We start from the raw sequence: 57,671 nt of genomic DNA on the forward strand, positions 1-57,671 counted from the left end.
ATGCGGCGTGGAAGCATAGCGTGACCCGGGAGCAACTGCAGGGTGGAATCGCCAACGTGGAGGGCGCGGCTGCCGCGGCGCGAGGTCGCCATCATTTGAATGTCCCGGATCCCAACATCCCGCAGGACCCTGGCGCGGCCGCCTTTTTCGATGTGGATAACACGCTAATCCGTGGCGCGTCCATTTTGCTGTTCGCGCGAGGGTTGGCGAAGAGGCGGTTTTTTACGATCGGTCAGATCGTGGGATTCGCATGGAAACAGCTGAAATTCCAGCTGGTGGGCGAAGAGAATGCCGGCGATATTTCTGAGGGTCGCGATCAGGCCTTGGGGTTTGTGAAGGGGCGTGAAGAATCTGAGGTCGTGGCATTGGCCGAGGAAATCTGGGCGGCCACAATTGCCGAACGCATCTTCCCCGGCACCCGAGAACTGGCGGATATGCACCTGCAGGCGGGCCAGCAGGTGTGGCTGGTTTCCGCTACCCCAGTGCAGTTAGCGCAGGTCATTGCCCGCGAACTGGGCTTCACCGGGGCGTTAGGCACCGTCTCCGAAGTGAAGGACGGTAAGTTCACTGGCCGGATGGTCGGCGACCTCCTGCATGGCCCCGGTAAGAAGTATGCGGTGGCTGCGCTTGCCGAGCGCGAGGGCCTAGACCTGCAGCGCTGCACGGCCTATTCCGATTCCGTCAATGACGTACCCCTATTGTCCATGGTGGGGACTGCGGTGACGGTCAACCCGGATTCCGCCCTGCGCTCCGAAGCTAAAAAGCGTGGCTGGGAAGTGCGGGATTATCGCCGCCGCAAGCGCGCATGGCAACGCGTTCGCAACAGCGCATCGTCAGCCAAATCGAGTGCGAAGTACGCCGGCAACCGGGCTCGAATTGAGGCACTCCAGCTGCGGGGTCGCCGGCGGTAGTGGCCTAAGCCAGGAATCCGTACCCGTTGCGAACACGGAAAATCCGCCCTCCTTGGACAAGGTTGAACAAGGTAGGGCGGATACGATCTCCACAGTCCGGCGGAGGTGCCGGCGCGGAGATTACTTTCCGAGCTTCCGTCGCTGAACGCGGGTCCGGCGGAGCATCTTGCGGTGCTTCTTCTTGGACATGCGCTTACGGCGCTTCTTAATGACAGAACCCATAACGGGAACCTCGCTTTTCGTCGCTTCGCTTACAAATCTTCTAACGCGCGGTACCGGCGATTTTGCACCCCTCACCAGCGTTGTTGCCTCCAAGCCACCGAAGCCGGTGAACTTTAGGAGCCACTGGGGAGCGCAAGTTCACGCTTGGTCCGCAGCCACGGTGCCGGGGGCGGTGCCGACACGAATGGTCATTACTTTACCCTGCCCCGCTGGTGAGAACCAAAAACCCCCACCAACTCGGCCGGGACGCCGAGCAAGTGGGGGCTTGGCTAAATAGCGCGGTCTTAGCCGGTCTGGGAAGGTGTGTACACCGATGCACCCAAGTACTCGTTAACTGCGCTTTCACGCACCCGGAAGTTACGGCCAACCTGAACAGCTGGCAGTTCCTCGGAGTGGATCAAACGGTAAACAGTCATCTTCGACACACGCATCAGTTTGGCAACCTCCGCGACGGTCAAAAATGCTCCATTGTCGTTATTAGCCATGTAAATTCACTTTCCTTGCGCTGCCATGCGCTGCAGGCTTCCCCTCCTGCAGGACTTCACACGTCAATCGCTCTTGGCCATAATAACGTGAATGTAGTGACTTGTGTGAGCTCAGGGGGAAATATATGTTTTTGTTACTTCAGAGAACCCCGATGACCTGCGGGGACGCATGTGACCAATGTGATCGTTGCGCCCCCTCCTCCGGGGGTTATACCGGGGTTACCCCAATTCACGGGAACGGTTAGCGCAATCCTCTGCCGCGTGGAAGAAAGCCTTCCGCAGACCGTGTTCCTCCAGGGCGCGCAAGGCTGCGGCGGTGGTTCCACCGGGGCTGGTCACCTTGGCACGCAACTCGGATGGGCCATCACCGCCTTCTTCCTCTTGTCCGCGCACCATCATGGCTGCGGCGCCCTCAATCGTGGAGACCGCCAGCTGCTCCGCCAGTGGTCGCGGTAGGCCTTGTTGCACGCCTGCATCCACGAGCGCTTCAACGGCCAAGAAGAAGTACGCAGGACCGGAGCCAGACACTGCCGTGACTGCATCTAGGTCCTTTTCTTTGACGATGACCGCGGTGCCGACCTTACCCATGATTTCCTGCACGGCCTCTAGGTGATTCTCTTCAGCAAACCGTCCACCGGCCAGCGCACTGGTACCCTTGCCCACCAGCATTGGGGTGTTTGGCATGATGCGCACCACCGGGGTACCAGCGGGAAGGGCCGCCTCCATCGATTCCAGGGTCACACCCGCAGCCACAGAGACAACCACAGTTTCACTATCGTTGTCGTCTAAGGTATCGGCCACCTCTTGGAAGACTGGGACAATAACGTCGGGCTTCACACAGTTAAAGAGGATATCCGCGCCCTCTGCAGCTTCCACTGCCTCCAAAGTGGTGATAACCCCGTATTTATCCTTGAGGTAATCTAGGCGTTTCTGCGCACGGTCAGCAACAACGACCTTCTTCGCGTCTCCTCCGTCGGCAATAATTCCCGACAGGAGTGCTTCACCGATATTTCCGCCACCAATAATTCCAATGTTTGTCATGCACTCCAGCGTGCCAGCCTTCGTGATAGCTCGCCACCGTCGCCCCCTGACGTGCACATAAAAAAGCTGCGCCGGTCGTTTCCAACCAGCGCAGCTTCAGTGCCACTACATGCCCAAAATAAGTCGCGGTCCCACCGTCAGCACCAGACCAACGATGAATGCCAGCAGTAGAATCCACTTGTCCTTGTGACGAAGGATTGCATGCACGATTCCCACTAGGAACAGAGTGACTGCCAAAGCAAGGATGAGAACGATGCCTGCGCCCATCCGGTCCCACAGCATCGAGAATCCGAAGAACACGCCAACGCCGAGCACCACGGCCAGCAGCGCCTGAACGATCATCGCGGGCCAGGAGATGCGGTCGTCTTCATATTCAAGAACCTCGTGCTCCCCGAGCTGGGCCTGCAGCTTACGGACCTCTTCGTTGTCGGGAAGGGGGGCTGAATTGCTCTTCGTTCCGGGCAGTTTTTCTTCTGGCAGCTTCTTTTCTTTCGACGCCACACGCTCCCGTGCCTCCGCCGGGACCTTCCCCTCTGTCTTCGCGCCAGGCTTCGAAGCCGCACCAGCACCCGCGGCCGCAACACCTGCAGCAGGGCGCGGTGCCTTAGTTGCGGTACCCGTCTGTGGAGCCTCGACAGGCTTCTCTGCAACCTTGGCCGCTGGTTTCTCGGCAGGCTTCTCGGCAACCTTGGCCGCAGGTTTCTCTGCAACCTTGGTCACTGGCTTCTCAGCAGGCTTCTCCGCAACCCTAGCCGCAGGTTTCTCGACAAGCTTCTCAGCAACCCTGGCCGCTGGCTTCTCGGCAGGCTTCTCAACAACCTTGGCCGCTGGTTTCTCGGCAGGCTTCTCAGCAAGCTTGGCCGCTGCCTTTTCAGCAGGCTTTTCCGCCCCCTCTTCCCCTTCAAGATGCTCATCTTTGACAACAGGGATGTTGCCAGTCAATTCAGCAACAGAAACACCGCCATGCTCCAAGCTGCGACGACGGCGGCGCGGACGATCGGCTTCGCCGTCCTTCGGAGTGCGGCCGCTCCTCGCCAAAAGCTCAGCGACGGTCAGCTTTTCGCTCATCCCTTTTGTCCCATCATTGTCTAAAGCTCAACCTACAGTTCAGATATGTTACCCGTTGCCCCCTAGAACGCACGAAAACGCGCCGGGCGGCAACCACCTACAAGGAAGCTACCGCAGCAGCTCTTCCTGATCAGTGTGATAGAAAATCACACCCTCGCGCAGCGCCCAGGGGCAAATATGCAGCGAATCGATCTCCAGCTTGCGCAGCGCCGCCTCTGCGACCAGCGCACCCGCAACGACCTGGTGAGAGCGGTCGGAACTCACACCCTCCAGCTCAGCTCGGTCCGCCGCAGTCATACGCGAAATGAACGCAATCAACTGGCGCAGACCCGCCTGAGTCAAGGTCCTCTTCACTCGCGGGCCTGCCGACGAAGGCGCAGCACCAGTCAGTCGAGCCAGCATCCTGAACGTCTTGGACGTACCCACAGCCAAATCGATCGGTCCAGCACCCAAGAGCCTCTCTACAGGCACTTCCAGCTCGGCGTCGATATATTCCCGAAGCTCAGAGACGGCCTTCCGCGACGGCGGGTCCGTCTCAAACCACTGCCGGGTCAATCGGCCGGCACCCAAATCCAAGCTGCACGCGACATCCGGGTTCTCATCCACTCCAACGGACATCTCCAACGATCCGCCACCAATATCTAGGTCGCAAATCCGCCCCGCCGACCAGCCGTACCAGCGTCGCACCGCCAGGAACGTCAACCGCGCTTCTTCCTCACCAGTCAGGATCCGCAGGCGGACCCCAGTCTCATCCTCGACGGTATCTAACACGTCCTCGGAATTGGATGCAGACCGGATCGCCGACGTTGCAAAAGGCAGCATCTGCTCGCACCGGAACTGCTCGGACATTTCCTTCGCCAGAGCAACCCCGGTCACGAGCTTATCCACGCCCTTGTCGTTGATGTTTCCCTTCTTATCCAGGTACTCCACCAGACGCATGGGAGTTTTCCAGTTACTCATCGGGGTTGGCGGGCCACCGCGGTGGGCGTCCACCACCACGAGGTGGACCGTATTACTGCCAACATCAAGCACACCTAATCGCACCCCTTTACAGTAACGCGTCTACGGTGAATATCGTGAGTGGAACATCGAACTCTTCTGCCCCGTGGCCGTCGCCTACTATCTTTTCTATGTCGACGCCCCCTTCTTCCCCAGCCCCCAATACCCCTCTGGCCAGCGGTTTCCCCGATGGAACCAAAGCGGATTTGTCCGTGCAGGCGGGTCAGGAATTGCCGGTAGATTTCTCGCGCGAATGGCTTGAATATCTCGACCCAGAAGATTCAGAGCACATCATTCAGATCGATCTGACATGGATGCTGTCAACATACCGGTGCCATTTCGGGACCAGTGCATGCCGTGGCATCGATTCTTCGAATCCCGATGCGGGCTGCTGCGGTCACGGCGCGTTCCTCACCGACGACGATGACCGCGAGGCACTCAAGACCGTTGCCGAGGCCCTCACTGATGAAGACTGGCAGCTGCGCCGGTGGTGTTTGAACCGGACTGAGCGCGGTGATGGTTCCGTTGGCGATATTGCCGACCTCGAACCCTGGTTGGAGTGGGACGAACTAGAAAACGACGAGGGTGACATGGAACCCGCGCTCAAGACCATCACCTCAAACGGGGCTTGCGTGTTCGCCAACCGCTCCGATTTCGACGGCAACAAGGGTTGCGCGCTCCACGGGTGGGCGTTGAACAACGATGTCCCGTTGACCGTCGCCAAGCCTGAAGTCTGCTGGCAGCTCCCCCTGCGGCGCCTCGAGGCCTGGGAAACCCGTCCCGACGGCCGCGAGCAGCTGCGCACCACGATTACCGAATACAACCGTCGTGGCTGGGGGGACGGGGGCGAGGACTTCGATTGGTACTGCACGACCGACCCCAACTGTCACGTTGTGGATACCCCGACTGCCGATTCCCCCGCGATCTGGTCCACTCACCGGGACGAGCTGATTGAGCTGATCGGTGAGTCCTCCTATGAAGTGCTCGCCGATCACTGCCGCCAGCGCGAAGCGATGGCGAGGGTCTCCCCCAGCGGGTTTCCACTTCTTGCTATACACCCCGCGACGGCGGTCGCAGCTGGGCGTCGGGAAGAAAAGAAGAACTAGCCCTCGAACTTGTAACCCAGCCCTCGCACCGTAAGCAACAGCTGCGGGCGAGACGGGTGGCGCTCGATCTTGGAGCGTAGACGCTTGATGTGGACGTCGAGAGTCTTCGTATCACCCACATAGTCCACGCCCCACACGCGGTCGATCAACTGCCCGCGAGTCAGAACCCGACCAGAATTCCGCATGAGGTATTCCAGCAAGTCGAACTCCTTGAGTGGCATGGGAACGGGCTCACCATCCACGGTGACGATGTGCCGCTCCACGTCCATGACCACGCGATCCTCACGCAAGATCTGACCGTCATCGAACTGCTCGGGCTGCTCCTGCTCCCCACCTCGGCGTAGCACCGCGCGAATACGGGCGATGAGCTCCCGGGCGGAGTATGGCTTGGTGACGTAATCATCCGCCCCCAGCTCCAAGCCCACCACTTTGTCGATTTCACTATCCCGGGCGGTGACCATGATCACGGGCACAGAGGATGTCTGCCGCAGCTGACGACAGACCTCGGTGCCGGACATCCCCGGCAACATGAGGTCCAAGAGAACAATGTCGATATTCTCAGCGGCGAACGTATCTAGCGCCGTCGGGCCGTCAGCCGCCACATGAACCTCAAAACCCTCCTTCTTCAAAAGGAACGCCAAGGGCTCGGCCAAAGACTCTTCGTCTTCAACTATCAATACGCTCGTCACGATGCGAAACTGACCTTCCACAAGTTGCGGGTTTACCTGCTGTGAATGTTACCGTCATCGCACGTTTCGTGCGCGGTAACCAGCACACGGGGTAGACGGGGCTCTAGGAATCCTTTTCTGCGTGCAATTGTCGCTGCGATTGTGGCTGCGATTCTATTTCCGACGCCTCGTCCTCCACCAGGATCTGCTTCATCTTTGGAACCACGGGTTCCTCGGGAACGGAGCGCCCGGTGCTGGCCTTGATCTCGTCGTAAGCCGGCAACTCGAGAGCAAACGTGGAGCCGGTACCAGGCCGGGACCACAACGTCACGCGGCCACCATGATTAGCCATGACGTGCTTGACGATCGCTAGGCCCAACCCGGTGCCGCCCGTGTTGCGGGAGCGGGCTTTATCCACGCGGAAGAAGCGCTCGAACACGCGCTTTTGATCTTCCTGCGAGATGCCGATCCCCCTGTCGGTAACTCGGATGATGACGTTGCCATCCACGACTTCGCGCGAGATGGAAACCGGGGTGGATTCGGGCGAGTAGTTAATGGCGTTCGTGATCAGGTTAGTGACGCTGGTGACAAGCAGACTTTGATCACCTCGGACCATCGCGCCACTCTTGTCGTCAGTTTTCAACTCGATGCCCACGGCCTCGGCGGACATGCGCGAGCGGTCGATGGCCTCGTCGATAATCTTGTCCACACTGAGGATATCCGGATCCGGCAGCGATTCCGCGCCTTGAAGCTTGGAAAGGCTGATGAGTTCGGTGATCATCTGGTTCATACGGGCGACCTCGGCATGGAGTTTTCCGCCAAAGTACTCGACGGCTTCCGAGTCGTCCTTGACTTCCATCATCGTCTCCACCAACAAGCTGATGGCGCCGACGGGTGTTTTAAGTTCGTGGGAGACGTTGGCCACGAAGTCACGGCGCGCGGACTCCATGCGAACGTGTTCGGAATCGTCCGTAGCGTAGATCACCACAAAGCGGTCATCCACCAAAGACAGAAGCTGAACTTGTCCTGCCACGGCGATCACCGGGCGATCGCTACGGCGCGGCGGGGGTAGGAAGTTTACCTCGCGTGGTTCATGGTCTCCGAGCACTTTCTCAACCACGCTCCATACTGCGGAGTTCAGGGCGCGCTCGTGAACCAAGCCCAGCTCGTGCGCGCTCGGGTTGGACAGCACAACCTTGCGGCGCTTATCCACGACAGCCACGGCCGTTGGCGCCGACTGAATCGCGTAGTGGAGCACTTGGGACACCGTGGACACGCGGTCCCCCTGCAGCTCATGGCGGGTCCGAACATTGCGGCGCGCCTTAATGTTCTTGCGGTACGCCCACATGGCAAAGAGGCCAATGGCGATGCCACAGACTAGTCCGCCAAGGCTTCCTGCGATTAGCTCAGCGCTCACTGATTACTTACAACTATCGCTGACGGCAACTACTTGTTCTCGCCCTGCGCCGCTACGGCAGCAGCGCCTGCAGCCGCAGCTTCTGGATCCAGGTAGTTACCGCCTGGGTTGAGGACGTTGCCATCGGCGTCGGTGAAGTAAACCAGCGGGATACCGGTTGGGATGTTCAGTCCGGCGATGTCTTCGTCGCTGATGTTGTCCAAGTGCTTGACCAAGGCGCGTAGGGAGTTACCGTGGGCGGCAATCAGCACAGTCTCACCGTTGGCGAGACGAGGTTCAATCTCCTCTTGGTAATAAGGAATGAAGCGCTTGACCACGTCTAGCAGGCACTCGGTCCGCGGGATCTCGTTGAGGCTGGAGTAGCGCGGGTCGTTGGTCTGCGCGTACTCGTTGTCCAGTTCAATCGCCGGTGGTGGGGTGTCGTACGAACGGCGCCAGCTCATGAACTGGTCTTCGCCGTACTTTTCCTTGGTCTCGGCCTTGTTCAGTCCCTGCAGAGCGCCGTAGTGACGTTCGTTTAGGCGCCAATCGCGGATCACAGGGATCCAGTGGCGGTCGGCGGCATCCAGGGCGAGGGCAGCGGTCGTGATCGCGCGACGCAACAGGGAGGTGTACAGCACCTCAGGCTCGAGACCCGCTTCCTTCAGCATCTCGCCACCACGGACGGCTTCCTGCCGGCCTTTCTCGGTGAGCGCAACGTCGACCCAACCAGTGAACTGGTTGGAAGCGTTCCACTCGGATTGACCGTGTCGCAGCAGAATAAGGGTGCCACGAGCTTCGGATGGCTTCTTCAGGGAGGTTTGCTCAGTCATAGTTCTATATTGCCACAGCTGAATCCCCGTAGCGTGCGGTATCGCTACAGGTTACGGCTGGGGTTTCTCGCCTTCGGATTTGTCTTCTTGGGGTTCGTCGTCTTGGCGTTTGTCTTCTTGGGGTTTCTCGTCAGGCTCATCCTCACGCGGGTTATGGATATTCGACGCCAACTTGGATCCCGGCGGCGGCGCCAGCAAGCTGACTTCAGCTTCACTGGGTTTAAGGTGCGCGAATGCCGCTAAGTTAAACGTCGGCTCTCCACGCGATAACCGCCAAGCCCATTCATGACGAATGGACGAAGCAAAACCGCGCTCTAGGATGCGGTTGAAGTCCGCGTCCGCGCGCTCTAATACCTGTCCCAGAATGCGCTGAATATCGTCGGCCGTCGTCGAATCAGGAAATTGCCCCACCAGGTAGATATCGTTGTTGTGGTCTAGGGTGTAGTGCACACCGAGGCTGCGCCGGTTTGCTTGGAGCAGAAGTTTATATACTTCCTCGTGCGCTTCCTCCACTTTGCGGCAGATGAAAGCCTCGACGCGGAACGTCCCCTGCTGCGGAATGAAGATGCAGTTGGTTTTGAGGCGCTTCTCGCCTGGCAAAACCACAACCACGTTGTCTTCGTGTTCCTGGTACTCCACCTGAGCTTGGTCGAGCAATGTGCAGATACCTTTGCGATCCATACTCCTAACGCTACCTAAATTAGGCAGGTTACTGTCAGCGCAGGTAATTCATCCCCCTTGCGCTCTCCGTGGGCCATCTCTTTATCCCCCGCTTCGTTCCCTTAGAATGGTGGCTCGTCTCCCAAGTTCCGTTGTCGGCGCCTGCGGTTGTATTCCGCCAGGGCCAGAGTGCGCCGCACCGCTCGGTGGCGGAAGGTCTCACGACCGAGTGGACCATTCGGCGCCGTCATGACTATGTGGCCATCGCCCTGACTTGTCCAGGTTTCGATGCCGTCTTGGTCAATAGACACGTCCCACGCGCCGGTTGTCTTTGCGTTGTGATGCTTCGCGCAAAGACAATGCAAATTCGACGTATCCGTCGCACCCCCTTCACTAGGTCTTTCGTGGTTGTATCGCTGTACATGGTCAAGCTGGCATTTGTGCGCTGGCACCTCGCACCCGGGAAATCGACACGTCCCGTCCCTCCCCTCGACACTAGCCCGCACGATTGGAGTTGGAGAGTACCCCTCGTTGCTTGCTTTACCCGGCGCTTGGATGTGTGTCACTCGCTTCAGCCATTCCTCGGTCGCCATAGATCCAAGCCATCCTCCGGCGGCCCAGATCTTGGAGTCTGGCAAATCCACTCGGCGGTACAAGTTCAGGTGGATTTCGGCCTTCGTCTCCCCGCGAATCAGCTTCATCAACGCCTCCGCCCGGGAGCAGTTTTCCTTCGCCCGCACGTTGTCTAGTGCCGCGGTCATTTCAGCCGCTTCTAATTTAGGCATACTCAAGAAGAATTCAGTGGTTTCATCCGGTCGGTCGTCTATATCCAATCGCAGCGCCGGCCCGTCACTTCCCTGTGGCTTCTCTCTCGGCAGCGGGTCTTCGTTCGGATCTTTCGGCCGCGCGGAAGGTTCATGTTGCTCGACTATTTCTCTTATCCGACGCCGAATCGTCCCCGTCCCAAGCATTCCCTGACTGTTCACAGTGGGTGAGATCGCCTCGCGTACAAGTGGCTCGATGAGTGAAGCCACTTCATCACTCACGGCTGCCAACCCCTCCGAAACTATCCGCCAGATATCCAAGGAATAAGCTCCCGATTCCCCCAGTTCTACGAGGGAAGGAAATCTCTCAAATGTGAGTCCGATCTCGATCAAAGTGAGAGCACGAAATTCCGGCAGCCCGAGCCTGACAGACAATCGCGTTTGCACGTCCGATACGCAATCGTCCATATCCGGCGTACACGATCGAGCCAGGCGCACATGCGCCCGATTGATTTCACACATCGATGCGCTCAGTGCATCTGCGGGATCGGTCACTCGCCAGCTGGGAACCGGGCCGGAACGTGCGAACTCACCAGCCGAGCCGTCTTGCTCGCAAGGCGGACCAACGGGCTCGCCGAAAAGATCCGTGGGCCGGCCGGTTGGAACGGGGTTGTCGGGTGAACTGGTTTGGTGCGGTTCGCTAGATGAACTGGGTTGAGTGGGGGTGTTAGGTGGGTCTGTCTGGCCTGGTTGTTGTCGCTGGTGCGGTTGGCGGTCTTCTGGTTCTTCGTAGGGCTGAGTGGGCTGGTCGAACATCGTTTTCCTCCCCGGCGCGGAAATCCCCATCCACGCTGATAAAGCGTTCGCGGTTTTTAGCTGCTGTTTTCGTTTATTCGTTCCTGGCCAAGCTTTGGCGTTCTACCTGCACTGTTTCCTGGCCAAGCTCTAGCGTTCTACCTGCACTGTTTCCTGGCCAAGCTCTAGTGTTCTACCTGCACTGTTTCCTGATCGGGCTCTAGGTTTCAACACCTGCTACCACTATAAAGTCAGCGCCAGACATCCCCTCTGACAAAAGTTTAGAAAATCGAACATACACTGTGAAACAATGCAAATCCCAGTCAAAACTCAAGCCAGAAGGCGCTAATTTGTAGGCGCCAGCCAGAGGGCGCGAGCCGGTCGGCCTCAGGCAGCCAGCCCCAACCAGAGAGCACTAACCAAAAGGCCCCAGGCAGTCGGCCCCAACCAGAGAGCACTAACCAGAAAGCCCCAGCCAGTCGGCACTACCCCTCGCCCTGCTGCCAGCCCCCTCCGGGCTGCCCCTCTACAAGGCCCCTACCCCTCCGGGTGGCGCTCCCCGCCGAATCCCGCGGGTGGCAGATTTTCGTAGATCTCCTTCAAACGAGCCGAAGATACCGCCCAACTAAACTTCGCGGCGTGCTGCGGCGCGTACTCGCCCATCTTGATGCGCCGGGAATCGTCCGTCACCAGCTCGCCTAGGGCGTCGGCCCACTGGGAAACCTCGCGCCCATCCACCAGTAAGCCAGACCTGCCGTCATCCACAGCGATAGGCAGCCCACCGATCCGCGTTGCGACGACCGGAGTACCACACGCCTGCGCTTCCAGTGCGACCAGCCCAAACGATTCATTTGAACTCGGCACCGCAATGATATCGGCCGCTTGGTAGACGGACACCAGTTCCTCCGGGGGGCGAGGGGCGAGGAACCGCACATAACAACTAATACCCAGCTCAATCGCCAGCTCTTTCAGCTCCGCCAAGCTATTACCGTTGGACCCCGACGACCCCCCACAAATAACCACACTCACCAACTCGTCCGGATGGCGCTTCACTACTTCGGCCACCGCACGCAGCAACAAGTGTGGGCCTTTAAACTTTTGTAGACGCCCCACAAACCCAATGACTTTCGCCCTCAGCGGGATACCCAACTCTCGCCGACTGCGTTCGGTGGCACGATCCGAGCCGGGAGTGAAGTGCTCTACGTCCGCCCCAGGGGCGACCACGCCGATGGAGCACGTGGAGGCGTCGTACCCTGCAACAAGATCCGCCACCTCAGCTTCGGTGTTAACGATGAGCAAATCGGCGTTATCCACAATCTGTTGCTCGCAAATACGCCGCGTTTCCGGCTCGCGAACGTCATCCTCGGCCAGGGAGTTATTCTTCACGGCAGCCAACGTATGCGCCGTGTGCACCCATGGAATCTGCCACAGATCCCGAAGCAGCCAACCGACCTGACCCGATAGCCAGTAATGAGAATGGATGAGGTGGTAGGTGATCCCGTGCTCCTTCGCGAATGTCCACACAGAGCCGGTAAAGGCCGCCAACTGTGTGGGCAAATCCTCTTTGCGTAACCCCTCGTAAGGGCCGGCCACGCAATTGATAACGCGAAAACCCGGCGCAACGCGCACAACTTCCCCTTGCAGCGGGCGCGTGGCCCGAGTGAACACATCGACTTCCACCCCGAGGGCCGCCAACTGCATGGCGCTGTTGCGAATATAAACATTCATCCCCCCGGCATCACCCACACCGGGCTGTTCTAAGGGAGAGGTGTGCATTGAAATCATCGCCACGCGCATGACCGCTATTGTAGAACGCCCGTCGCAGCGAAGCCCCACCGCAGTGTGCCCCTTTCGCACTGTTTTACACCCCCTTTGCACGAATTATTGGATTCCGCGTGGAATTCGTATTTGTTTCGTTAGGCTTAGTTCAATGCAACCCCAGCCCATTAACTCGCACCAGCGGGTTTTACTGCGTAGTGAAGGACTGAAACGATGACAAACCCCACCGAAACCCCCGGATCCGGACCGGCTGCCCACGCCCCCGAAGGCACGGCTTGGAAGGAGAAGCCCTACCTGAAGTACTACGCAGACTGGACCCCCCACAGCCTGGAGTACAACAACGATTCCCTGCTCGACATGCTCGATCGCACGGTGGATGCCAACCAAGACAAGACAATCATCGAGTTCTTTGGCGCATCCACCACGTACGGGGAATTCCGGGACCAAGTCAACTCCGTCGCAGCCGGTTTACGTGAGCTGGGTGTTCGCAAGGGCGATCGCGTCGCTATGGTACTGCCGAACTGCCCGCAGGCACTGATCTCCTTCTTCGCAATCCAGCGCTTGGGCGGTGTGGTGGCAACGCACAACCCGCTGTACACCGCACGGGAACTGGAAGGCCCCTTCAAGGATCACGCGGCAAAGATCGTGATCGCATGGGACAAGGTCGCTCCCCTGTGTCAACAGCTGGTGGGGAAAACACCGCTGGAGAAAGTCATTTCCGTCAACATGATCGAGGCGATGCCACTGGTCAAGCGCCTTGCACTGAAGCTGCCGATCAAAGCTATCCGCGAGAAGCGTGACCAGTTACACGCTCCCGCGAACGGCACCATTCCTTTCAGCAAGTTGCTGGATAAGAGCTTCGGTGGCAATGGTTCAAACGTACGCACCGCCGATGGTGTGGACGGCAGCTGGCCAGCCGTGATCATGTTCACCTCTGGCACTACCGGCAAGCCCAAGGGTGCGCAGCTAACGCATGGCAACATCATGGCAAACGTTGTCCAGGGCTTGGCTTGGGTTAAGGACTTGGGGGCGTCGGGCCAAGAAAAGTACCTAGCTGCCCTGCCTCTATTCCACATCTACGGGCTGACGTTGACCGCTGCGCTGGGCGTGGCCACCGCCGGCAAGCTGGTATTGCTGCCGAAGCCCGAAATCCCTCTCATCGTGGATCAGCTCAATAAGGAGCTGCCCACGTACATGCCAGGCGTACCCCCGCTGTACGACAAGATCATGGAAGCCGCAGACGAGCACGACATCGATCTGCGCGGCATCAGCAATGCGCTGTCAGGCGCGGCTCCCCTACCCGTTGCGACCACCCAACGCTGGGAAAAGAAGACCGGCGGAAAGATCGTGGAAGGTTACGGTCTCACCGAAACTTCCCCCATCATTGTGGCAAACCCCATCACGCCTGACCGCCGCGCGGGTTTCATCGGTATTCCATTCCCAGATACCGAGCTGCGTGTAGCTGACCCCGACGATCTGTCCCGCACCATGCCCGATGGTGAGGCTGGCGAGCTGCTAGTTCGTGGCCCGCAGGTCTTCGACGGCTACATCAACATCCCAGACGAGGATCAACCGTTCTTCGAGGATTGGTTCTGTACTGGGGACATGGCCGTGATGGAGGAAGACGGTTTCATCCGAATCGTCTCGCGTATCAAGGAAATGATCATCACCGGCGGGTTCAACATTTACCCTGCTGAGGTGGAGGAATTCCTCGAGGAGCACGAGCAGATCCAAAAGGCCGGTGTGGTCGGTTTACCACTCGACGATGGCTCGGAGGAGGTCGTTGCTGCGGTAGTTCTGGCCCCTGGGGTTCAGGAATCTGATTTCGACGCCGACAAGGTCCGCGAATGGGCCCGTGAAGGCCTCACGCGATACAAGGTGCCACGTCGCTACTTTGTCATTGACGAAATGCCGGCCGACTTGATCGGTAAGATCCGTCGCCGCGAGGTGAAGGATCTGGTGCTGGAGATTGAGGGCAAGAAGTAGATAGCCCAGAGAAGCTATCCGGGAAGTACCTAGGCCTTGCCCGTACGCTCCCGGTGAGCGCACCCTGGCCAACAGCAAGGGCGCCGCATGCCTTCTTCTAGTTCCTCCCGGGTTCGGCGAATACGCCGAGCTCGGGTTTCCGCTTTCTTAGCGCTGGTCACCCAGCAGATGAATTCATTGCGACCCAGTGGGGTAAGGTTCTGCCACAACTCGAGCGTAGCGGGTTCGGCCCGCAAGGCTTCCCCAAGGTCAGCGGGCAAAGCGTGCACAACGCCACCGGCCACACCTTCCCAGTCCACGACAGCCGGTGGGGTTAAAAAGTCGGTCATGTTGGTTCTCCGATTCTCCTTGGATCTGTTTTCGCAAGTAGTGCTCATTCCACCGTGGCGGGCCACATCAGATGGTTGCTCCCAGCCACATCAGAAGGTTAGTCCCAGCCACATCAGATGGTTAGTCCCAGCCAAATCGGCTCAGGTTCGAGCTCTACTCCAAAAGCCTCCCACACCCCATTGCGCACAGCGCGGGCCAGTTGGACAATATCCGCGCTGGTGGCCCCGCCACGATTAGTGAGGGCCAGAGTGTGTTTGGTGGATAGCGAGGCCACAGTATTACCCTCCACGTGCCATCCCTTCGAAAACCCCGCGCGTTCGATCAACCATGCGGCGGAGAACTTGTAACGCTCGACAGGATTCTCCTCGGGGCTCCTTTCGAGGCTCCTTTCGAGGGTCCCCTCGAGACTCTCGGATGAAGTCGGAGCACAAAGGCTGCGTGTAGTTGCCCTACCCTTATCCGCATTATCCCCAACCGCACTGCGCCCCGCGGAATAAACGGGCATGGAATCGGCTTCCTCGTCGCCACATCGCTGCCGGACCGCGGCAATAACCGCATCCCGGGCTGCCTCGCCTTCCACGATGGGGTTAGTGAAAAACGATCCTGCAGACCACGTGTCGTGATCTTCCGGATCTAAAACCATGCCCTTACCTGCGCGCAGCTGCAGCACCGCCTCGCGCACCTCGGCGACTGGACGCCGTGCATCGGCGGTGGCCTCTTCCGCAGTAACGCCCACACGACGAGCAAGCTCTCCGAAACGCAGCGCGGTTGACAAGCCATCCGTACGCAGCTGGAACTCCACGGCGGTGACCACTCCACGGTTAGTGAATTTCAGATTGGAATAGCGATACGCCAAGTCTAAGGCCTCCGGCTGCACCCACTCCCACGTCTTCGCCTCGCGGTCATACAGCTGCACCCGCTTGAGAACCTGCGAGACTTCAGCACCATATGCCCCGACATTCTGAACCGGCGTAGCACCCACCGAACCGGGAATGCCACTAAGGCACTCCAACCCGCCCAGTCCGGCAGCAACGGTCGCTGCTACTAACTGGTCCCACTCCACGCCGGCGTACGCCCGGACAAGCCCAGTGGATTTGTCGATGGCAACATGCCCCTCGGCAGCACCGTGATTCCAAACAGCAGCGTGGGAACCGTTTTCAGGAGAATCCGAGGTTGTCACCCAAACAACGACTAGATCGGAAACCTGCGGACCATCCCCCACCACCAGGTTCGATCCCCCACCCACGACAATAAGCGGAGTGCGGGTGGCGTCGAGTTCAGAAACCACCCAACGTAAAGCCTCGGGCGAGAGGCATTTGATAACACCAGCGGGCCGACCACCGATGCGAAGGGTGGTGAGCTCGGCAAATGTCGTGTCTACCGCCTCAATGTCAGCAGATTGTGCACAGGCCACGAGGTCTTTAGCGATGGTCTTTAGCTCAGTATCCGAATTCGTCACTCTTATAAAGGTAGTCTGTTGTCATGACTACTCACAGTGAGAACACTGCAACTATCAACGCACCAATTGAAAAGGTCTACGAGGCCCTGTCCTCGAAGGCGTACTGGGACTACGAAGCCGAGAAGATCGGCGACGAACCTGGCGAAGTAAATTCCTTCACCCCCGACCCAATCGAGGTCGTACTGTTTGAGCTGCTTCCAAAGGCCGCTCTACCAGAGGCCGTACGCGCCATGGTTTCGCAGGACCTGAAGCTGAAGCGCGCAGTAAAGTTCGGCCCACTTGCCGAGGAAACCACCACAGGCGAGATGCACGCAGAGATCAAGGGTGCTCCCGTTACCTTCGATTCCGAGGTCAAGCTGACCGGTGCAGGCGAAACTACCACCCTGAACGCAGATTCCACCGTAGATGTGAAAATCCCCATGATGGGTGCCGTTCTGGAGCCCAAGGTTGCCGAGTGGTTGGAAGATTTCCTGACCCGCGAGGCCGGCCTGCTCGAAGCTTGGATTAACGAGAACCTGTAAATCTAAATCTTCGATGGGAACTTCCCTAACCATGTGGAGAAATCCACCTGTTTAGGGAAAACTAGTTTGGGTGAATACACCGCAACAGCCTTACTCAAACCCACAGCCGTCGTGGGGTGGGCAACCCACACAGGACGCGCAGTCCTCGTGGAACGCCCAGCCCCAACCCCAGAAGAAGTCCAAGAAGGGCCTAACAATCCTTCTGAGCATCTTGGTAGTTCTTCTGCTCCTCATCGCCCTAGCAGAATTCGGCCTACGCGCTTACGTCAAGGGGCAAATCGTAGATGGCGTGAAGCAGCAAGCGGCACAGTCCAACACCGCTATTACCAGCGACCCGAAGGTCAGCTTTGGATCCAGTTCTCTTCTGCTCGGAGCACTGGGAGGCAACATTAAGCAGGTGGACATCACAATCCCCTCCAGTCTCAAGATCTCTCATCCAAACGGTGATCAGGGCACACCGCAGGTCGATGGCAACCCAGAAGTGCACATCCTTGCCAAGGGAATCAAGGGCAAATCTGAATCGGATATGCGTGCAAGCGATTTGACCATGCAATCCGAGATTCCTACCGAATTGATGCTGGCCCAAGCTCAGAAAAACCAATCGCAAAGCTCGTCGAGTTCCAACAACGCCCTGGCAGGTATGTTCACGCTCACCGGCATTAAAACCGATCCGGAGTCCGGAGTACTGGACTTCGAGATCGGCGGCGGCCTAGCGAAACTCTCGATGAAACCCAAGGCGGAAAATGGCAATCTGACCATGGACGTTGAAGGTGGAAAAGTGCTGGGGTTCGACTTGCCCGAAACGATTGTTAACTCGATTCGTGACTCCCTCACCAAGCAATCCCAAGGCGGGATGATTGAAGGCATGGACGTCACGGACGTCAAGGTCACCGAGCGTGGTATGGAAATACACATGCACGGTACAGATGTCGACCTGGCCAAGGTCGGAGGCCAGGGTGCGACAACGGATCAAGGTGGCGGCGATCAGGGGGGCAGTGGTGGCAGCAGTGGCAGCGACAGCAACCAAGACGAAAACCCCGTTCAACCAGATCGCCCGTACGGCTCTAGCGGTGGGGGCTACGGTTCCAGCCGGGCTGCTTAACGCCCTCGAGGATAGCCGGCGCAGCCGAGACCCCCAAGCGGGTAGCTCCCGCTGCGATCATGGCAACAGCGCTATCCCAGTCGCGAATTCCGCCCGAAGCCTTTAACCCAACCAATCCTTGGGCTTGCATGACCTCATCGGGCATCCCTAACGGAGCTTGGCATTTCATAGCCTGTAGTTCCTGGGCCATGATCTTCACAGCCTCCACGGTGGCGCCACCCGCAGGGTGGAACCCCGTGGAGGTTTTAACGTAATCAGCGCCAGCGTTGACCGCCGCGCGCACCGCCACGCGCAATTGCTGCTCCGTAAGCGCAGCACTCTCCAGAATCACCTTGAGCACAACCGGCCGCGGGATCGCCTCGCGTATAGTCATCAGCTCACTCAGCAACGCGTTCGAATCCTCGGCGATGGCTGCCGCCACATCAATGACAACGTCCACCTCATCAGCACCACACTGCACCGCTAGGCGCGCCTCGGTGGCTTTAATCAAGCTAGCGTGCTTACCGCTGGGGAAACCCGCTACGGTTGCGATACGAATGGGAGCCGCATCGCCCTCAGTCCCCGCACGCCCCGCGAGAGGCAGCATCGACGGGGACACACAGACGGCCATGCACTTCAGGCGCGTGGCGGCGTCGATAAGAGAAGCAACATCATGGCGCGTAGCCTCCGGCTTTAACAGCGTGTAATCCAGAAGTCCAGCGACAAAGTCCCGAGTGAGATTGGATGTGTCGATCACCACGAACCACCCGCATTGCCCAAGGCATCGTTCACACCCGGGCGCACGTCCTGCCAGTAAATGCCCACAATGACCGCGGCGATGATCCACAACATGTCGAAATTGACGAATAGCGCAAGCACGGACAAAGCCGTGGCGCCACCCATGAGCATCAACCAGTTCTGCTTCTGGCGGTCAATGACCGTGAAAGCATCTTCGCGCGTGCCGACTGCAGTGACCAGCCCGACGATCGAAAGAATCAACACAATCGCAATGATGACCAAGTAGATCCATCGGATGCCTGCTGCTATTGCCCAAATCGCCGTCATGACGGTTATGATACCGCGAAGATCAACTCAGTCAGAGTGTAAATCGCCAGTCCGGCCAAAGCGCCCACGACAGTGCCGTTAACGCGAATGAACTGCAGGTCCTTACCCACCATCAATTCGATGCGGTCGGAAGCCTCTTCCGCGTCCCACCGTTCCACGGTTTCACCAATAACACCCGTGACCTTATCCACGTGGTTTTCCGCCACATAGCTGGCTACGCGCACGATCCCGTCCTCCAGGCGGGCGGCCCATTCAGGATCGCTGCGCAGCTTATCGGCGGCCTCACGCAGCCATTCGGCAATCTTGACCCGCAGCACGGAGTGCTCGTCGCGGGCCATGTCCGTCAGCGTAACCCGCGCGCCTTCCCAGAGCTTCCCCGGAAGCGCCTGCACTGGTCCGGACGTCATGACTTCGCTCTTGAACTTCTCTATTCGTTCGATCATCTTCGGATCGTGCTGTAGGTCTTTCGCCAACGTGGCAATGAATTTCCGCAGCTCCCGGCGGGCATCGTGGTCCGGGTTGTGGCGCACATCGTGCGTGAACCCGACCAGCTCCGTGTACACCTTCGACCCCACCAGGTCTCGAATGAACCGCGGTGCCCAGGTGGGGGTGCGCTCGTCGATAAGGCGCACCACAAAATCCTCACTGTTGTGCGCACGATCGTCCATCCATACCACCACGGCGTCGACGATGGGCTCAGTCCGGCCCTCTTCGATCAGCTGCTCCAGCCCTCGGCCCAGCGGTGGCGCCCACATCGGCTCGTTGAGCTTGTCCACCACCACCGCCCGCAACACGTGCTCGGCCATCGCCGGATCGATATCATTGACCGCCCGATCCACCACATGGCAAATCTGTTCACTGGCGCGTTCCGCGTTGTTCCCGGCCAGCAACTGATCGCTGATCAGCTTGGGGATCTTGGCTTTGCGCAACTGTTCAGTAATCGCAGCGGAGTTGAAGAAGTTCTCCCCCACGAACTCGCTGAGCTGGTGACCCACCTGGTCTTTCTTGCGCTTAATGATCGCCGTGTGCGGGATGGGGATTCCCAGCGGGTGGCGGAACAGCGCCGTCACCGCGAACCAGTCCGCCAGGGCGCCGACCATTCCCGCCTCAGATGCCGCCCGCACATATCCAATCCATCGCCCCGGGTTGCCTTGGTATTCCATCCAGCGCATCAGCACGTAGATCAAGGTCGCAAGGACCAGTAGCCCCGTCGCAATCGCTTTGTGCTTGCGTAGGTCCGCACGCCGTTCCGCTTCGGCCTCGGGGCTTGGCCCTGGCACCGGTAGTCCGTTTATCTGGTCCGACGCCACGCTATCCCCATTTTCATTCACCACAGTCACCCGCCCCATTATTCCATTGGGATGCCCCGTAGTGATACCGGCGACGGAAAATAACCCGTAGGTCGGACGAGGAGGGTGGGCAGGAGCACAAACAAGCAAAGGCACCGTGTGCCTACGTGAGGCCACGGTGCCTTTGTGGAGGTGCCAGTCTACAGCGCTATGGCAGCGCCACTGGCGAACTGTGAATCAGACGTTATCCGTCTAACGGGGCTTGCCCTAGTGGATACGCCCGGAGCGCTTGACGTACTCGCGATAGTTCTTCCGGCCGAGGTGGACCAAGAAGAAACCACCGAACAGGAAAAACGCGGCCAAGATAGCCGCACCGATGGTGAGGGTCGTGGCGTTCTCCTGAACTCCATTAACCATATTGGCGAGACCAAATACCAACGCTCCGAGGAATGCCAGGGAGGTCAGGATGAAGCCCATACCCACCCATGTTGCGGTACGCAGCAGGGAGGAGTGTGGCGCTTCGAAGCTCACAGGAACGTAATCGTCCGCGTAGTGCTTCTCCATGTAGAGCTCAGCTGGGATAGCCATCGTCTATTCCTACTTTCCTTCAGAATTCTTTAATCAGTGACTAGCTTAGTTGTCCTTACCGCGGAAAGAAGCACGTGCGCGCTCCTTTGTGACCGCGGACACAGCCGTCAGGGGGATGCCCGCAGGGCAGACGTCAGCGCACTCGCCGAACAGGGAGCAGTGGCCGAAGTTGGTTTCTAGCTCATCGATCATCTTGCGCGCACGGCGCCCACGCTCCTGGCGCCCCATTGGGGACAGAGTAAGGTGAACCAGCTTCGCACCGGTAAACAAGTGCGCAGCACCGTTGGGGCACGCAGCCACACAAGCACCACAGCCGATGCAGGCTGCGTGGTCGAGGGCCTTTTCGGCGTCGGAGTGGTTAACAGCCAGGGAGTCGGCATCTGGAGCGGTGCCTGCCATGACGGAGACGAAGCCACCCTTTTCCATAACGCGGTCCAGCGCGGAACGGTCAACGACCATGTCCTTGATTACTGGGTACGCGGCGGAACGCAGTGGCTCCAGCTTGAGCGTGTCGCCGTCGCTGAAAGAGAACAGGCGCTGCTGACAAGCTGGCTTGTTCTTGTCGGGGCCGTGTGGGCGACCGTTGACCAGGAGGCCACAGGTACCACAGATACCTTCACGGCAGTCAGAGGCGAATGCGAATGGCTCCTTGCCGGCCTCGACATAAGAGTTGTTGACGTGGTCGAGCAGTTCCAAGATGGACATCTGCTCTACGGCGTCGTCGACATCGACAGACTCGAAGTGGCCTTCAGCACTCGGGCCCGCCTGACGCCAGATTTCAAGATGCAGTTTCATTACTTGTAATTCCTTGTCATCAGCGGGATGCGGTCGAAGAACAGCGGCTCAGAGTGGCGAATGAATTTGTTTTCGCCATCTGGCTGCCAAGCGGAAACGAAGCACCAATTGTCGTCATCACGCTGGGCCTCGCCGTCCTCGGATAGGTGGTCATCACGGTAGTGCGCACCACAGGACTCGTCGCGGTCAAGTGCATCTACGCACATGAGCTCGCCTAGATCCAGGTAGTCAGCTACGCGAGTTGCGTACTCCAGAACCTGGTTCATTTCGCCGGAATTACCCGGAATGTGGACGTTAGCCCAGAAGTCAGCACGTAGGGCGCGAATGTCCTCGATGCCCTTCTTCATGTCCTCGACATTGCGGGACACGCCACAGGAGAAGTAGAGGATTTCACCCAACTTGCGGTGGTAGTACTCCGGTCCGTGTGGATCAGTACCGCGGATGCTCATGATGCGCTCGATCCGACCCTTAGCACGGTCCAAAGCGGCCTTAGCTGCTGGGGACTCCGCATCCGGAACTGGCTCGCCCAGCAGTGGAGCCAGGTAGTTCGGGATGGTGAACGGCAGGGTGAACCAGCCTTCCACGGAGGAGGACAGCAGGGAGTTAGCACCCAAACGGTTAGCACCGTGGTACATCCAGGAAGCCTCACCGGAGCAGAAAAGGCCTTCGATTGAGGTCATCTCATTGAAGTCTGCCCACAGGCCACCCATCGTGTAGTGGCAGGTTGGGGCAATACGCATCGGGGTCTCGTACGCGGACTCACCGATGGCCTCTTCGTACATCTGAATCAGGTTGGAATAGCGCTCACGAATCGTGTCCTTGCCTAAGCGCTGGATTGCATCACCCAAGTCGAGGTACACGGAGTTCTTCATTGGGCCTACGCCATAACCCGCGTTGATCTGCTGCGCGTTTGCACGAGATGCAATATCGCGAGGCACGAGGTTACCGAACGCTGGGTAGCGACGCTCCAGGAAGTAGTCGCGCTCTTCCTCTGGGATGTCGTTTGGCTTGCGCTCGTCGCCCTTCTTCTTCGGAGTCCAAATACGACCATCGTTGCGGAGGGATTCCGACATCAGGATGGTCTTAGACTGCCAGGTGGAGTTCACTGGCAGACCCGTTGGGTGGAACTGCACGAAGGACGGGTTCGCCAGGTAAGCACCCAGCTCGTAGGCGCGCATGATGGCGGAAGCGTTGGAGTTCTTCGCCAGCGTTGACATGTGGTACACGTTGCCGTAACCACCGGTGGCCAGAACGGTTGCGTGGCCAGTGTGAGCGGTGAGCTCGCCGGTGATCAGGTTGCGCATGATCACACCCTCACACTTGTTGTTCTCAACAATGAGGTCAACGAGGTCGCTGTGGGTGAAGATCTCCACATGGCCAGCACCGATCTGACGGTACAGAGCCGAAGTGGTGGCCAGCTGCAGCTGCTGACCAGTTTGACCACGGGTGTAGTAGGTGCGGGACACCTGCACGCCACCGAAGGAACGGGTGGCCAGGGTACCGCCGTACTCACGGGAGAACGGTGCGCCGATGGCATTCATGTGGTCGATGACCTTGGGAGACTCCATAGCCAATCGCCAGCAGTCATTCTCGCGGCAGCGGTAGTCGCCACCCTTGACCGTGTCCTTGGTGTGCAAGTAGGTGGAATCGTTATCCAGCTTCTTACCACGGGAAGAGTTCACACCACCCTGCGCGGCAATGGAGTGCGCACGGCGTGGGGAATCGTGATAGGTGAAAACCTTAACGTCGTAGCCCAGCTCGCCCAGCGCGGCTGCTGCAGCACCACCGGCCAAGCCGGTGCCGACGATGAGAATGCGGAACTTGGAGCGGTTCAGCGGCGAAACCATGCCGAAGTGCTCCTTGGCGTACTGCCATTGCTTGTCCTGGCTGACAGCGTGAGGAGCATTGTCCTTGAGGACCTTACCTACACTCACACCAGCTACGGAGGACTCGGGAGCAGAGAATGCTGCCACTGCCTCGTCGTAGTTGAAGTCCGCGGTCTGATTGTGCGGGTGGTTAATTACTTCACTCATGAAAGTTTCTTCTCCTTACAGACTCGCGCTAATTAATGCCCAGGCATGGGGACGAACGGAGCCTGATCAACCAAACCGAACATGACCGCCAATGGGATAGAGATGTTGCCGATCATGATGATCGCGGGCAGCAGGTAGGAAACCCACAACATGACCTGGCGCCAGCGGTGCCCAGTGATACCCAAATCCGAAGATGCGGTCCAGATACCGTGGGACAGGTGCAGGAACAGGATGACCATCGCCAAAATATAGAAGATGGCAACCACAGGACGCTCGAAGGATGCGACCAAGTTCTGGTAGGCCGCATGAGAGCCATCCACCGCACCCTGGAAGTCACCGGACGCCGCAGGCTTCACACCCAAGGTCAGGTCCAGGATGTGGAAGATGATAAACAGCAGCAAGATCAGGCCCGTTACCGGCATCGTGCGCGCGGTGAACGTATTGAAGCTGCTCACCATGTTCTTGCGCTTGAAGCGGCCACGGGACCGGTGAGAACGCGAGGTCAGCGCGAACGCGAACCAAACGTGCAGCACCAGGGAGACCAGCAGCACGATACGAGCAATCCAGAGGAACAACTCGTGTGGCAAGAGTGGGTGACCGAATTCACGCAGGAAATCGGCGTAAGTATTAAAGGATTCGGCCCCCATGTAAACCTTCAGGTTTCCGAGCATGTGGACCAAGACGAAGAGAGCGAAGATGACGCCAGTCACGGCCATCGTCAGCTTCATCGCCCAAGTTGGGACCCCTGCTTTCTCGCGCAGAGGCTTCGTCGTTATCTTTCCGTGGACGATTGCGTCCCGGTCGTCATATTTAACAGTCATGGCACCTCCAGTGTCATGAATACTGTAAATCTGAACCCCCCTTAACGACTACTTTGCGGTAATTCACAGGCCCCGACCTCCCCCGTTATGGGGGCAGGTTATCGGGGGCTGGAACTTTTCAGGGGGAATATTTCTACCCCTCCGGTTGCTGCCCCGGTTGCTCCGCACTCACTTCACTGCGCTCGTTTGAATCTTTAAGACCATTCCCGGCAAAACCGGGCACGGCGATTTGAGCACGGGCATCTTCGTGGTTCGCGCGACGGTGTGCGCGCGCATGATCGCCCCACGCTTCCCGATCTGATTCATCAGTGAGGAGCGTATCCCCCTTCACAATGACGGGTTCGCGACCGACGATAACCTCTTCACCCATGACCCACAGTGGACCGATCTTATGATCCCCATCAACCACAGCGAGTTCTACTTCGTCTTCGCGCACAGTGACTTGAATTTGCTGGCCGTGGAGCGTGATTTGGTAGGTGAGATATTCCCACTCCTCCGGCAGGCGGGGGCTAATGGAGAACTGGCCGTAGTAATCGCGCAACCCACCAAATCCGAATGTCAAGGCCGTCCACACTCCACCGCACGAGGCAATGTGCACACCGTCAGATGTGTTGTGATGCATATCGGCAAGATCCACGAACAAACCCCGCTGAAAGAAGTGGTCAGCGGTGTCCTTCAAACCCAGTTCCGCAGCCACGATGGATTGCACAACTGCGCTGAGGGTGGAATCACCCGTAGTTAAACGGTCATAGTATTCGTAATTGGCGCGCTTGATGTCACTGGGGAAGGCCTGCCCTTGGAGGAACAGCGCCAGCACCACATCGGCCTGCTTCACAACTTGGTATCGGTAGATCGTCAGCGGGTGGTAGTGCAGCAGGAGCGGACGCTTGGGCTCACCGTTGGGGTCGTCCAAGTTCCATACTTCGCGCAGCAGGAAGGAATCATCCTGCGGGTTAACCCCTAATTCCTCGTTGAACGGGATAAGCATTTCTTCGGCCGCCCGCTCCCACAGCGCAATCTCGTCATCCGAGAGGTCCTCGTCTGCCATCAGCGCCTTGTATTCCTTCGGGCGCTCCTCAGCCATCTGTCGCAACACACCGGCAGCGACACGCAAGTTATAGCGCGCCATCACGTTGGTGTACAGGTTGTTGTTCACCACGGTGGTGTATTCATCGGGCCCAGTCACCGAGTGAATCTCGAAACGTTTGCTGCCACTGTTGAAGAACCCGATGGAGATCCAGAATCGGGCCGTTCCCACCAAAATGTGCACACCTTGTTCCAGCAGGAAGTCCACGTCACCGGTGGCGTAGACGTACTTCATCAAGGCGAAGGCGATATCAGCATCGATGTGATACTGCGCGGTGCCGGCAGCATAGTACGCGGACGATTCTTGGCCATTGATGGTTCGCCACGGGAACAGCACACCATCGTGGGACAATTCCAACGCGCGTTGCTTGGCCGCGGGCAGCATGTCGCAACGGAACCGCAGCGCATTACGCGCAAACGTGGGGTTGGTATAGGACAGAAACGGAAGAACGTAAATCTCGGTATCCCAGAAATAGTGCCCACCGTAACCACTGCCGGTCATTCCCTTGGCAGGCACACCGCTGGTCTCTGCACGCGCAGAGGCCTGAATCAGTTGGAAAATGTTCCACCGCACCGCCTGCTGCAGCTCCGGTTGACCACCGATCTTCACATCGGAGCGATCCCAGAAACGATCCAGCCATTCGCGCTGGTTGAGCACTAGGTTCTCAAACCCCACGGACTTCGCGCGGTTGATCGTGCGCGCGCAGCGGAACGCCAGCTCCTCGGGGGACACATGGCGCGAGGAGTGGTAGGAAACAAACTTCTCCAACCGCAGTTTCATTCCCTTGCGACCATTGACGTGATAAGTCACACGGGCTACGTCCTCCTTCACCTCAGTCGAGATCTCCACACCAGTGCCTAGCCCCGCACCAGCATCCACGTCGCTGGTTTCCTCCGCTGGGCTCTGTACGTCTAGCTCATGGTCCATGGAGGCCGCCACGGTCATCCCGGAGTGGTTCACTTGATAACCCAACGTCGCACGTTCTGGCTCGGAGGACATCTGATACTTCGGCAACAGCACGCGCTCTTGGAACTGCTCCCCACGTCGCGGATCAAATTCCGCTTCATCGAACTTGGCGTTGCTGTCGGGGAATTCATCCTCCCCGTCTTGGCGGTTGAGTAGCTGAGAACTAATCACCACGGCCGCATCGTCATCCAGCAGCTCCACTTCCAGCGACATGATTGCCAAGTGGCGCTCCTGGAAGCTCACCATGCGCTCGCTGGTCACGCGAATGTGCTTTCCACCGGGCGTGCGCCATACCAACTCGCGGCGCAGCACGCCTTCACGGAAATCGAGGCTGCGCTTGTATTCCGTGACTTCAGCATTCCCCAATCGGAATGGCTCGTCGTCAATGTAGAGGCGCATTGCCTTGGCATCGGGGACGGAGATAATGCCTTGCCCGTGGCGTGCCAGACCGTATGCGTTCTCAGCGTGCTGGATATCCCATGTCTCGTGCACACCATTTATGAACGTGCCGTGGTGGGCTGAATCGCGCCCTTCATCGGGATTGCCGCGCAGGCCCATGTACCCGTTGGACAGTGCGAACAGGGTCTCGGAAACCCCCAAGTCCATGCGGTTCGGGTGGGTCTCGATCCACGCCCATTCATCAACTGGGTTGTTCTCGCGGTCGATCTTCTTCCGGGGCTCTACTTTGTAGTGCTTCCAGTCCAGCCGGAAGTCTTTAGCCGCCAGATCCTCCCCATCAATAGGGCGCCGAGGACCAATGTTGGTTTTCGTTCGCTGCGAAGCGAGAAACTCCTGAAGTTGCTGCTGGTCCTTCTTCTCACCCATTGCGTATTGCTCCCGTTGTATTGGTCTCTCGTTGCCTGAATGATTTTAACGTGGCAGCAGATCCGCCAGGTCGGCAACTACCACATCTGCGCCCGCTGCCTTGAGTGCTTCCCCACCTGCGCCCCGATCCACACCGACCACGAGGCCGAAGTTTCCCGCGCGACCGGATTGCACACCACTCGTCGCATCCTCCACGACAACTGCGTTTTCCGCCTCTGATTCCAGTAGCTCGGCACCTCGCAGGTAGGTATCCGGCGCTGGCTTGCCTTTTAAACCTTCGTCCGACGCCACATTCCCATCGACCACAATCTCAAATCGATCCAAGAGCCCAGCGGATTCGAGCACCTGCTTGGCGTTCTTGGAGGAACTGACGATTCCGATCCGTGGCACGGGCTGCCCATCGGCTTCCGCAGCAGCGAGAGCATCCAACAACTCGACCGATCCTGGGTACGGTTCCACGCCCTCTTCCACGAGCTGAAGGAAGTCCTCGTTTTTCCGCCTGCCGAGGCCGTGAATGGAATCGACCGTGGCGGCGTCGTCCATCTGCCCCTCGGGCACCGAAATACCGCGACTGGCCAACAAAGCAGCGACCCCTTCGTCACGGCGGCGGCCATCGAGGTAGTCGAAATAGTCTTGTTCCGTATAAGCCTCAGCCCCACGCTCGTTAAGGAATGCCGAGAACATGCGGCGCCACGCCTGGCGGTGCAATTCAGCGGTCGGGGTGATAACTCCGTCGAGGTCAAAGAGGATTGCTTGGTAGTCGAACAGGGGCCGTGGATTGTTGGTCATGCAGCGTCCTTTCATCGGATTTCCATCGTAGTCGGAGCGGACGACATCAGCTGATCAAGGAAAAACCCCACCGCTTCTTCCGCGGAAGAAACAATGGGGTTGAATGGCTATGCCGATTTCAGACTAGGTCTTAAACAATGCCGTTCTTAGCCTTGAACTCGCGACGGCGAGCGTGCAAGATCGGCTCGGTGTAACCGGAAGGCTGCTCCTGGCCCTTGAGGATCAGGTCCTTAGCGGCCTGGAACGCGACGGAGGCATCGTAGTCTGCCGCCATATCGCGGTAAGCCTCGTCACCAGCGTTCTGCGCGTCAACCTTCTTAGCCATCCGCTGCAGGGACTCGATGACCTGCTCTTCACTGATAACATCGTGCTTCAGCCAGTTAGCCAGCAGCTGGGAAGAAATACGCAGCGTAGCACGGTCCTCCATCAGGTCAATGTCGTGGATGTCCGGAACCTTGGAGCAACCCACGCCCTGCTCGACCCAGCGAACCACGTAGCCCAAGATGGACTGGCAGTTGTTATCCAGCTCTTCCTTGATCTCAGCCTCGCTCCAGTTTGCGTTGCCTTCACCCTTGGCCGCGCCAGCAACAGGGATGGTCAGCAGGTCGCCCTGAGTATCGCGGCGACCTTCCGTGCGCAGCTTCTCCTGTACCTGGAAGACGTCGACCTCGTGGTAGTGCGTAGCGTGCAGCGTAGCGCCCGTCGGGGAAGGAACCCATGCGGTGGACGCGCCGGCCTTTGGCTGGCCGATCTTCTGCTCCAGCATCTCAGCCATCAGCTCAGTCATGGCCCACATGCCCTTACCGATCTGAGCCTTGCCCGGCAGGCCGTGCTCCAGACCAGCATCGACATTCTTATCCTCGTACGCGAGCATCCACTTAGACTGCTTCATCTCACCCTTGCGGATCATTGGACCGGCCACCATGGAGGTGTGGATCTCATCACCGGTGCGGTCGAGGAAGCCCGTGTTAATGAAGGCCAGGCGGTCCTTCACCGCGGCGATGCAGGCATCTAGGTTGGCGGAAGTGCGGCGCTCTTCATCCATGACGCCGACCTTCAGCGTGTAACGCTCCAGACCCAGCAGGTCCTCGATCGCAGCGAACAGGTCGTTGGTGTATGCAACCTCTTCTGGGCCGTGTTGCTTTGGCTTCACGATATAGATGGAGCCGGTGCGGGAATTTCCGCGCTCGTTGTCTTTATCCAGACCTGGGATCGCACATGCCGAGGTGATGACACCGTCCATGATGCCCTCGAAGATTTCCTGGCCATTCTGATCCAGGATGGCTGGGTTTTGCATGAGGTGGCCCACGTTACGGACAAACAGCAGGGAGCGACCGTGCAGGCGCAGGGTGGAGCCGTCACGAGCAGTGTACTCGCGGTCTGGGTTCATACGACGGGTGAAAGTCTTGTCGCCCTTGGTGACCTCTTCGGATAGTTCACCGGTGTTCAGGCCGAACCAGTTGCGGTAGCCGAGGGTCTTGTCCGCAGCATCAACCGCAGCCACAGAGTCCTCGAAGTCCATAATCGTGGAAACAGCCGACTCGAGAACGATGTCCTTCACACCAGCCTTGTCGGTGGAACCAACTGGGGATTCTGGGTCGATCTGAATGTCGATGTACAGGCCGTTGTTGCGCAACAGGATGGAGCTTGGGTTGGCCTCGTCACCGGCGTAACCCGCGTACACATCCGGCTCGCGCAGGTGAACTTCCTGGCCATCGATCTCCGCGGTGAACTGGCCGGTTGCTACGGAGTACTTGGTGACATCCTTGTGAGAGCCGGATTCCAGTGGCACAGCGCGGTCAAGGAAATCGCGGGACCAAGCGATGACCTTGTCGCCGCGGACCTTGTTGTAGCCACCCTTGCCCTTTTCAGCGCCACCCTCTTCTGAAATGGCGTTGGTTCCATAGAGGGCGTCGTACAAAGAGCCCCAGCGAGCGTTGGCAGCGTTAATAGCGAAACGAGCATTGAGAACTGGAACCACCAGCTGCGGGCCCGCGGTCTCGGCGATCTCGGTATCGATGTTCTGGGTGTTGATCTTGAAATCAGCAGGAGCGTCTACGAGGTAGCCAATTTCTCTAAGGAAGGCGGTGTACTCTTCGGGGTTCTGCTCGCCAGCGTGGCTGGAGTACCACTGGTCCAACTTCTCCTGCAGCTCATCGCGCTTGGCAAGAAGTTCACGGTTGCGAGGGGTGAATTCTTCAACGATTTTGCCGAAGCCATCCCAGAACTTGCTCTGGTCTTCGGCGGAATCCTTACCGACCCGTGGCAGAACCTCACCGTTGACAAAGTCGTAGAGAGTCTTGGCAACCTGCAGTCCGCCTGCAGAGATGCGTTCTGTCTTCTGGTCAATGGTCATAGCGACTCCTTAGTGATCAGTGATCATTGTCGAATCTTTCCGCGCTGAAAACCGAGTTCGGTCTAACGCTCCCAGTCCAGCGCGACAAGATTCTTATAGTTTCGTCTCCACCCTAGGTGACTTTCATCACGTGTGGCTGGAATTGGAACGCAGACGACATTTTTGCCACCCCCACCACGGGGACAAAACGGGCACGGGGCAATACTGATCCAAATATGTCTCAACTTAGACAGATATGCCCTGCCACACGCATTACACCAGCAAGAGACCTACATCACGCCACTGTCGGACCAGAATGGACCTTTGGGAGGTTCGTAAAAAATTCACAAACTTCACAAAATTTACCCACACCCCCACACACAAATAACGCGGGAAACTGCATTGACGGGCACTTTTGCATTGGTATTGTGGTAACCAGCGACAGAGGCCCCAAGGGTTTGCAAGAGCTTACCGGTGCTTCCGCCTGATGTGCTTCACACCACACGGTCGGCTGCACTACCGCCTCCGTGTCGTCACCCCCACCCAGTTCCGTACTGGGTTTATCCCGGCAGCACGCTGGGATGCGCCAGCCACCACGGCTAGGTGCACGAGACACGAACTCCTCCATTGAAGAAGGAAGTGAAGATTTACATGTCTAACGTCGGCAAGGCACGTACCGCTGCAGAAATCCAGAAGGATTGGGACGAGAACCCACGCTGGGCGAACGTTGAGCGCGATTACACCGCAGAGCAGGTTGCTCAGCTGCAGGGCACCGTAGTCGAGGAGCACACCCTCGCTCGCCGTGGCGCTGAAATCCTATGGGACGCCGTTAACAAGGGCGACGATTCCTACATCAACGCACTGGGCGCACTGACCGGTAACCAGGCTGTTCAGCAGGTCCGCGCAGGCCTGAAGGCTGTTTACCTGTCCGGTTGGCAGGTTGCGGGTGACGCAAACCTCTCCGGTCACACCTACCCAGACCAGTCCCTGTACCCAGCTAACTCCGTGCCACAGGTTGTGCAGCGCATCAACAACGCTCTCCTGCGTGCAGACGAGATCGCTCGCGTTGAGGGCGACACCTCCGTTGACAACTGGTTGGTTCCAATCGTTGCTGACGGTGAGGCCGGCTTCGGTGGCGCACTGAACGTTTACGAGCTGCAGAAGGCCATGATCAAGGCTGGCGCCGCTGGTACCCACTGGGAGGACCAGCTCGCTTCCGAGAAGAAGTGTGGCCACCTGGGCGGCAAGGTTCTGATCCCGACCCAGCAGCACGTTCGTACCTTGAACTCCGCACGTCTGGCTGCTGACGTTGCTAACACCCCAACCCTGGTTGTTGCACGTACTGACGCTGAGGCCGCTACCCTGCTGACCTCTGATGTTGACGATCGCGACAAGCCATTCCTGACCGGTGGCCGCACCGCTGAGGGCTTCTACAACGTTCAGAACGGCATCGAGCCTTGCATCGCCCGCGCGAAGGCATACGCTCCATACGCTGACCTGATCTGGATGGAGACCGGTACCCCAGACCTCGAGCTCGCTAAGAAGTTCGCTGAGGCTGTTCGCTCCGAGTACCCAGACCAGCTGCTGGCCTACAACTGCTCCCCATCCTTCAACTGGTCTGCTCACCTGGACGACGACACCATCGCGAAGTTCCAGAACGAGCTGGGCGCAATGGGCTTCAAGTTCCAGTTCATCACCCTGGCTGGCTTCCACGCCCTCAACTACTCCATGTTCGACCTGGCTTACGGCTACGCCCGCAACCAGATGTCCGCTTTCGTGGACCTGCAGAACCGCGAGTTCAAGGCAGCCGAGGAGCGCGGCTTCACCGCTGTGAAGCACCAGCGCGAGGTTGGTGCTGGCTACTTCGACCAGATCGCCACCACCGTGGATCCAAACTCCTCCACCACTGCCCTGAAGGGTTCCACCGAGGAAGGCCAGTTCCACTAAGAACCGCCTACCTCTGCCACGATCTTTTAAGGTCCAGGCGAAAGCGCGGTTGACGTAGAACCTGCCCGCCGGGAAGTTCGCAACATCATTGTTGTGAGCCTCCCGGCTTTTTCTTTGCGCAAAACCTACCACCCCCGGGTGCGAGAGTTTACCGCACCACACACCTCGCCCCACCCGTGCGGCGGAGCGAAGAGGAGGGGGAGCTTTGAGGCGGGCGGATACGAACTAAAGCCAGCTAATTCAAGCGAAAATTTACAAACCCATGCGAGTGCGTGATTAGTCACCTATACTGGGCGGCATGAGCAACCTCGACCCCCAACCCCTCGAACGGGTCTGCACTTCTGGCGGCGAGCCGGACGCTGATCGTGGCAACGTAGAAAGCGCTACTTCTGCCGACCACGACTACGCGGATGTGGAAATCATCACCCACCGCGAGGTTCCCCTCGGTGGCCCCCGAGCCATGCCTGTACGCAGAACGCTCCCCCAGAAGAAGCGCTCCCTCATCGGAGCGTGGTGCTTCGCGGATCACTATGGCCCCTCGGACGTTTCGGCGACAGGCGGAATGGATGTAGCCCCTCACCCTCACACCGGCTTGCAGACTGTGAGTTGGCTTTTCGAAGGCAAGATCGAGCACATTGATTCCGGTGATAACCGCGGTATGGTCCTGCCGGGCGAAGTCAACCTGATGACCTCCGGAGCGGGCATATGCCACTCGGAAACCTCCACCCCCGATGTCACAACCTTGCACGGAGTGCAGCTGTGGTTGGCATTGCCCAACGATGTCCGTTCAACCGCCCCGCGCGCCCTGGATCACTACGCACCCCAGCCAGTGACCATCGAGGGTGGATCAGCGCTCGTGTTTATCGGATCGCTCGCCGGCTCCACCAGTCCGATTGAAACTCACTCCCCACTGCTAGGCGCAGAACTGAAAGTCGAACCCCATAGCGCTATCACGCTCGAGGTCAACCCAGAGTTTGAACACGGCCTACTAGTGGACGAAGGCGATGTGACGTTGGAAAACACCCCAGTTCCAGTCTCCGCGATCGGTTACACCGGTGTCGGCACCACCACCCTGCGAATCCGCAACGATTCCGACGATCCAGCCCGCCTAGTGCTATTGGGCGGAGAGCCTTTCCCCGAAGAAATCGTGATGTGGTGGAACTTCGTGGGTCGGTCCAGTGAGGAAATCGCGGAGTACCGGGAACAGTGGCAAGCCCGCACCGAGCGCTTTGGCGAAGTGAAGAACTACGAGGGGCACGGCGGGCCGAACAAAAATGCGGATGGCTTAAGTTGGCTGCCCGCCCCGGATCTGCCGAATGTGATGATCAAGCCCCGCAAGAACCCGGCACCACATGCTCGTGCGGACTTGCCAGAACCGGGTGAGCGCACCGAGACGGTCTCGTTCGGAAAGAAGTAGCCCCCCAGCTACCGACAATTCGCTCGAGCCACCAACAATTCATTCCAATTATCAACCATAAGGAGAACAACCATGAGCAACCTGCAGGACAAAACCGGCGCTGAAGTAACCGTTCAACCAACCTCCGACGGCCGCGCATTCGGCATCGATGTTGTAGCTGACGGTGTAACCGCCGGTCGCGCCTTCTTCCTCGACCACGATGGCGAGCGGATTTTCTACCACACCGAAGTCGACGAAGCATACGGAGGCCGTGGTTTGGCCACGATCTTGGTCCGCGAGGCACTAGAGGCTAGCCGCAAGGATGACCTCGTTATCGTACCCGTCTGCCCACTGGTCAAGGGATTCCTCGACAAAAATGGAGATGACTTCACAGCTCAGGGAGGCGAGTTCCGTCGCGCCACCCGTGACGATGTAGCGTTCGTGCAGAACTCGAACTAGTTTCCTCCCTCTTTGCCCCTTATCGCTCTCTAAAATCCTCCCTCGTTGGAAAGGAATCAGGTAGAAATCAATGCCCTCCGCTGACCGGCCGTATCTAGACAAGAGCCAGCCCGGCACTTACAAAGCCATAGTCGAGGTTTCCAAGGAAGTACGAAAAGCCAGCGAGGCTGTGGGAATCGACCGTGCGCTTAGCGAGCTGGTCAACGTACGGGTATCACAGATCAATGGCTGTACCGCCTGCCTGAGTGTCCACTTCCCCGCTGCCCGGCGCGCAGGCGTATCCCAGCTCAAGCTGGACCTGCTTTCCGCCTGGCGCGATTCGGATGTTTTCACTGAGCGAGAGCGGGCGTGCCTCACTATCGCCGAGGCTCTCACGCGCCCCGCTGGAGGCGAGCTCACACTGAGTGGCCCAGCGTTGGACTCCGCCATCGCCGAAGCTGCGCAGGTCCTCAACGAGGACGAGTTGGCGGCCGCGCAGTGGGCAGCTATCGCCATCAATGCGTTCAACCGCATCTCCATCGCGAGCGCCCACCCTCCTTACACAGCAAACTACAAAGAATGATCAGCACACAGTAGTTTTCTGTTGCACCAGCGAATTATCCCGGCGCATTCACGCAGTATGCTGTCCACATGGCTTCCTCACATGTGTTCGTCGGATCTCGCTTGCGCGAGCTGCGGAAAGACCGCCGGTTATCGCAAGCCGAATTCGCCGACAAACTGGGAATTTCCGCCAGCTACGTCAACCAAATTGAACACAATTCACGCCCTCTGACTGTCGCTGTACTAGCTAAACTCACTGCGACTTTCGGAGTGGATGCCACTTTCTTTTCTCGGGAAGACGCCACGCGTCTGCTGGCCGAGGTTCAGGACGTGGTTCACGATCGGGAAGTGTGCCCAACCCCCGTAGACGTGGCTGAACTCGCGGATCTGGTCCGCAATCACCCCACCTTGGCCCGCGCCATGGTGGAGATGCACTCTCGCTATCGCAATGTATCGGACAAGCTTTCCCTAGCCACGGACGAGCGCCTGCAGGGCAATGCCGTCTTATCCATTACCCCCCGCGGGGAACTCTTTGGACGCGCATCGGGACCAGAAGCCTTCTCCATGCCGCACGAAGAAGTCCGCGACTACTTTTACGCCAGGCAAAACTACGTAGACGTCCTCGATGTGCAAGCCGAGGCGCTAGCGGGAGAATTGGCACGGATGCAGCGGGGCGTCAATAAAACAAGTAGGCCAGCGCAGCAGATACATCACAAAGAGCAGATCATTGCCACCCGGCTAATCGATCAGCATGGAGTACCCGTGACGTATTCCACGGATTTGGGCGATACCCAGCACTACTTTGATTCCTCCAAGCGGGAACTATTTGTATCGACGAAGATGCGCCCCGGACAAATTGCATTTCGCTTAGCTACCGAGCTGGCATTTCTAGAGGCTGGGGATACCATCGCTAGCTTGGTGGACTTGGGACATTTTCAGTCCGACGATGCCCGTGCGCTGGCTTCCCGCGGCCTAGCCACGTACTGGGCAGCAGCCTTGTTGTTGCCCTACCGCCAATTCCACGAATCCGCGGAACAATCCCGGTATGACCTAGAGTTTCTTATGCGCGAATACGGTGTGGGCTATGAAACAGTCTGCCACCGCCTATCCACGTTGCAACGGCCATCGCTGCGTGGGGTTCCATGGACGTTTGTGCGAGTGGATCGAGCGGGCAACATGTCCAAGCGGCAATCTGCCTCTGGATTGCACCTGTCGCACTCCGGAGGTACCTGCCCACTGTGGAATGTATATGAAACGTTTAGCTACCCCGGAAAGATCATGCGGCAGATTGCACAGATGCCCGATGGCCGACGGTATTTGTGGATTGCCCGCACGGTTAATCACCACCGCGCAGCTTGGGGCCAACCCGGCAAAATGTTCGCGATTGGGTTGGGATGCGAAATCCGGCATGCAGAACGCACGGTGTATTCCGACGGGTTGGACTTGGAGGACCAGTCGGCGGCCGTTCCCATCGGGTCGGGTTGCCGGTTATGCCCACGCGAGGCTTGCCCACAGCGTGCTTTCCCACCGATACACGAACAATTGGCCATTGATCCCCACCGGTCAGCAATCGCGCCGTATTAGCCGCAGACTGGGGACAAATAAGGCTCGCGCTAACCGGTGGCGCCAGTATCGTCGAACAGCCCGGCTATCTCACGACGGCGATGTTCGCGCCGGTTATAAGTCGCTTCGCGGATGGCATCATCCGAATCAAAGCCAGAGCCCAGCGCCCCCGCCATCGTGCCCAGCGATGCGGTAAACCACGCGAGCGTCAAATAATCCAAAATGGACACCTTGGAACTAATTTGCTGCGCGAAGTACGGAATCGGCACCACGGTGGCGGCGAACAGCAACAGGGTCAGAAAGATCAGCACGTAGATTCCCGCTGCCGCCAGTCCCACTGTGCCAACCGTGGCGAAGTTATCGATACGGCTGCGCCAACGCGTGAGCGAATCCATGTCCTTGCCGCGCCACTTGTTCCACAAACCATTATGAAAAATCAACCAAAAGGTCAGGGCCGCGATGGCCACGAATGTGATCAAGCTCAGGCGCCACACAGCGATTAGGCTAGACATCGCCCAGACCGACCCGTAGAAGATACTGAAAGCCCCCGTTGCCACGCCTGTGGCCAAACAGCCCGAGAGCACTCGAATGAGTTTGTCCGGGCGATTGCAGCGAATCATGCCCAGCCACAAGCGCAGCACGCGCCCGCGCCCTTCGAGTACCCGCGTGGTTTGTGCGGACGAGTCACCACCCTCAATATCCGCAACTTGAGTTTCCGGCACGCCTGCTCCCGCAGGAAGCCCTTTGACTAGCCGAGTCAACTCTTGCCGCAGCGCATCGCGGGCTCGCAATAGACCGAAGGCTGGCAAACACAGCATGGTTGCACGCCCGTTTTCTACGGACTGGCTGATGACCGGGCGTCGAGTAGTAAGAGGCAGGTCAGTGACGTAAACCATGCGATCCCACCCGCGATCATTCATGATGCCCGAAGCAGAATGCGCAAGGCGGACATTGCCGGCCGAATCCATGGGGAGAGTACCCACCCGCAGGTCGATACGCACGGGCGCCGAAACCGTTGCTGCTTCGGTGTTACCCGCGGGCAGTGGATCACTATCATCCACGGAATCAATCCAATCCCCCGCTGTCCCCAGATCCACGTTCTGGGTCCACACCTGCGCCTGTTCCTTTGCCGTCTCCCGCAGCTCGGGAAGCAAACCGCGCACCCTAGCTTCCGGCAGCCCGGGATCGACGAGCAAACCAATTACCTCCGACACGGGAGATAAGTGTAGCCGGTGATTCCCTGAACGGGAGGCACCGGCTAGCAGGTTTTATGTGTTGTCTGCGAAGACCAATTAAAGATTAATCATGTGACCAGCAATGCCGTGAGCGGCTTCCTTCATGGCCTCAGACAACGTTGGGTGGGTGTGCACGTTGCGCGCGATCTCTTCTGCGGTGAGATCGAAGCGCTGTGCCAAGGTCAGCTCTGGCAGCAACTCGGAAACATCCGGTCCCACCATGTGTCCACCGAGTAGCTCGCCGTATTCGGCATCGGCCACCAGCTTCACGAAGCCAACTGCGTGACCCAAGCCCTGAGCCTTGCCGTTTGCAGTGTAAGGGAAGGTAGCGACCTTGATCTCGCGCCCTTCTTCCTCTGCCCTCTTCTTCGCTGCTTCCTCGGTGTAACCGAAGGATGCAACCTGTGGGGAGCAGAAGGTAGCGCGAGGCATCATCTGGTAGTCACCCAGCAGCTCAGTCTCTGCACCGGCGATAACCTCGGCCGCAACCACACCTTGGGCCTCAGCGACGTGCGCCAGCTGTAGTTTGGCCGTGACGTCACCGATGGCAAAGATGTGCTTCACGCTCGTGCGCATCTCGTCATCGATATCGATAGCACCGCGCTCGGTGAGCTTCACACCGGTGTTATCCAGACCGAAGCCCTCCACACGTGGTGCGAAGCCGATGGAGACCATGACACGGTCGGCCTCGAGGGTCTCGGTCTTGGATCCGTCGGCGGACTCGATGTCCACCTCTACGCCCTTGCCCTCGCCGAGGTCACGTACAGCGGTGGTTTTGTGCCCCGTCTTCAGCTTCACGCCCAGCTTCTTGTACTGCTTGGCGATCTCCTTCGAGACATCCTTGTCTTCGTTGGGGAGCACGCGATCCATGAACTCCACAACGGTGATGTCCACACCAAAGTTGCTGAGTACGTACGCGAACTCCATGCCGATTGCACCCGCACCGATGATGACCATGGACTTTGGTGCGTTCTCGTCAAGGATTTGTTCCTCGTAGGAGACAATATTGCCACCCAGCTCTACGCCTGGCAGAGAGCGAACAACGGAACCGGTTGCAATAATGCAGTTATCGAAAGAGATCTTCTTTCCCGCATCATCGCCTTCGGTGATTTCGATCGTATGATCATCGACAAAGCTACCCAAGCCGTTGATCTCTTGGATCTTGTTCTTCTTCATCAGGAAGTGAACGCCCTTGACAATGTTGCCGGAGACCTTGCGGGAACGCTGGTGAGCGACCTTGAAGTCCATGGAGATATTGTCTCCGGTAATGCCGTAGGTCTTCGCTTCCTTAGTAATGGTGTGTGCGAGCTCCGCGTTGCGGATCAGCGCCTTCGAGGGGATACAACCCACGTTGAGGCACACGCCACCCCAGTACTGCTTCTCGATAACGGCGGTCTTCAGACCCAACTGAGCAGCACGAATAGCTGCCACGTATCCGCCGGGTCCGGCACCGAGTACTACTACGTCAAAATGTTCTTCAGCCACGCTTCCCAAGGATACGCAAGACTGGCGCCGATGTCTGCCGTCGATGCTAATCCCTGGCGTTTTGGTGCCCAGATCGTGTGCTGCACCTAGGCTGCCCTACCCTTTCTGTCCCCTTCGGCTTGCACCGTTCTTCGAAAGGCGCGGTGACGCACACAAAAAACCTTCTACTATTGCTTCCCAAAATTTGCTACGGGAGGGTAATGTACGGCATGACTTAAACGTTGATAAGTAAGACAAGCCCGTAGAGGGAACAGCGAATACTATAAACATGCACGTTTCCACTTCGGCATGACCGCCGGTAGGCGATTTCAAGAGGAATTTGAGGACTCTATTATGAAGCGACCGTTGATCCGCATTGGCGCCACAGGCCTTGCCATCGCCGCCAGCATTGCTCCCGCAGCCGCAGCCCCAGCGGCCTTCGCAGAACCCGCGCCGGCAGCGGCAGCGAGCACGCCGGCGAAAATCACCCGGGTACCTGCGCTGACAGAAAAGCAAAAGGCCGACGATTCCACCGCAAAGTGGCGCAAGATCATCGCAGAGTACAATTCCCACGATTACGACAACGTCTTTGAAACCACCGCGTACTCGCCATCCATGGATCGCAACATTCCCGTGGTTGTTATCCAGCCATATGACAAGGCCAAGCGTAAGAACGCTCCAACCCTCTACATGCTCAACGGCGCTGATGGCGGCGAGGGTGCTGCAAACTGGCTGGCGCAATCTGATGTGGTGACGTACTACGGCGGTAACCGCGGCAACTTCAAAAATGTCGACAAATCTCCGGGCATCGGTGCGAACATCGTTATTCCCATGGCTGGCAAGTACTCTTACTACACCGATTGGCAAAAGAGCGTTCCACAGCTGCAGGGCGGCAGCAAGAAGCCCCAAAAGTGGGAAACCTTCCTTACAAAGGAACTGCCTCAGGGCATCGAGCCATTTCTGGGAGCCAACGGCAAGCGTGGCATTGCGGGCCTGTCCATGGCTGCCACCTCTGTTCTGAACCTAGCGCAGCACAACCCCGGTTTCTACGACACGGTGGGTTCCTTCTCCGGCTGCGCCGCCACCACCACCGGTGCGGCTCCTGACTTGATCAATATCACGCTCAACCGCGGCGGCACCTCCATCAACGATATGTGGGGTGGCCGCAACACCGCTCTGGCACGGTACAACGACCCACAATTGAACGTTGCCAAGCTCAAGAACCAGAAGAACATGTACATTTCTAACGGTTCCGGCATCGCGGGCCCCCACGACTTGCTGGGTTCCGAACGCGTGGGCAAGAACTCCTCCGCATCCGCCACTGTGATCGTCGAAGGCGGAGTTATCGAAGCCGCAACCAACTGGTGCACCCACGAATTCCGGGCACGCACCCGCGCGCTGGGTATTCCCGTGACCTACAACTTCCGCCCCACCGGCACCCACCAGTGGGGTTACTGGCAGGACGACATGCGCGACTTCTGGCCCGTCGCAACCAAGGGGCTGGGCACGAAGGTAGCGCGTCCCGCCGAACCTCACCAGTCCGCAGGCGGCGACCTAGCCGGCAGCATTGCGCAGATTACCGGCTCCGCACCAGCCCGCAGGTAGGCGCGCCACTCCAGGGGCAGGGAAACTCCGTGCTGCCCCGCTGGTTTCCTCCGGAATAGACCACCCGGATCGCCCCAGCGCAGTCACCAAACGTGGGTTTCCATGGTCCAGCGACGGCGCGGATCAGGGTGGCGTCGGACAATAAAAAACCCACGACAAGCGCGGACCAGCCGTGCCACCCCAAGTGGCCAGCTGGTCCTCTTCTTATGCCCAAACCATGGTGGAACCACTGCAACCTAGTAAGGTTTTCGTGTGACTGTTCAACGCCCCCACCGCAGTACCCCCATCGCCGGCGCTATCGATACATACACCGGCGTGGAGTTCAACCTCGGGTTCCATATTCTCCACTACAACCTGGAGATAACCTACAACGCGAACCCGAACCACCTGCGCGCCACAGCCACCTTGTCAATGGAGAATTACCGGCCATTGAAATCGCTCACACTGGATCTCGCCGATGCCCTGCGCGTGAGCAAAGTAGAGGTGCGGGGCCACGGGGCTGCGCGAACCGAACCTGAATTAAAAGCCAAATTGCAGCTCAAACGCTATCGGCAATCCAACAAAAAGCTGCGCCTGACCTTCACCGACGAAATCCCCGAGGATCTATCGTTCGATATCGTCATTCACTACGCCGGCAACCCTCGCCCGCTGCGGTCCAAGTGGGGAGAGGTTGGCTGGGAGGAAACCAACAACGGAGCCCTTGTCGCAGGTCAACCCAATGGCGCTCCCAGTTGGTTCCCTTGCGATGACACCCCGGATGAAAAAGCTACTTACCGCATCGCGTTTACAACGAACAAGGACATCACGGCCGTCGCCACGGGAACACAGACTGCCATTTCTCACCGCGGGGCCTGGACAACCCGGGTGTTCGAGGTCAACTATCCCATGGCCACCTACCTGGTCGCGGTGTACGTGGGCCCGTACCAGCAAACGAATCTGCCCGATGCGCAGCTGGGCCGGAAGACCGTTCCGGTGCATGCCTGGCTGCCGTTCGGCGACCACCAGGCACGGTTGATTCGGGATCGTTTCGCGCACGATTTCGCAGATCAGTCCGCCATGGTCGAGGTTTATAGCGAGATGTTCGGCCCATATCCCTTCCCCGCCTACGGTGTGGTGATCACGGACGAAGTCATGGAGATTCCGCTCGAGGCCCAGGCCATGAGCATGTTCGGCAAGAACCACGCCAACGGCAAGAAAACGTGGGAGCGCCTGATCGCACACGAGTTGTCCCACCAATGGTTCGGAAATTCGGTGGGGTTGGTGGAGTGGCGCGATATTTGGCTGAACGAGGGTTTTGCCTGCTACGCGGAGTGGCTGTGGTTCGAGCGCTCGCAGGGCATCCCGGCTGAAAAGCACGCGCGTTTCCATTACCACCACTTAGCCAACAAACCGCAGGATTTGCTGCTGATCGATCCGGGTGCGGACAACATGTTTGATGACCGTGTGTACAAGCGCGGGGCTCTTACCGTGCACGCGCTGAGGGTATTGCTCGGTGATGACGATTTCTTCGATCTGCTGCGCCGTTGGACCTCCGAGCACCGCTTCGGACTAGTGGAGACTCGGGATTTGGAGAACCTGGTTCTTGACATCATCCAGCACCGCAAGGACATTTCCGCCGCCGATGTGTCTTCCCTCTTCGACAGCTGGCTTCGCCGCACCGAGCTGCCTTACTTCCCGGCCGTTGCCTCTTCCGTTTATTTTGGGACGACGCCCACCTCCTCCCTGAATGAGGATCTCAGCGGGCTTCCCGCCGCTGACCTGGACACGGAGGTGGATTCGGGCGGCCCTGCCCGCGCAACTGCCCGGGCTGCTTCGCAGGCAATGGATGTGGCCAGCCAGGCCGGTGAAGCTGTCAGCACTGCTGCCAAGAACGCTATCGACGCTGCTAAGAACACTCTCGGAAAGAATCCCCTCGGGAAGTAAGGGGGCATCCTCGATGCGTTCTATGACCTTGGCCACGGTGTTGGTGGCGATTTCTGGTTATTTGATCCTCATTGTGGCTTCCCACGCGCTCGGGGAAGCTGACTATGAAATCTTCTTGGTGTACTGGGGTTTCTTCTTCGCCCTTACGGGATTGCTAGACGGGTTGATGCAGGAAACTACTCGGGCGGTGACGGCGCGGCGTTCGACTGGTGAGTCCCCGCTGGGCGAGGTCGCTCAGGGAGGTGTGCCTACGGCAGCTGCACCTCGGGGAGCCCAGCCCATCCGTACTGCGGGGTTTATTGCGCTCGTACTAGGGGTTGGAACGGCGCTGTTAAGCCCACTGTTCATCGGCAGCATGTCCCCATCTTCGCCTGTAGCGGGTGCGGCCATGCTCTCTATCGGTCTGGCCAGTTACGCATTCCAAGCCCTAGTGTGTGGATTGCTTTCCGCGGCCGCGGAATGGAACCGATTCGCCGCCTTGATCACCATTGATTCGGTGTCTCGACTAATACTGGCCGTCCTCGCGTGGGCCATGGGGTGGCATGCGGTGGCGTTCTTGTTGGTTACCGTATTGGGCGCAGGAACGTGGCTTCTATTCGCCGCAGTTTCTGCCCCCACACGGGCGCTGTTCTCCGAACGGGCCGATACGGATCAGGGTGCATTTTTGCAGCGCACCCTTAAGGCGATGGTGGCCAGTGGGGCGAATGCAGTTATCATCACGGGTTTTCCGGTGTTACTGAAATTCACGACCGATACCTCTGTTCCTCAGGGTGCGTTGGCCGCCACGATTACCGCAGTCACCCTCACTCGAGCACCAATTTTGGTTCCGTTGCAACGCTTTCAACCGGCACTGATCGTGCATTTCACGAAAGCACGCGATCGGGTCCTAGCTGCCGCGGCGCTTCCTCTGGGAATCGTCGCCGGCCTGGCTATCGTCGGTGGAGTGGCCGCCTACTTCCTGGGCCGTCCAATACTTGCGGTGTTCTTCAACGAGGAGCTACTCGTTGCTCCCCTGTGGCTGGGGCTGTTCACGCTGGTATCCGGTGCGACAGCGATCCTGATGATCACCGGAAGCGCAGCTCTAGCTGCCGAGCGCCACAGCTTGTACTCGGTCGGCTGGGTGATTGCCACTATCGTAGCTATCGGCGCACTCTTCCTCGACGCCCAGCCGGAACTCCGAGCTCTCCTGGCCCTCGGTATCGGCCCCGTTGTAGGCGCCATCACACACCTTGGTGTCTTAGTTTTTGCTCGCCGTGATTCCCACGCAACGCCACCGACGGAGGATAAGCAACATGGCCTCGCCTAACACTCCCCAACCCCAGCACATGGATAGCCCAGTTTCTGCGCTGCTCTCCATCTACCATCGCATCGATCCTCACGACCTCACATGGGCACTGGCGAGCCTGCACCAACAGTCACAGCCGGCCCAGGAAGTTGTGATTGTGCTAGACGGCCCCGTGGGTGGGGACCTGCGCGGCGTCGTCAAAAAATTTGAGAAAAGCTACCGCAACACCACCCGAGTAGTAGAGCTAGCCCACAACGTCGGGCTTGCGCGCGCGTTAACGGCTGGATTGCGGGAGTGCTCGCACGACTTAATTGCACGGTTAGATGCCGATGACATCGCCATGCCACAGCGATTCGAGCAGCAGGTTGCGTTCATGAACATGCACCCTGAGGTGGCAGTGCTAGGAAGCGCACTCGCGGAGTTCCGTTCGGAGGAACTGGCGGACCAACCCGTGCGCGTTGGAAATATGAACGCGGATCTGTCCACCATTCGACAGTTGCAGACAACCGTTCGCCGCCTGCCGGAAACTCACCGGCAGATCGAACGAGCTGTCAAATTAAATTCGCCGATCAATCACCCTTCCGCAATGTTCCGGAAATCGGCAGTAGTCGATGCGGGCGGGTATAGGCATGTGCCATTTATGGAGGATTATGACCTTTGGGCAAGGATGATCGCAAGGGGAGAAATAATGCATAATGATCCACGTCCCCTCACATGGTTCCGCACTTCGGATCAGATGTTTCAACGTCGCAGCGGTAAGGCGATGTGGCGAGCCGAAATTTCGATGCAACGCAACCTTGTTCAATACGGGTTAATTGGGTATGCAAGGGCTATTGTGAATTTCAGCCTGCGCAGCGCGTTTCGCGCGCTACCAACGCCCCTGTTAAGCAAGGCGTACAAGGTCATTTTCCAGCGGTCCCGATAGAACCCTGGGTTTGCTCCCAGTACAACACGGGGAGCCCAAGAGACTCACACGCCTAACAATTACAACTCCCGCCTCACGAGAAAGCCCCTATATGAATCAGCCGATAGCGCCCACCGACGGCGACCATCGCGATGTCTGGTTGGTCATACCTTGTTATAACGAAGGATCGGTCATTGGTGATGTTATCTCCCAGGCCCGAAAAACTTTCACGAATATTGTTGCGGTCAATGATGGCTCTACAGACAATTCAGCGGACGCTATCCAGGCCGCGGGAGCGCACCTGATCAATCACCCTGTCAATTTGGGGCAGGGCGCGGCCCTGCAAACCGGCATTGAATACGCACGGAACCAACCTGGCGCCAAATATTTTGTGACATTCGACGCCGATGGGCAGCACCAGGTGAAAGACGTACTTCACATGTTGGAGAGGCTGCGCCACGAACCGGTGGACATTATCACTGGAACACGGTTTGGTGGGCAGAAGAATTCTCAAGTCCCGTGGTTAAAACGGTTTGCACTCAAAACTGTTGTGCTGTTGTCCCCCGTAAGTCGGAAGCTAGGCTTAACCGATGCACACAATGGCTTGCGCGTGTTCAATAAAACCGTCGCCGACGGTTTAAATTTGCGAATGAATGGCATGAGCCATGCCAGCGAGATTGTGAAATCCATCGTGGAGAATAATTGGCGCGTAAGCGAGGAACCGGTGGATATTCTGTACACCGAATACTCCATGAGCAAGGGCCAGAGCTTGCTCAATGGGGTTAATATTCTGGCCGATGGCTTAATCGCGAGGAAGTTACCTTGATGCTCGAAACCCTATTGATTCAAATTTTTCTACTTCTTGCCGTCGTTGGGCTGGCCCTATATTTCTTGTCCAACCGGCGGAAGGCTAGAGCGAGGGCTGGGGTGAAAATAGGGTTCGTCATCTTCGTTCTCGCCACCATCTGGGCAATCTTGCGCCCTGATGACCTCACTGTGGTTGCACAGTGGGTCGGCGTTTCGCGAGGGACGGATTTACTACTGTACGTGCTGGTGGTGGCATTCATGTTTACCACCCTTTCCACGTATATCCGCTTCCGCGAATTAGAGCTCCGCTATGCCCGCCTGGCGCGTGCCGTGGCCTTGCAAAATCCGGTCACACCCCACGGCGATGAGGAAGGCTCTCACGGGAACCCCGTGGTCAACCCCGTGGACAAGCCCGAAAACTAACCCAGCTCGTTATTCGTTCAGCGACCGATCCATGCCCCACACTAGAATCTCCCCCTGGCCGCTGACTGGTAAGTCCGCATCCAGATTCCTACACCGCAGCACGTCCCCCTCAGCGAGATCATAATCACCAGCCTGCACATTCCCATTCACCACAAAAAGGTGCACAAAAGGAGCACCGGGAACCGCCACCCGATTGGCGGATCCATGCAACCGAGCCACATACATCCTGGCTCCAGCGGTATTGATCTGCAGCGGAGCGCCTTCACCTGCGACCGTCACTAACCCGCCTGCATCGAGCGCAGCGTTGAAGTCATAACTGTGGTGGCTGGGTGAGGCATTGGGAATGTCTGTGGGCAACCAGCATTGGATCACTCGCAGAAACGAGCCACTGGAGTATCCGTTGGCATTAACCTCTGCATGGTTAACCCCAGAGCCAGCTGTGATAGCCTGCGCCATCCCCGCACGCACTATAGTTTCCTCTTCAGCACCCGAATCTCGATGCCGTACCGCGCCTTTCACAATCCATGAGACGATTTCAACGTCCTTGTGAAAGTGCATATCAAAGCCCTCGCCTGGCGAAACCACATCATCGTTGTGCACCATGAGCAAGCCGAATGCGTTTGCGACGAGATCGAAGTTTCCCGTGGCAGGAAATGACTGCCGAGATACGATGTCTCCACCGGGCCACGTATGCCGAGCAGACGACGGAATAAAATCAAAACTAGTCATGCAGCTTCCTTAACTCTGACCGGATATCTTTTCTTCGGGAAGAAACCGCTGGCCCACGGCAGAAACAAGAACCAAGCTGATTGCCGCGATGACCACGCCCACACCCAACATCATTTCATAGGTGAACCACTGATTGAGTTTGGTGAGAATCATTGGGAAGAAGAAACCCAGATAGGTGAAAGCATAGAAAACTGCCGTCAGCCCACCCAGATCATCCGGGCCCGCCAGCCGTTGCACTTCCGTTAGCCCGGTGATCATACACACACCGTAGGCAGTGCCCAAGATGACCGCCGCGATAGCTGCGCCTACGAGAGAGCGGCTTTGCGCTGTCCATACAGCTAGAGCCATTCCGACGATGATCAGCACCAATCCCAGCTGCTGACCCATTACTCCACGTCCACGCAGATAGAGGTTGCTAATCTGCTGCACACCGAAGCCAAAAGTCAGTGCCACCATCGTGATCGCAGCCGAAAACGCGATGGGAATTGAAACCCTATCTTGGGTGAGAGACGGCAAGATCGCGTAGGCTACTCCGGCGCACCCGAACACCCAAGGTGCGATGGGCAAGACAGCCAGCAAAAAGCGGGGATGCAATGCCGTTGGGGTGGCGATATCGGACCAAAAACTTCCTTTGACCTTCAAGTGGGCACTCTGCCGCGTCTCAGGCACGCCGGCGAGCCCGACCATGCTCACCAAGGCCAAAAAGATATGGACCAGATACGGGGTCTTACCCGGTGCCGGCCCCCATTGGGCCAATACGCCAGCCACTAGTGCGCCCAGGGCAAACCCTGCCGTCAGGGACATCGTCGCCCGGCGAGCACCAGCTCCAGGCGTGGCATTTCGGTCAAAGGCTGGCGTAGATAGCTCTTTGATCCACGAACCGCCCGCGGTCATCGCTATGCCAATAGCGATTCCGGAGAGGACGCGCCCCAAAAAGATGAGTGGCGAATTTGTCTCCCCAACCGCAATCAGAATACTGCCCACCAAGGCAACGACAGGTGCTGGGAACATGACTAACCGGCGACCAAACCTGTCCGAAAGCGGGCCGGAGATCAACAGGCTAATGGCGATGCCGGCGGCATAGCTTGCCAAGAGGGCATCGACGAAGACGTTGCCAAACACGTTTTCCCCACGGTAGTAAACCATCATTGGGGTGAATTCGTTGCCGCCCCACGCCACAGCAAAGACGGCGAAGGCGATGAATTTCCAGTAATTGCGCGCAGCCATTCGATTCGAAGCCATGGCTATGATTTTAAGCCCTGCTCCTCCACGCGGGAACAGGAACCAAGGATCCGAAAATATTTTGCCGATCAAAGCGCATGGTGAGAGGCCATACACAGCGCATTTACCACGCACAGTATATTTAAAAATAACCACTTCGCCAGAGGCGCGCTTGTACAGTGGGGTTATGTCACAACACTCTCAACCTAAGGACCTGGGTGCTTCCAACTTGACCGATGGAAGCATCGCAGATGAAGAGAACATCACCACGGCGCAGACCGAAGGAACCCAAACCGACGTCACGGATAACGACACTTCGGTGGAGAAGAAGGCTCGGAATCGAGATATCCGCCGTTCCAAGTCGGCCCCCGACACACTGAACTCCGCCCCCAGCGATAGCTTACGGGACCACGTCACGAAGGAAATCCAGAAAGTCCTCGATGGTGAGTTTCCCGAGGCGCGCGAGCGCATCCGTCAGGACGTCCTCGCTAACCCAGACGCACTGCCTGTGTACGATCAGGATCTAGAAGGCTCGCGAGCTCACACCACTGGCCAATTGCAGATGGTTCTAGAGTCTAAGCTGCCCCATGGCGCATTTCGCACGGACCAAGGTGGAACTGGGGAAACCGGCCAAACCCTGACATCCATTGAAATGCTCGGTCACATCGACCTGTCCCTCATGGTGAAGGCGGGTGTGCAATGGGGCCTGTTCGGTGGCGCCGTTGGCAACTTGGGCACCGAGCGCCATGCAGAGCTGGTTAAGGACCTCATCGAACTCCGCGCGCTGGGTTGCTTCGCCATGACCGAGCGCGGGCATGGCTCCGACGTGCAGTCTTTGGAGACCACCGCGACCTACGATCCTGAGACCCAAGAGTTCATCATCAACTCCCCCACCGCCTCGTCCGAGAAGTGGTACATCGGCAATGCCGCACGCGACGGCCGCTTCGCGGCTGTATTCTGCCAGCTGTACACCCCAGGTGTCGAGGAATCCCACGGCGTGCACTGCATCGTGGCCCGGATTCGTGAAGATGACGGTTCCGCTATCGCGGGCGTTCGCTTGGGCGACCACGGTTACAAGGGCGGCCTCAAGGGCGTGGACAATGGCACGCTGAGCTTCGACAATTACCGGGTTCCTCGCGAGAATCTTTTGAACCGCTTCGCAGATGTAGACGCGGAAGGCAATTACTCCTCCCCCATCGAGAATCCGAACCGTCGTTTCTTCACCATGCTGAGTGCGCTGGTTCGCGGCCGCGTAACGGTAGGTGCAGCTGCAGCCTCGGCGGCACGCACCGCACTGGGTATTGGTGTGAACTACGCGAACATTCGCCGTCAGTTCGCCGCGGATGATTCCTTGCCGGAAAAGCGCCTGATCGAGCACCGCCAGCACCGTCTGCGCCTGATCCCGCGCGTGGCTCGCGCCTATGCATTGCAGCTGGCGACGAACAACCTGATCTCCCGTGTGCACGAATTGGATCAGCTGGGCTTGGACCCCACGAACATGACCAAGGAACAGCAGTCCGACCAGCGTGAGGTGGAGGCGCACGCTGCTGCACTAAAGGCTGCTAACACCGCGCATGCCACAGATACGATTCAGGAGATGCGTGAAGCGTGCGGTGGTGCAGGCTACATGGCGGAAAACTTATTGACCACGCTGAAGGCTGATTCGGACATCTTCACCACCTTCGAGGGCGACAACGTGGTGATGCTGCAGCTGGCGGCAAAAGAGCTAATGACCGGTTTCGCCCGTGAGGTCGGTTCCCTGCGCCCCATGGAAATGGTGCGTTTCGGGCTCGATAACTTCAGCACTTTGCTGCGTCGCCGGACCGCCGCGGATGCTTTGATCCAGAACCTCGTGGATACTTTCACCGATACCGAGGAAACAAGCCTGTTCGACCCAAGTTTCCAGGTCAAGCTGATCGAGGAGCGCGAAAATCGTTTGATGCTTTCTCTGGCTCGACGCCTCCGTCCTGCGAAGAAGATGGACATTAGTGAGGCAGCGAAGGTTGTCGACGGCGCGCAGGATCACCTCATCTCGGTCGCGTGGGCACACGTCGATCGCATTTTGTTTGAGGCGCTGCTAGAAGCTGAGTCCAAGGTGGAATCCGAGGATGCTCGTCGCGTGTTCGAGCAGGTCCGTCACGTATTCTTCCTTGACATGATTCGGACCAATGCCGCGTGGTACTTGGAGCAGAATTTGCTCACGGGCACCCGCACCAAGGCGGCGCGCGCAGCCTTGAATGACCTGGTGGATTCGCTCGGCCCATGGTCCAAACCGCTGGTGGATGCGTTCGGTATCCCTGACAACATCCTCAACGTGACGTTGATGGAAAATCCGGAAAACCTCACGCCGAAGTACCAAACCAGCCCGGCGGCAGGACAATCGGGCACGAAAGAGGCCGAGGATCAGTAGCTAGCGCAGTTAGATCCCCTGTTACAGGAGATCCTGTGTACTAGCTTCTCCCCTCGTGAACTCCCCACCGTCAGCTACGGTGGGGAGTTTTTTCCGTAGCCTTGACACCATGACCTCACCCGCCTATGCGATAGCGCCTACAGGCTGTTTTATTTAGTGCATTCTATGAAGGAACGTGGCCTTAAGCGCTTCATCCGCGCTGTGCCCCTCCTACTACCAATGGATACCCTCTCTGGAATGTGGATCGCATTGGTCACGCCCGCTCCGTTGGGCCTGTCAGTACCGCTAGCACAATCGATGACGAAAGACTCAGTGACGACAGAACATGACATTGCCTAGGTAGCTGGCCGAAACACTCACCCGATGTAGCTGGGTAGACTATCGGTTATGAATCCCATCATCGCGCGTCTAAAGAACTCTGCCCTAACTTTCCCGCAGGTCCATGCCCCTGTGTTGGCCGGGGCGTTGGTTCGCTCGCTGACCGGCGGCAGCGGTAAGTCGGGCGCCGCTAGCGCTTCTTTTGATTCCGACGCCGTCTACCGCAGCCCCGCCCTCAGCATCGGTCAACCGGGCCAGCGCTACGCCCCGCAGTATCCTTCCAGCGGGCGCACCAACGGTATCGTCGCAGCTCAGGCTGCCGCGGCACGCCCCGCTCCAGCTTTTGAGCTGGAGCGGGCGATCGTCGACGTAGATCATTAGCCCCCAACTGCACATCCGCGGCTGGGGGCCCGGGGTGGCGTCGGTTGAAAGAAGTGACCACGACCCCAGGGGTAGCCACGGTTTTGGGCCGCGGGTTGAGGGAGTCAAAAGGCTCGTGGGACCGTTAGGGGCGGGGCACGAGGAATTTGCCAGCGCCCTGGATGGCTTCAACTTCCATGGGAAGGGGAGCGAATCTGTCGCCGTCCGCATAACCGTTGATGTGTGGCATAGTGATGCGGGCCCGCTTGGTGCGGTACATGTCCAAACCTTCCTCGTCGCGAATATCGCCGGTGAAAATCTTGCGGAATTTCAGCGCGGCCTTGGTGCGCGACAGGCGCCCCATAACGGTGACATCCAACAGGCCATCATGGTGATTCGCATCGGGGCAGATATACATGCCACCACCGTAGGAGCGAGTCACACCCATCGCACATAAAGTGGCTTGGGTATCAATGACCCGCTGGGTATCTTCGCCTGCGTCCAACACTAGCGTGGTGGGGATAGAGTGGAAGTTCAAGAACTCCGGCACGATCGCCAAATTGTAGCGACTGCGCCCCTTCGGCCACTTAATCTGGTTAGTCCGATCGGAAACGAGGGAATCGAACCCCGCGCAAGCGATAGTGCCAAACCAGTACGTGCTGTGGGGCTCGCCGAGTTTCTGCTGGATAATATCCGTGCCCTGGGGGTATGCGCGCATTACACCCAAGTCCGCGGTGGTCCAAAAGCCGTGGGCGATGACTTCCGCAGCCTTGACCGGATCGGTGGGAATGCCGTATTCGCGGGCGTGGTCGTTGCCCGTGCCTGCGGGAATAATCCCCAGCGGCTTGCCCGATTGGGCCTGTTCCTGCAGCGCCAGCGCGATTAACCCATCCCCGCCTGCCACCACGAGGGCATCGATGCGCTCATCGGCGATCATGGCGGCGGCGAGCTCGCGAGAAGCCTCGGGGCTAGATCCTTGAATGGAAACCACGTCCACGCCCAGTTGGTTGAGGCGCTGTTTGGCTTTCTCTGCGGCGTTGCTGGCACTGCCCTTGCCGGCGGCGGGATTGGTCAGCAGCGCAACACGCTTGATGGTGGCGGTGCCAACCTCGAATGGTCCATCAGAGTGATGAATCAGGGACATGCGTTACTCATTTCTTCAGGCCACGTGGTGGCGCGTGCTTGGTCGCCCATCGGGAGGACGATCTGTTTTCCGAGGTTCAACGACTAAAGCTCGCGTTTCGCGTCCGGTGCCGCTTGTTCCGGAGTCAGTGCATAGGTTTTTCCAGGGTTCAAGATCCCTGCAGGATCCAGTTCGCGCTTCACAGCTTGTAGCGCCGCAATTCCCAGTTCGCCGATTTCGAGCCCCATCCACGGCAGGTGGTCAGTACCCACCGCGTGGTGGTGGGTCACGGTGGCGTTGTGGGTTGCCATTGCCTCCGACGCCGCCGTTTTCGCCTTCTTCCAGCGCCCCTCCGGGTCCTCGCCCGCATCTGCAACAACGGTGAAGTACAAGGAGCAGCCCCCGGCGTACACGTGCGAAACGTGGCACATAATCAGGGCAGGTGAACCATCCGCCACCAGCGCGCGGGACAACGCATTACCCACTGCCTTCTTCACACGGGGCACGTTGGACCAGTCGGTCGCGGTTTCGAGGGTCTCGCATAGCGCACCGGCATCGATAAGGGAATCGCGCAACACGGGCGCACCAAAACGGCCCTGTTCCCACTTGCGCGCTGGCCCCTCGCCAAGGGAAACACCACCGTGGGCCAACATGATGGCGCGGGTTTCAGCATGGCGGGATTGCGCGTGCTGCGTAGTGCCCTCATAAACAGTCAACGCCAAGCACCCTGTGTGCTGGGATTCATCCTGCTCGCCAATGTTGTCGGTACTAGTGAGGTTCACGCTAGATTCGATCTCGTCCGACAAGCGCAAAACGGTTGGGCCCGCACCGGTTTGCTCCACATCGCGCAGGGCATTCACACCGTCGATGAAGGTGGGGAAGCTGAAGGCCTCATACAGTTTCGTCTGTGGAATGGGGTGCACCCGCACCCGCACCTTGGTGATGATGCCCAATGTGCCCTCGGATCCTAGGAACAATTGCTTCAGCGCAGGACCAGCCGCAGTAGCGGGGGATGCCTGCCCTACCTCGATGATCCCCTTTGGGGTGACCACAGTCATCGAACGCACCATATCGTCAAAACGGCCGTATCCGGCGGAGTTCTGCCCGGAGCTGCGGGTAGCAGCGAAACCACCGATGGTCGCATACGGGAAGGATTGCGGGAAGTGGCCCAGTTGTAATCCCTCTTCACTCAACAGCATTTCCGCGTGTGGGCCGGATAGCCCGGCCCCCAGCGTGGCGAGACCGGACACGGGATCCACGTCCTCCAGCTGATCGAAGCGCGCCAGATCCAAACTAATCACCGCGCGGTGGCCGCCGTCCACTGGATTCAGGCCACCAACGACTGAGGTGCCGCCACCAAAGGGCACAACGGCGATCTTTTCTCGGGTGCAGAACTCGAGGATGCGCAGCACTTCCTCATCGGTGGCGGGGGCCACAACTAGGTCAGGTGCGTCGACTTCGCCATCGATCCGCCAATCGAGCAGGTCAAGGTAGCTCTTGCCACGGGCACGGGGCATGCGCTGTTCGTCATCGGAAGAGACGAAGGCCTCACCGACAATTTCTGCCATTGCAGTGCAGTCCGCCTCGGTAGTGCGAGGGGCAGACAGGCGAATGTCAACAGCGGGGCGTCGAGGTAAAGAACCATCGACGCCCAACAGCTTGCCGAGCATCTTTTTGATCGAATCGTTAAGCGGCTTGGCTTCATCCTCCGTACCCCAGAGGTTGAACACCATCGGAGGCACCGGCAGCGAGCTGTGCGGTGCGCGGTTGACGGCGGGATTAGGGACCTGATCGGCCTTCTGGTTGTGACTCATGCTCGCCAGTTTACTGATTGGAGTACGTTAAAGATTATGAATCGCATTGCCAATGCCACATCTCTGGCTAACCAGACCACACGGGGCAACGAGAGCTCCCGCGACGTTTCATTCGATTACGCCGGAGCAACCCTGTCTCCACAGCGACACGCAGCGTTGATCGAGAAATTGAGCGCTGGGAAGACGGGCGAACCAGCCTCCTATGACCTCGTAGTAGTGGGTGCGGGTGTGACCGGCGCGGGCGTGGCACTCGATGCAGCCACGCGCGGTTTAAGCGTGCTGCTCGTGGACAAAGAAGACTTGGCATTCGGCACCTCGCGCTGGTCTTCGAAGCTGGCGCATGGCGGCTTGCGGTACCTGGCCAGCGGAAACGTTGGGATCGCGCGGCGCAGCGCCGCCGAGCGCGGCATCCTCATGGAGGTCACAGCCCCACACCTCACACGTGCCCTGGGGCAAGTAGTTCCCGTGATGTCGAAGTTCTCCGCATTGAATAATGTGCTGCCCCGCATGGGATTTATCGCTGGCGATGCGTTACGTATTGCTGCCGGCACGTCAGGCAAGACACTCCCCCGTTCCCGGACGATTTCGGCTCGGCGCGTTGCGGAGCTATGTCCCGCCGTCGATCGTCGCAATGTGAAGTTCGGCTACCTCAATTATGATGGTCAACTTATTGATGACGCCGCCTTGGTCACCGCGCTCGCGCGTACGGCTGGGGGTTTCGGGGCTGATGTGTTGACGCACTGCCGGGTGGAATCCGTGGATGATCTGCGCGGTAACGGCTCGGTTAATTCAGCTGGTGGGAATGCTGCCGTCCACCTCAACGTAGAGGGTGAAGTTCTTACTGTGAACGCCTCCGCGGTGGTGAACGCCACCGGTGTGTGGGCCGGGGATTTGGATGAGACGGTGAAGGTCACGCCGTCCCGCGGAACCCATTTAGTCGTTGCCGCTGAGAAGCTGGGGAACCCCGAAGGCGCGCTGACGGTGCCTGTACCCGGCGCGACCAATCGCTTCTGCTTTATCCTGCCCACCCAGCTGGGGCGCTGCTACATCGGGCTGACTGATGAGCAGGCCCAGCTGGAGGATGTCCCCACGGCACCTGAGGAAGATGTGCAGTGGATTCTGGACGTGGTGAACCAGGCGCTGCTGGTGGACCTGACCGCAGATGATGTGATTGGCACGTTCGCGGGGCTGCGCCCGCTGGTGGAGATTGCGGAGCCGGGCAAGGTGGCGTCGAACCAAGAAAACAGTGCGAACGGTGAACAGCACACGGCGGACCTGTCGCGCGAGCACGCGATCCTCGTGCGTGGACCGATGGTGACTGTGACCGGTGGCAAGCTGACGGAGTATCGCCTGATGGCCGAGCAGACGGTGGATCGAGTGCTGGCGGAGGGGCTGATCACGAAGGCCAATATTGGTTCTTGCGTGACGAAGGAGACACCGCTGATTGGCCCACCTGCGCGGCCCGAACAGCCCGGAAAGCTCACGGTGACCGATGAATCGATGGGCGCGGCAGCTACCGCGGAAACGAACAGCGATACGGATCAGGGCAGCTCGATTGCGCGCCCCGATGAACCAGTGGTTCCGGGGCTGGCGGTCACACGTGGCCGTCTGAGTTTCGCAGTGACACATGAGGGCGCGCGGACGGTTTCCGATATCCTGGATCGCCGCACGCGGATCGGGTTGGTGCCGGCAGATCGCGCGGCGGCGGAACCGGTAGCGCGGGAGGCGCTTGCAGCAGCAGGATTGAAATAAACCCGCCACCGCATCACTGCTGGTGACGGGTCATTTTGGAGCCGCTCGCGAGATTCGAGCTCGCGAGCTTTTCATTACGAGACAAATCCCCGTTCGGGAACGCAAGGATCTCGCGGGCTTGTGCAGGATATCGCGTTCTTCGCGCAACTGTGCGTTTTCCTTTTCTAGCTTGCGGATCTGTTCGGAATCATTCGCCGCTTGGGCTTTATCATGCACAGCTTTAATGCGCGCACGCTTTCCGGTGCCGTACTTCTTGACCCAAGAATGCAGCGAGGCACGGTTGATACCGAGCTCTGCTGATGCTGCGTTCAGCGAGAGGTCCCCATTGTTCTCATAGAGAGCCACAGCATCGCATGTGAACTATTCAGAGTACCTAGACATGGTGGTAGATTACCTTTCTTCCCAGCCCGACTGGAATGGATATCAGGTGTCCACCAAAAAGGGGTCAGGTCCGTTCGAAGTTGCTCGCCGTAATCCGCCACTTCAAACGCTCCCGGCAATGGATCTATACCCTCATTAAGCGCTACCACGCCGGCGGACCTGATGCGGTACTGCCACAATCCACCGCGCCATGATCCACACCCAACAAAACCACCGACGCGACCATCAAAAACATCATCGCAATCCGCCGAGAACTCACCGCCAAAGGCGCAGACAACGGCCCCGAAACAATCGCCTGGGTCCTAACCCAACGCGGAATTTACGCCCCTGCCGAATCCACCATCCGTCGCATCCTGACTTAACAAGGGTTGGTGACCCCGCAACCAACCAAACGACCTAAAACATCCCTACGACGCTTCGAAGCGACCCTGCCCAACGAATGCTGGCAGGCCGATGTCACCTACATCCGACTCCGCAACGGCAAAGCCATCGATGTCCTTGACTTCCTCGACGATCACTCCCGATACCTGCTCTATCTCGTCGCACCCCACACCAAGCCTACGAAGCCCTACCTAAAGCATCACCCCAACCTCTTGTTACCGAAGTCAACCCGGTACGCAACGACAAAGTCGACCAAGCAGGCCGCATCACACTCCGATTCGCCGCCGAAATGAGATACCTCGGCATTGGCCGCGCCCACACAGGAACACGCACACTAACCGCCATCACCGGCACCCACGCCCCTAACATCCAACGCCGACACCGGCGAAATCATCGTCGAACACAGCATCGACACCGGCCGTCGCTACCAACCCAACCTGGTCAAGAACACCCGCCCCACTCAAACACAAACGCCGCAGAGCTAGAACAGTGTTCTAACCCTGCGACGCAAAATAACCATGTCGCGACTTACGATGTCAACTATGTCCCGACTGATCACATGGAGCCGCTTGCGAGAATCGAACTCGCGACCTTTTCATTACGAGTGAAACGCTCTGCCGACTGAGCTAAAGCGGCGCATACAAGCAGTTCTAATGGCGGACGGCTGAGCACTGAGGGCGCTCGCGATCCTGATAGAACTTCAGGTACGAAGCGTAATCCTAGCGGATGTGGTTCATACGAACAAAACCGATGGTGGCTTTCCCCCACTCCTGCACATTCGACCTCCTCGAGCGCTCACCGCACGGCCGTGATCGCGGCATCACAGTGCCCCCTCCCCCAGATCGACTCAGCCAAACCACCCCGCGCAGCTGCCCAGCCAAGCAACTCTGGACGGCTGCTCAGCCAAACCACCCCGCACAGCTATTCCGCTAGA

General features: G+C 58.5%; 49 protein-coding genes, 1 tRNA gene and 1 pseudogene (2 of these 51 only partly in view). 20 read left to right on the forward strand and 31 right to left on the reverse strand.

The window, feature by feature from the left end; genetic code table 11:
* Positions 1 to 911: the 3' portion of an HAD family hydrolase gene (locus CAURIC_RS09835; RefSeq protein WP_290182694.1), read on the forward strand. Its footprint begins 238 nt before the window's first position; only the last 911 of its 1,149 coding nucleotides appear in the window; its start codon lies off the left edge, out of view; it ends in the stop codon at positions 909 to 911.
* A 120-nt stretch (positions 912 to 1,031) separates the two neighbouring features.
* Here the strand turns inward: CAURIC_RS09835 and CAURIC_RS09840 are convergent, their stop codons facing one another.
* The 5 genes from CAURIC_RS09840 to CAURIC_RS09860 form a co-directional block, all read right to left on the reverse strand.
* Positions 1,032 to 1,133 carry a 30S ribosomal protein bS22 gene (locus CAURIC_RS09840; protein WP_003855542.1) on the reverse strand — a complete coding sequence of 34 codons (102 nt, stop codon included), beginning with the start codon at positions 1,131 to 1,133 and terminating at the stop codon, positions 1,032 to 1,034.
* Positions 1,134 to 1,417: 284 nt separating this feature from the next.
* Positions 1,418 to 1,618, reverse strand: coding sequence for a helix-turn-helix domain-containing protein (locus CAURIC_RS09845; protein WP_035113556.1), 201 nt, complete (start codon positions 1,616 to 1,618; stop codon positions 1,418 to 1,420).
* 219 nt (positions 1,619 to 1,837) lie between these two features.
* The gene (gene proC / locus CAURIC_RS09850) at positions 1,838 to 2,659 is read right to left on the reverse strand and encodes a pyrroline-5-carboxylate reductase (RefSeq protein WP_035113555.1); all 822 of its coding nucleotides are present in this window, start codon (positions 2,657 to 2,659) and stop codon (positions 1,838 to 1,840) included.
* A 105-nt stretch (positions 2,660 to 2,764) separates the two neighbouring features.
* Positions 2,765 to 3,727 (reverse strand): hypothetical protein, encoded by a 963-nt coding sequence (locus CAURIC_RS09855; protein ID WP_035113554.1) that lies wholly within the window; start codon positions 3,725 to 3,727, stop codon positions 2,765 to 2,767.
* A gap of 108 nt (positions 3,728 to 3,835) precedes the next feature.
* Positions 3,836 to 4,771: a Ppx/GppA family phosphatase gene (locus tag CAURIC_RS09860; protein ID WP_035113553.1), complete on the reverse strand. Its 936-nt coding sequence runs from the start codon at positions 4,769 to 4,771 to the stop codon at positions 3,836 to 3,838.
* An 86-nt stretch (positions 4,772 to 4,857) separates the two neighbouring features.
* On the opposite strand from CAURIC_RS09860, the gene CAURIC_RS09865 reads away from it, so the two are divergent.
* Positions 4,858 to 5,832, forward strand: coding sequence for a DUF3109 family protein (locus CAURIC_RS09865; protein ID WP_290182697.1), 975 nt, complete (start codon positions 4,858 to 4,860; stop codon positions 5,830 to 5,832).
* Here CAURIC_RS09865 and CAURIC_RS09870 read toward each other — a convergent pair.
* The 6 genes from CAURIC_RS09870 to mshA form a co-directional block, all read right to left on the reverse strand.
* On the reverse strand, positions 5,829 to 6,521 hold the full coding sequence (locus CAURIC_RS09870) for a response regulator transcription factor (RefSeq protein WP_035113832.1): 693 nt from the start codon (positions 6,519 to 6,521) through the stop codon (positions 5,829 to 5,831). The two genes, CAURIC_RS09865 and CAURIC_RS09870, sit on opposite strands and share 4 nt — an antisense overlap.
* A 103-nt stretch (positions 6,522 to 6,624) precedes the next feature.
* Positions 6,625 to 7,917, reverse strand: a complete 1,293-nt coding sequence (locus CAURIC_RS09875) for a sensor histidine kinase (RefSeq protein ID WP_084588118.1) — start codon at positions 7,915 to 7,917, stop codon at positions 6,625 to 6,627.
* Positions 7,918 to 7,946: 29 nt separating this feature from the next.
* Positions 7,947 to 8,729: a phosphoglyceromutase gene (locus CAURIC_RS09880; protein WP_052094910.1), complete on the reverse strand. Its 783-nt coding sequence runs from the start codon at positions 8,727 to 8,729 to the stop codon at positions 7,947 to 7,949.
* 51 nt (positions 8,730 to 8,780) lie between these two features.
* On the reverse strand, positions 8,781 to 9,410 hold the full coding sequence (locus CAURIC_RS09885) for a type III secretion system chaperone family protein (RefSeq protein ID WP_084588117.1): 630 nt from the start codon (positions 9,408 to 9,410) through the stop codon (positions 8,781 to 8,783).
* A gap of 101 nt (positions 9,411 to 9,511) precedes the next feature.
* On the reverse strand, positions 9,512 to 10,969 hold the full coding sequence (locus tag CAURIC_RS09890) for an HNH endonuclease signature motif containing protein (protein ID WP_235700699.1): 1,458 nt from the start codon (positions 10,967 to 10,969) through the stop codon (positions 9,512 to 9,514).
* Positions 10,970 to 11,485: 516 nt separating this feature from the next.
* Positions 11,486 to 12,745, reverse strand: a complete 1,260-nt coding sequence (gene mshA, locus CAURIC_RS09895; protein ID WP_290182701.1) for a D-inositol-3-phosphate glycosyltransferase — start codon at positions 12,743 to 12,745, stop codon at positions 11,486 to 11,488.
* 195 nt (positions 12,746 to 12,940) lie between these two features.
* On the opposite strand from mshA, the gene CAURIC_RS09900 reads away from it, so the two are divergent.
* Positions 12,941 to 14,713, forward strand: coding sequence for a long-chain-fatty-acid--CoA ligase (locus CAURIC_RS09900; protein WP_052094909.1), 1,773 nt, complete (start codon positions 12,941 to 12,943; stop codon positions 14,711 to 14,713).
* Positions 14,714 to 14,742: 29 nt separating this feature from the next.
* Here the strand turns inward: CAURIC_RS09900 and CAURIC_RS09905 are convergent, their stop codons facing one another.
* Together CAURIC_RS09905 and CAURIC_RS09910 are read right to left on the reverse strand one after the other, a co-directional pair.
* A complete protein-coding gene (locus CAURIC_RS09905) occupies positions 14,743 to 15,042 on the reverse strand; it encodes a YdeI/OmpD-associated family protein (RefSeq protein WP_052094908.1) in 300 nt (99 codons plus the stop codon).
* A 113-nt stretch (positions 15,043 to 15,155) separates the two neighbouring features.
* Positions 15,156 to 16,502 carry a UDP-N-acetylmuramate dehydrogenase gene (locus tag CAURIC_RS09910; protein WP_425474810.1) on the reverse strand — a complete coding sequence of 449 codons (1,347 nt, stop codon included), beginning with the start codon at positions 16,500 to 16,502 and terminating at the stop codon, positions 15,156 to 15,158.
* A gap of 23 nt (positions 16,503 to 16,525) precedes the next feature.
* Between CAURIC_RS09910 and CAURIC_RS09915 the strand changes: the two genes are divergently transcribed.
* Together CAURIC_RS09915 and CAURIC_RS09920 are read left to right on the forward strand one after the other, a co-directional pair.
* The gene (locus CAURIC_RS09915) at positions 16,526 to 17,023 is read left to right on the forward strand and encodes a DUF2505 domain-containing protein (RefSeq protein WP_035113552.1); all 498 of its coding nucleotides are present in this window, start codon (positions 16,526 to 16,528) and stop codon (positions 17,021 to 17,023) included.
* 70 nt (positions 17,024 to 17,093) lie between these two features.
* Positions 17,094 to 18,125 carry an LmeA family phospholipid-binding protein gene (locus CAURIC_RS09920; RefSeq protein ID WP_035113551.1) on the forward strand — a complete coding sequence of 344 codons (1,032 nt, stop codon included), beginning with the start codon at positions 17,094 to 17,096 and terminating at the stop codon, positions 18,123 to 18,125.
* Here CAURIC_RS09920 and deoC read toward each other — a convergent pair.
* The 10 genes from deoC to CAURIC_RS09970 all read right to left on the reverse strand — a co-directional run bounded on the left by deoC (position 18,088) and on the right by CAURIC_RS09970 (position 30,718).
* Positions 18,088 to 18,861, reverse strand: a complete 774-nt coding sequence (gene deoC / locus CAURIC_RS09925) for a deoxyribose-phosphate aldolase (protein WP_290182707.1) — start codon at positions 18,859 to 18,861, stop codon at positions 18,088 to 18,090. The two genes, CAURIC_RS09920 and deoC, sit on opposite strands and share 38 nt — an antisense overlap.
* The gene (locus CAURIC_RS09930; RefSeq protein ID WP_070434597.1) at positions 18,858 to 19,169 is read right to left on the reverse strand and encodes a DUF2516 family protein; all 312 of its coding nucleotides are present in this window, start codon (positions 19,167 to 19,169) and stop codon (positions 18,858 to 18,860) included. Before CAURIC_RS09930 ends, deoC begins: the two co-directional genes overlap by 4 nt.
* Positions 19,170 to 19,174: 5 nt before the next feature.
* On the reverse strand, positions 19,175 to 20,518 hold the full coding sequence (locus CAURIC_RS09935) for a DUF445 domain-containing protein (RefSeq protein WP_084588116.1): 1,344 nt from the start codon (positions 20,516 to 20,518) through the stop codon (positions 19,175 to 19,177).
* A 207-nt stretch (positions 20,519 to 20,725) separates the two neighbouring features.
* Complete coding sequence (locus CAURIC_RS09940; RefSeq protein WP_035113550.1) at positions 20,726 to 21,046, reverse strand: hypothetical protein; 321 nt, start codon at positions 21,044 to 21,046, stop codon at positions 20,726 to 20,728.
* A gap of 45 nt (positions 21,047 to 21,091) precedes the next feature.
* Positions 21,092 to 21,841, reverse strand: coding sequence for a succinate dehydrogenase/fumarate reductase iron-sulfur subunit (locus CAURIC_RS09945; protein ID WP_035113548.1), 750 nt, complete (start codon positions 21,839 to 21,841; stop codon positions 21,092 to 21,094).
* Positions 21,841 to 23,874 carry a fumarate reductase/succinate dehydrogenase flavoprotein subunit gene (locus tag CAURIC_RS09950; RefSeq protein ID WP_035113547.1) on the reverse strand — a complete coding sequence of 678 codons (2,034 nt, stop codon included), beginning with the start codon at positions 23,872 to 23,874 and terminating at the stop codon, positions 21,841 to 21,843. The genes CAURIC_RS09945 and CAURIC_RS09950 overlap by 1 nt, the downstream gene beginning before the upstream one ends.
* A 32-nt stretch (positions 23,875 to 23,906) precedes the next feature.
* Positions 23,907 to 24,695, reverse strand: a complete 789-nt coding sequence (locus CAURIC_RS09955) for a succinate dehydrogenase cytochrome b subunit (RefSeq protein WP_035113546.1) — start codon at positions 24,693 to 24,695, stop codon at positions 23,907 to 23,909.
* A 133-nt stretch (positions 24,696 to 24,828) separates the two neighbouring features.
* Positions 24,829 to 27,573 carry a glycoside hydrolase family 65 protein gene (locus tag CAURIC_RS09960; RefSeq protein WP_290182715.1) on the reverse strand — a complete coding sequence of 915 codons (2,745 nt, stop codon included), beginning with the start codon at positions 27,571 to 27,573 and terminating at the stop codon, positions 24,829 to 24,831.
* Positions 27,574 to 27,618: 45 nt separating this feature from the next.
* A complete protein-coding gene (locus CAURIC_RS09965; protein WP_328286708.1) occupies positions 27,619 to 28,362 on the reverse strand; it encodes an HAD family hydrolase in 744 nt (247 codons plus the stop codon).
* A 130-nt stretch (positions 28,363 to 28,492) separates the two neighbouring features.
* A complete protein-coding gene (locus tag CAURIC_RS09970; protein ID WP_035113543.1) occupies positions 28,493 to 30,718 on the reverse strand; it encodes a malate synthase G in 2,226 nt (741 codons plus the stop codon).
* Positions 30,719 to 31,348: 630 nt separating this feature from the next.
* On the opposite strand from CAURIC_RS09970, the gene aceA reads away from it, so the two are divergent.
* The 5 genes from aceA to ramB all read left to right on the forward strand — a co-directional run bounded on the left by aceA (position 31,349) and on the right by ramB (position 36,623).
* Entirely contained in the window at positions 31,349 to 32,644 is a 1,296-nt protein-coding gene (aceA, locus tag CAURIC_RS09975) for an isocitrate lyase (protein WP_035113542.1), read from the forward strand.
* Between the two features lie 298 nt (positions 32,645 to 32,942).
* On the forward strand, positions 32,943 to 34,061 hold the full coding sequence (locus CAURIC_RS09980; protein WP_290182718.1) for a pirin family protein: 1,119 nt from the start codon (positions 32,943 to 32,945) through the stop codon (positions 34,059 to 34,061).
* A 72-nt stretch (positions 34,062 to 34,133) separates the two neighbouring features.
* A complete protein-coding gene (locus tag CAURIC_RS09985) occupies positions 34,134 to 34,499 on the forward strand; it encodes a GNAT family N-acetyltransferase (RefSeq protein ID WP_035113540.1) in 366 nt (121 codons plus the stop codon).
* 70 nt (positions 34,500 to 34,569) lie between these two features.
* A complete protein-coding gene (locus CAURIC_RS09990; RefSeq protein ID WP_035113539.1) occupies positions 34,570 to 35,061 on the forward strand; it encodes a carboxymuconolactone decarboxylase family protein in 492 nt (163 codons plus the stop codon).
* Positions 35,062 to 35,129: 68 nt separating this feature from the next.
* Complete coding sequence (gene ramB, locus CAURIC_RS09995) at positions 35,130 to 36,623, forward strand: acetate metabolism transcriptional regulator RamB (protein ID WP_035113537.1); 1,494 nt, start codon at positions 35,130 to 35,132, stop codon at positions 36,621 to 36,623.
* Between the two features lie 29 nt (positions 36,624 to 36,652).
* Here ramB and CAURIC_RS10000 read toward each other — a convergent pair whose 3' ends face one another.
* Together CAURIC_RS10000 and lpdA are read right to left on the reverse strand one after the other, a co-directional pair.
* Positions 36,653 to 37,816 carry a hypothetical protein gene (locus tag CAURIC_RS10000; RefSeq protein ID WP_235700695.1) on the reverse strand — a complete coding sequence of 388 codons (1,164 nt, stop codon included), beginning with the start codon at positions 37,814 to 37,816 and terminating at the stop codon, positions 36,653 to 36,655.
* Positions 37,817 to 37,894: 78 nt separating this feature from the next.
* Entirely contained in the window at positions 37,895 to 39,322 is a 1,428-nt protein-coding gene (lpdA, locus tag CAURIC_RS10005) for a dihydrolipoyl dehydrogenase (protein ID WP_035113535.1), read from the reverse strand.
* A 333-nt stretch (positions 39,323 to 39,655) separates the two neighbouring features.
* Here lpdA and CAURIC_RS10010 point away from each other — a divergent pair, with 333 nt between their 5' ends.
* The 6 genes from CAURIC_RS10010 to CAURIC_RS10035 all read left to right on the forward strand — a co-directional run bounded on the left by CAURIC_RS10010 (position 39,656) and on the right by CAURIC_RS10035 (position 46,248).
* Positions 39,656 to 40,906 carry an alpha/beta hydrolase gene (locus CAURIC_RS10010; RefSeq protein ID WP_035113534.1) on the forward strand — a complete coding sequence of 417 codons (1,251 nt, stop codon included), beginning with the start codon at positions 39,656 to 39,658 and terminating at the stop codon, positions 40,904 to 40,906.
* Positions 40,907 to 41,158: 252 nt separating this feature from the next.
* Complete coding sequence (locus CAURIC_RS10015; RefSeq protein ID WP_290182723.1) at positions 41,159 to 42,829, forward strand: M1 family metallopeptidase; 1,671 nt, start codon at positions 41,159 to 41,161, stop codon at positions 42,827 to 42,829.
* A 13-nt stretch (positions 42,830 to 42,842) separates the two neighbouring features.
* Positions 42,843 to 44,135 (forward strand): hypothetical protein, encoded by a 1,293-nt coding sequence (locus CAURIC_RS10020; protein WP_290182725.1) that lies wholly within the window; start codon positions 42,843 to 42,845, stop codon positions 44,133 to 44,135.
* A complete protein-coding gene (locus CAURIC_RS10025) occupies positions 44,122 to 45,039 on the forward strand; it encodes a glycosyltransferase (RefSeq protein ID WP_235700693.1) in 918 nt (305 codons plus the stop codon). Before CAURIC_RS10020 ends, CAURIC_RS10025 begins: the two co-directional genes overlap by 14 nt.
* A gap of 91 nt (positions 45,040 to 45,130) precedes the next feature.
* Entirely contained in the window at positions 45,131 to 45,844 is a 714-nt protein-coding gene (locus tag CAURIC_RS10030) for a glycosyltransferase family 2 protein (protein ID WP_035113532.1), read from the forward strand.
* Positions 45,844 to 46,248, forward strand: a complete 405-nt coding sequence (locus tag CAURIC_RS10035; RefSeq protein ID WP_052094906.1) for a DUF2304 domain-containing protein — start codon at positions 45,844 to 45,846, stop codon at positions 46,246 to 46,248. Before CAURIC_RS10030 ends, CAURIC_RS10035 begins: the two co-directional genes overlap by 1 nt.
* Positions 46,249 to 46,257: 9 nt before the next feature.
* Here the strand turns inward: CAURIC_RS10035 and CAURIC_RS10040 are convergent, their stop codons facing one another.
* Positions 46,258 to 46,977, reverse strand: a complete 720-nt coding sequence (locus CAURIC_RS10040) for a pirin family protein (protein WP_035113531.1) — start codon at positions 46,975 to 46,977, stop codon at positions 46,258 to 46,260.
* 9 nt (positions 46,978 to 46,986) lie between these two features.
* Complete coding sequence (locus tag CAURIC_RS10045) at positions 46,987 to 48,219, reverse strand: MFS transporter (protein WP_035113530.1); 1,233 nt, start codon at positions 48,217 to 48,219, stop codon at positions 46,987 to 46,989.
* A gap of 166 nt (positions 48,220 to 48,385) precedes the next feature.
* On the opposite strand from CAURIC_RS10045, the gene CAURIC_RS10050 reads away from it, so the two are divergent.
* A complete protein-coding gene (locus CAURIC_RS10050; protein ID WP_290182730.1) occupies positions 48,386 to 50,608 on the forward strand; it encodes an acyl-CoA dehydrogenase family protein in 2,223 nt (740 codons plus the stop codon).
* A 387-nt stretch (positions 50,609 to 50,995) separates the two neighbouring features.
* Positions 50,996 to 51,307: a hypothetical protein gene (locus CAURIC_RS10060; protein WP_035113528.1), complete on the forward strand. Its 312-nt coding sequence runs from the start codon at positions 50,996 to 50,998 to the stop codon at positions 51,305 to 51,307.
* Between the two features lie 124 nt (positions 51,308 to 51,431).
* On the opposite strand, the gene CAURIC_RS10065 is transcribed toward CAURIC_RS10060, so the two are convergent.
* Both CAURIC_RS10065 and CAURIC_RS10070 read right to left on the reverse strand, forming a co-directional pair.
* Positions 51,432 to 52,430 carry a diacylglycerol kinase gene (locus CAURIC_RS10065; protein WP_035113527.1) on the reverse strand — a complete coding sequence of 333 codons (999 nt, stop codon included), beginning with the start codon at positions 52,428 to 52,430 and terminating at the stop codon, positions 51,432 to 51,434.
* Positions 52,431 to 52,513: 83 nt separating this feature from the next.
* Positions 52,514 to 54,223, reverse strand: a complete 1,710-nt coding sequence (locus tag CAURIC_RS10070; RefSeq protein ID WP_425474811.1) for an FAD-binding oxidoreductase — start codon at positions 54,221 to 54,223, stop codon at positions 52,514 to 52,516.
* Between the two features lie 36 nt (positions 54,224 to 54,259).
* Here CAURIC_RS10070 and CAURIC_RS10075 point away from each other — a divergent pair, with 36 nt between their 5' ends.
* The gene (locus tag CAURIC_RS10075; protein WP_035113526.1) at positions 54,260 to 55,975 is read left to right on the forward strand and encodes a glycerol-3-phosphate dehydrogenase/oxidase; all 1,716 of its coding nucleotides are present in this window, start codon (positions 54,260 to 54,262) and stop codon (positions 55,973 to 55,975) included.
* Between the two features lie 482 nt (positions 55,976 to 56,457).
* A pseudogene (locus CAURIC_RS11105) lies at positions 56,458 to 57,222 on the forward strand (helix-turn-helix domain-containing protein); the annotation flags it as partial.
* A 75-nt stretch (positions 57,223 to 57,297) separates the two neighbouring features.
* Here CAURIC_RS11105 and CAURIC_RS10090 read toward each other — a convergent pair.
* Both CAURIC_RS10090 and CAURIC_RS10095 read right to left on the reverse strand, forming a co-directional pair.
* Positions 57,298 to 57,373 (reverse strand) — tRNA-Thr (locus CAURIC_RS10090).
* A 293-nt stretch (positions 57,374 to 57,666) separates the two neighbouring features.
* Positions 57,667 to 57,671, reverse strand: partial view of a DNA polymerase III subunit delta' gene (locus tag CAURIC_RS10095; RefSeq protein ID WP_035113525.1) — the 3' end only. Its footprint extends 1,192 nt past the window's final position; the window shows 5 of its 1,197 coding nt (coding positions 1,193-1,197); its start codon lies beyond the right edge, outside the window; the stop codon is at positions 57,667 to 57,669.

Origin of the sequence: Corynebacterium auriscanis, assembly GCF_030408435.1 — a bacterium.
Taxonomy (GTDB): Bacteria; Actinomycetota; Actinomycetes; order Mycobacteriales; family Mycobacteriaceae; genus Corynebacterium; species Corynebacterium auriscanis.

What these genes read in the sequence shown, in the direction of transcription:
- CAURIC_RS10025 (WP_235700693.1), top strand. Translation starts at nt 44,122, where the DNA reads ATGGCCTCGCCTAACACTCCCCAACCCCAGCACATGGATAGCCCAGTT.
- CAURIC_RS09950 (WP_035113547.1), bottom strand. Translation starts at nt 23,874, where the DNA reads ATGAGTGAAGTAATTAACCACCCGCACAATCAGACCGCGGACTTCAAC.
- CAURIC_RS10030 (WP_035113532.1), top strand. Translation starts at nt 45,131, where the DNA reads ATGAATCAGCCGATAGCGCCCACCGACGGCGACCATCGCGATGTCTGG.
- CAURIC_RS09945 (WP_035113548.1), bottom strand. Translation starts at nt 21,841, where the DNA reads ATGAAACTGCATCTTGAAATCTGGCGTCAGGCGGGCCCGAGTGCTGAA.
- CAURIC_RS10040 (WP_035113531.1), bottom strand. Translation starts at nt 46,977, where the DNA reads ATGACTAGTTTTGATTTTATTCCGTCGTCTGCTCGGCATACGTGGCCC.
- ramB (WP_035113537.1), top strand. Translation starts at nt 35,130, where the DNA reads ATGGCTTCCTCACATGTGTTCGTCGGATCTCGCTTGCGCGAGCTGCGG.
- CAURIC_RS09845 (WP_035113556.1), bottom strand. Translation starts at nt 1,618, where the DNA reads ATGGCTAATAACGACAATGGAGCATTTTTGACCGTCGCGGAGGTTGCC.
- CAURIC_RS09865 (WP_290182697.1), top strand. Translation starts at nt 4,858, where the DNA reads ATGTCGACGCCCCCTTCTTCCCCAGCCCCCAATACCCCTCTGGCCAGC.
- CAURIC_RS09885 (WP_084588117.1), bottom strand. Translation starts at nt 9,410, where the DNA reads ATGGATCGCAAAGGTATCTGCACATTGCTCGACCAAGCTCAGGTGGAG.
- CAURIC_RS10070 (WP_425474811.1), bottom strand. Translation starts at nt 54,223, where the DNA reads ATGAGTCACAACCAGAAGGCCGATCAGGTCCCTAATCCCGCCGTCAAC.
- CAURIC_RS09890 (WP_235700699.1), bottom strand. Translation starts at nt 10,969, where the DNA reads ATGTTCGACCAGCCCACTCAGCCCTACGAAGAACCAGAAGACCGCCAA.
- CAURIC_RS09935 (WP_084588116.1), bottom strand. Translation starts at nt 20,518, where the DNA reads ATGGGGCGGGTGACTGTGGTGAATGAAAATGGGGATAGCGTGGCGTCG.
- CAURIC_RS09840 (WP_003855542.1), bottom strand. Translation starts at nt 1,133, where the DNA reads ATGGGTTCTGTCATTAAGAAGCGCCGTAAGCGCATGTCCAAGAAGAAG.
- CAURIC_RS09915 (WP_035113552.1), top strand. Translation starts at nt 16,526, where the DNA reads ATGACTACTCACAGTGAGAACACTGCAACTATCAACGCACCAATTGAA.
- CAURIC_RS09855 (WP_035113554.1), bottom strand. Translation starts at nt 3,727, where the DNA reads ATGAGCGAAAAGCTGACCGTCGCTGAGCTTTTGGCGAGGAGCGGCCGC.
- CAURIC_RS10065 (WP_035113527.1), bottom strand. Translation starts at nt 52,430, where the DNA reads ATGTCCCTGATTCATCACTCTGATGGACCATTCGAGGTTGGCACCGCC.
- CAURIC_RS10045 (WP_035113530.1), bottom strand. Translation starts at nt 48,219, where the DNA reads ATGGCTTCGAATCGAATGGCTGCGCGCAATTACTGGAAATTCATCGCC.
- CAURIC_RS09880 (WP_052094910.1), bottom strand. Translation starts at nt 8,729, where the DNA reads ATGACTGAGCAAACCTCCCTGAAGAAGCCATCCGAAGCTCGTGGCACC.
- CAURIC_RS09985 (WP_035113540.1), top strand. Translation starts at nt 34,134, where the DNA reads ATGAGCAACCTGCAGGACAAAACCGGCGCTGAAGTAACCGTTCAACCA.
- CAURIC_RS10020 (WP_290182725.1), top strand. Translation starts at nt 42,843, where the DNA reads ATGCGTTCTATGACCTTGGCCACGGTGTTGGTGGCGATTTCTGGTTAT.
- CAURIC_RS10035 (WP_052094906.1), top strand. Translation starts at nt 45,844, where the DNA reads ATGCTCGAAACCCTATTGATTCAAATTTTTCTACTTCTTGCCGTCGTT.
- CAURIC_RS09990 (WP_035113539.1), top strand. Translation starts at nt 34,570, where the DNA reads ATGCCCTCCGCTGACCGGCCGTATCTAGACAAGAGCCAGCCCGGCACT.
- aceA (WP_035113542.1), top strand. Translation starts at nt 31,349, where the DNA reads ATGTCTAACGTCGGCAAGGCACGTACCGCTGCAGAAATCCAGAAGGAT.
- CAURIC_RS09930 (WP_070434597.1), bottom strand. Translation starts at nt 19,169, where the DNA reads ATGACGGCGATTTGGGCAATAGCAGCAGGCATCCGATGGATCTACTTG.
- CAURIC_RS09970 (WP_035113543.1), bottom strand. Translation starts at nt 30,718, where the DNA reads ATGACCATTGACCAGAAGACAGAACGCATCTCTGCAGGCGGACTGCAG.
- CAURIC_RS09905 (WP_052094908.1), bottom strand. Translation starts at nt 15,042, where the DNA reads ATGACCGACTTTTTAACCCCACCGGCTGTCGTGGACTGGGAAGGTGTG.
- CAURIC_RS09900 (WP_052094909.1), top strand. Translation starts at nt 12,941, where the DNA reads ATGACAAACCCCACCGAAACCCCCGGATCCGGACCGGCTGCCCACGCC.
- CAURIC_RS09980 (WP_290182718.1), top strand. Translation starts at nt 32,943, where the DNA reads ATGAGCAACCTCGACCCCCAACCCCTCGAACGGGTCTGCACTTCTGGC.
- CAURIC_RS09955 (WP_035113546.1), bottom strand. Translation starts at nt 24,695, where the DNA reads ATGACTGTTAAATATGACGACCGGGACGCAATCGTCCACGGAAAGATA.
- CAURIC_RS10060 (WP_035113528.1), top strand. Translation starts at nt 50,996, where the DNA reads ATGAATCCCATCATCGCGCGTCTAAAGAACTCTGCCCTAACTTTCCCG.
- CAURIC_RS09960 (WP_290182715.1), bottom strand. Translation starts at nt 27,573, where the DNA reads ATGGGTGAGAAGAAGGACCAGCAGCAACTTCAGGAGTTTCTCGCTTCG.
- CAURIC_RS10075 (WP_035113526.1), top strand. Translation starts at nt 54,260, where the DNA reads ATGAATCGCATTGCCAATGCCACATCTCTGGCTAACCAGACCACACGG.
- proC (WP_035113555.1), bottom strand. Translation starts at nt 2,659, where the DNA reads ATGACAAACATTGGAATTATTGGTGGCGGAAATATCGGTGAAGCACTC.
- CAURIC_RS09940 (WP_035113550.1), bottom strand. Translation starts at nt 21,046, where the DNA reads ATGGCTATCCCAGCTGAGCTCTACATGGAGAAGCACTACGCGGACGAT.
- CAURIC_RS10010 (WP_035113534.1), top strand. Translation starts at nt 39,656, where the DNA reads ATGAAGCGACCGTTGATCCGCATTGGCGCCACAGGCCTTGCCATCGCC.
- mshA (WP_290182701.1), bottom strand. Translation starts at nt 12,745, where the DNA reads ATGCGCGTGGCGATGATTTCAATGCACACCTCTCCCTTAGAACAGCCC.
- CAURIC_RS10050 (WP_290182730.1), top strand. Translation starts at nt 48,386, where the DNA reads ATGTCACAACACTCTCAACCTAAGGACCTGGGTGCTTCCAACTTGACC.
- CAURIC_RS09965 (WP_328286708.1), bottom strand. Translation starts at nt 28,362, where the DNA reads ATGACCAACAATCCACGGCCCCTGTTCGACTACCAAGCAATCCTCTTT.